At 30.8% G+C, this 57,671-nt stretch carries 55 protein-coding genes and 1 riboswitch (1 of these 56 running past the window's edge); of the genes, 24 read left to right on the top strand and 31 right to left on the bottom strand.

The features are described from left to right. A protein-coding gene (locus tag ACWI69_RS02305) for a GntR family transcriptional regulator (RefSeq protein WP_448820240.1) crosses the window boundary here: on the top strand, positions 1-241 show its 3' portion. Its footprint begins 488 nt before the window's first position; the window shows 241 of its 729 coding nt (coding positions 489-729); its start codon lies beyond the left edge, outside the window; it ends in the stop codon at positions 239-241. Positions 242-349: 108 nt separating this feature from the next. Continuing rightward, entirely contained in the window at positions 350-928 is a 579-nt protein-coding gene (locus tag ACWI69_RS02300) for a DsbA family oxidoreductase (protein WP_448820239.1), read from the top strand. Positions 929-962: 34 nt separating this feature from the next. Here ACWI69_RS02300 and ilvA read toward each other — a convergent pair whose 3' ends face one another. The 11 genes from ilvA to hpt form a co-directional block, all read right to left on the bottom strand. Then, on the bottom strand, positions 963-2,171 hold the full coding sequence (ilvA, locus tag ACWI69_RS02295) for a threonine ammonia-lyase (protein WP_448820238.1): 1,209 nt from the start codon (positions 2,169-2,171) through the stop codon (positions 963-965). An 83-nt stretch (positions 2,172-2,254) separates the two neighbouring features. Continuing rightward, complete coding sequence (locus ACWI69_RS02290; RefSeq protein ID WP_448820269.1) at positions 2,255-3,160, bottom strand: DMT family transporter; 906 nt, start codon at positions 3,158-3,160, stop codon at positions 2,255-2,257. Between the two features lie 17 nt (positions 3,161-3,177). Next, complete coding sequence (locus tag ACWI69_RS02285) at positions 3,178-7,458, bottom strand: PolC-type DNA polymerase III (RefSeq protein ID WP_448820268.1); 4,281 nt, start codon at positions 7,456-7,458, stop codon at positions 3,178-3,180. A 48-nt stretch (positions 7,459-7,506) separates the two neighbouring features. Continuing rightward, positions 7,507-8,070: an RNA methyltransferase gene (locus ACWI69_RS02280; protein WP_448820237.1), complete on the bottom strand. Its 564-nt coding sequence runs from the start codon at positions 8,068-8,070 to the stop codon at positions 7,507-7,509. Positions 8,071-8,079: 9 nt separating this feature from the next. Further along, the gene (locus ACWI69_RS02275) at positions 8,080-8,598 is read right to left on the bottom strand and encodes a gamma carbonic anhydrase family protein (protein WP_448820236.1); all 519 of its coding nucleotides are present in this window, start codon (positions 8,596-8,598) and stop codon (positions 8,080-8,082) included. Further along, positions 8,595-9,314, bottom strand: a complete 720-nt coding sequence (gene trmD, locus ACWI69_RS02270) for a tRNA (guanosine(37)-N1)-methyltransferase TrmD (protein ID WP_448820235.1) — start codon at positions 9,312-9,314, stop codon at positions 8,595-8,597. Before trmD ends, ACWI69_RS02275 begins: the two co-directional genes overlap by 4 nt. A 10-nt stretch (positions 9,315-9,324) precedes the next feature. After that, a complete protein-coding gene (gene rimM, locus ACWI69_RS02265) occupies positions 9,325-9,840 on the bottom strand; it encodes a ribosome maturation factor RimM (RefSeq protein ID WP_448820234.1) in 516 nt (171 codons plus the stop codon). Between the two features lie 17 nt (positions 9,841-9,857). Next, positions 9,858-10,097 (bottom strand): KH domain-containing protein, encoded by a 240-nt coding sequence (locus tag ACWI69_RS02260; protein ID WP_448820233.1) that lies wholly within the window; start codon positions 10,095-10,097, stop codon positions 9,858-9,860. A 24-nt stretch (positions 10,098-10,121) separates the two neighbouring features. Then, complete coding sequence (locus ACWI69_RS02255; protein WP_448820232.1) at positions 10,122-10,361, bottom strand: DUF4911 domain-containing protein; 240 nt, start codon at positions 10,359-10,361, stop codon at positions 10,122-10,124. A gap of 81 nt (positions 10,362-10,442) precedes the next feature. Further along, positions 10,443-11,234, bottom strand: a complete 792-nt coding sequence (gene rsmA / locus ACWI69_RS02250) for a 16S rRNA (adenine(1518)-N(6)/adenine(1519)-N(6))-dimethyltransferase RsmA (protein WP_448820231.1) — start codon at positions 11,232-11,234, stop codon at positions 10,443-10,445. Positions 11,235-11,252: 18 nt separating this feature from the next. Next, positions 11,253-11,777, bottom strand: a complete 525-nt coding sequence (gene hpt, locus ACWI69_RS02245) for a hypoxanthine phosphoribosyltransferase (RefSeq protein WP_448820230.1) — start codon at positions 11,775-11,777, stop codon at positions 11,253-11,255. A gap of 161 nt (positions 11,778-11,938) precedes the next feature. On the opposite strand from hpt, the gene ACWI69_RS02240 reads away from it, so the two are divergent. The 6 genes from ACWI69_RS02240 to ACWI69_RS02215 are packed head-to-tail and all read left to right on the top strand — an operon-like array spanning position 11,939 to position 17,196. Further along, a complete protein-coding gene (locus tag ACWI69_RS02240) occupies positions 11,939-12,640 on the top strand; it encodes a PASTA domain-containing protein (RefSeq protein WP_448820229.1) in 702 nt (233 codons plus the stop codon). 35 nt (positions 12,641-12,675) lie between these two features. Next, positions 12,676-13,542 carry a ribosome small subunit-dependent GTPase A gene (gene rsgA, locus ACWI69_RS02235; RefSeq protein ID WP_448820267.1) on the top strand — a complete coding sequence of 289 codons (867 nt, stop codon included), beginning with the start codon at positions 12,676-12,678 and terminating at the stop codon, positions 13,540-13,542. A gap of 47 nt (positions 13,543-13,589) precedes the next feature. After that, on the top strand, positions 13,590-14,234 hold the full coding sequence (gene rpe / locus ACWI69_RS02230; protein WP_448820228.1) for a ribulose-phosphate 3-epimerase: 645 nt from the start codon (positions 13,590-13,592) through the stop codon (positions 14,232-14,234). A 2-nt stretch (positions 14,235-14,236) separates the two neighbouring features. Then, complete coding sequence (locus ACWI69_RS02225; protein WP_448820227.1) at positions 14,237-14,911, top strand: MarR family winged helix-turn-helix transcriptional regulator; 675 nt, start codon at positions 14,237-14,239, stop codon at positions 14,909-14,911. Beyond that, positions 14,911-16,539: an Rqc2 family fibronectin-binding protein gene (locus tag ACWI69_RS02220; RefSeq protein ID WP_448820226.1), complete on the top strand. Its 1,629-nt coding sequence runs from the start codon at positions 14,911-14,913 to the stop codon at positions 16,537-16,539. The genes ACWI69_RS02225 and ACWI69_RS02220 overlap by 1 nt, the downstream gene beginning before the upstream one ends. Before the next feature lie 24 nt (positions 16,540-16,563). Continuing rightward, complete coding sequence (locus tag ACWI69_RS02215; protein WP_448820225.1) at positions 16,564-17,196, top strand: murein L,D-transpeptidase catalytic domain family protein; 633 nt, start codon at positions 16,564-16,566, stop codon at positions 17,194-17,196. 35 nt (positions 17,197-17,231) lie between these two features. On the opposite strand, the gene pepV is transcribed toward ACWI69_RS02215, so the two are convergent. Genes pepV through ACWI69_RS02190 form a run of 5 tightly spaced genes read right to left on the bottom strand, consistent with a single transcriptional unit; the run spans position 17,232 to position 22,372 of the window. Beyond that, positions 17,232-18,623: a dipeptidase PepV gene (gene pepV / locus ACWI69_RS02210; RefSeq protein ID WP_448820224.1), complete on the bottom strand. Its 1,392-nt coding sequence runs from the start codon at positions 18,621-18,623 to the stop codon at positions 17,232-17,234. 2 nt (positions 18,624-18,625) lie between these two features. Further along, entirely contained in the window at positions 18,626-19,510 is an 885-nt protein-coding gene (locus ACWI69_RS02205; protein WP_448820223.1) for an MlaA family lipoprotein, read from the bottom strand. Further along, a complete protein-coding gene (locus ACWI69_RS02200) occupies positions 19,500-20,780 on the bottom strand; it encodes a serine/threonine protein kinase (protein ID WP_448820222.1) in 1,281 nt (426 codons plus the stop codon). The genes ACWI69_RS02205 and ACWI69_RS02200 overlap by 11 nt, the downstream gene beginning before the upstream one ends. A 28-nt stretch (positions 20,781-20,808) precedes the next feature. Then, positions 20,809-21,588, bottom strand: a complete 780-nt coding sequence (locus ACWI69_RS02195) for an HAD family hydrolase (RefSeq protein ID WP_448820221.1) — start codon at positions 21,586-21,588, stop codon at positions 20,809-20,811. 19 nt (positions 21,589-21,607) lie between these two features. Beyond that, complete coding sequence (locus ACWI69_RS02190; RefSeq protein WP_448820220.1) at positions 21,608-22,372, bottom strand: TrmH family RNA methyltransferase; 765 nt, start codon at positions 22,370-22,372, stop codon at positions 21,608-21,610. Positions 22,373-22,534: 162 nt separating this feature from the next. On the opposite strand from ACWI69_RS02190, the gene ACWI69_RS02185 reads away from it, so the two are divergent. The 3 genes from ACWI69_RS02185 (at position 22,535) to ACWI69_RS02175 (ending at position 25,755) form a co-directional block, all read left to right on the top strand. Further along, entirely contained in the window at positions 22,535-23,563 is a 1,029-nt protein-coding gene (locus ACWI69_RS02185) for an extracellular solute-binding protein (protein ID WP_448820219.1), read from the top strand. Positions 23,564-23,670: 107 nt separating this feature from the next. Next, positions 23,671-24,765 carry a DNA polymerase III subunit beta gene (locus tag ACWI69_RS02180; protein WP_448820218.1) on the top strand — a complete coding sequence of 365 codons (1,095 nt, stop codon included), beginning with the start codon at positions 23,671-23,673 and terminating at the stop codon, positions 24,763-24,765. Positions 24,766-24,789: 24 nt separating this feature from the next. Further along, positions 24,790-25,755, top strand: a complete 966-nt coding sequence (locus tag ACWI69_RS02175; protein ID WP_448820217.1) for a magnesium transporter CorA family protein — start codon at positions 24,790-24,792, stop codon at positions 25,753-25,755. 31 nt (positions 25,756-25,786) lie between these two features. Here the strand turns inward: ACWI69_RS02175 and fusA are convergent, their stop codons facing one another. Both fusA and ACWI69_RS02165 read right to left on the bottom strand, forming a co-directional pair. Further along, the gene (fusA, locus tag ACWI69_RS02170) at positions 25,787-27,850 is read right to left on the bottom strand and encodes an elongation factor G (protein WP_448820216.1); all 2,064 of its coding nucleotides are present in this window, start codon (positions 27,848-27,850) and stop codon (positions 25,787-25,789) included. Positions 27,851-27,982: 132 nt separating this feature from the next. Then, complete coding sequence (locus ACWI69_RS02165) at positions 27,983-28,258, bottom strand: HU family DNA-binding protein (RefSeq protein WP_023049818.1); 276 nt, start codon at positions 28,256-28,258, stop codon at positions 27,983-27,985. A gap of 156 nt (positions 28,259-28,414) precedes the next feature. Here ACWI69_RS02165 and ACWI69_RS02160 point away from each other — a divergent pair, with 156 nt between their 5' ends. The 5 genes from ACWI69_RS02160 (at position 28,415) to ACWI69_RS02140 (ending at position 32,954) form a co-directional block, all read left to right on the top strand. Beyond that, entirely contained in the window at positions 28,415-29,245 is an 831-nt protein-coding gene (locus tag ACWI69_RS02160) for an N-acetylmuramoyl-L-alanine amidase (RefSeq protein WP_448820215.1), read from the top strand. A 61-nt stretch (positions 29,246-29,306) separates the two neighbouring features. After that, positions 29,307-29,436: riboswitch (FMN riboswitch) on the top strand. An 87-nt stretch (positions 29,437-29,523) separates the two neighbouring features. Next, positions 29,524-29,997, top strand: a complete 474-nt coding sequence (ribH, locus tag ACWI69_RS02155; protein ID WP_448820214.1) for a 6,7-dimethyl-8-ribityllumazine synthase — start codon at positions 29,524-29,526, stop codon at positions 29,995-29,997. A 2-nt stretch (positions 29,998-29,999) separates the two neighbouring features. Beyond that, positions 30,000-31,097: a bifunctional diaminohydroxyphosphoribosylaminopyrimidine deaminase/5-amino-6-(5-phosphoribosylamino)uracil reductase RibD gene (gene ribD / locus ACWI69_RS02150; RefSeq protein WP_448820213.1), complete on the top strand. Its 1,098-nt coding sequence runs from the start codon at positions 30,000-30,002 to the stop codon at positions 31,095-31,097. After that, positions 31,082-31,738, top strand: coding sequence for a riboflavin synthase (locus ACWI69_RS02145; RefSeq protein WP_448820212.1), 657 nt, complete (start codon positions 31,082-31,084; stop codon positions 31,736-31,738). The genes ribD and ACWI69_RS02145 overlap by 16 nt, the downstream gene beginning before the upstream one ends. A gap of 16 nt (positions 31,739-31,754) precedes the next feature. Beyond that, positions 31,755-32,954, top strand: coding sequence for a bifunctional 3,4-dihydroxy-2-butanone-4-phosphate synthase/GTP cyclohydrolase II (locus ACWI69_RS02140; protein ID WP_448820211.1), 1,200 nt, complete (start codon positions 31,755-31,757; stop codon positions 32,952-32,954). 30 nt (positions 32,955-32,984) lie between these two features. On the opposite strand, the gene ACWI69_RS02135 is transcribed toward ACWI69_RS02140, so the two are convergent. The 4 genes from ACWI69_RS02135 to ACWI69_RS02120 are packed head-to-tail and all read right to left on the bottom strand — an operon-like array spanning position 32,985 to position 35,886. Further along, positions 32,985-33,248 (bottom strand): hypothetical protein, encoded by a 264-nt coding sequence (locus ACWI69_RS02135; RefSeq protein ID WP_448820210.1) that lies wholly within the window; start codon positions 33,246-33,248, stop codon positions 32,985-32,987. A 5-nt stretch (positions 33,249-33,253) separates the two neighbouring features. Next, entirely contained in the window at positions 33,254-34,282 is a 1,029-nt protein-coding gene (locus tag ACWI69_RS02130; RefSeq protein ID WP_448820209.1) for an alpha/beta hydrolase, read from the bottom strand. A gap of 16 nt (positions 34,283-34,298) precedes the next feature. Continuing rightward, complete coding sequence (gene asnS, locus ACWI69_RS02125) at positions 34,299-35,687, bottom strand: asparagine--tRNA ligase (RefSeq protein ID WP_448820208.1); 1,389 nt, start codon at positions 35,685-35,687, stop codon at positions 34,299-34,301. Positions 35,688-35,700: 13 nt separating this feature from the next. Next, a complete protein-coding gene (locus tag ACWI69_RS02120) occupies positions 35,701-35,886 on the bottom strand; it encodes a DUF896 domain-containing protein (protein WP_448820207.1) in 186 nt (61 codons plus the stop codon). A gap of 179 nt (positions 35,887-36,065) precedes the next feature. On the opposite strand from ACWI69_RS02120, the gene aroA reads away from it, so the two are divergent. Both aroA and ACWI69_RS02110 read left to right on the top strand, forming a co-directional pair. Then, positions 36,066-37,349: a 3-phosphoshikimate 1-carboxyvinyltransferase gene (aroA, locus tag ACWI69_RS02115; protein ID WP_448820206.1), complete on the top strand. Its 1,284-nt coding sequence runs from the start codon at positions 36,066-36,068 to the stop codon at positions 37,347-37,349. Continuing rightward, the gene (locus ACWI69_RS02110; protein ID WP_448820205.1) at positions 37,349-39,634 is read left to right on the top strand and encodes a patatin-like phospholipase family protein; all 2,286 of its coding nucleotides are present in this window, start codon (positions 37,349-37,351) and stop codon (positions 39,632-39,634) included. The genes aroA and ACWI69_RS02110 overlap by 1 nt, the downstream gene beginning before the upstream one ends. Before the next feature lie 9 nt (positions 39,635-39,643). Here the strand turns inward: ACWI69_RS02110 and ACWI69_RS02105 are convergent, their stop codons facing one another. The 3 genes from ACWI69_RS02105 to ACWI69_RS02095 all read right to left on the bottom strand — a co-directional run bounded on the left by ACWI69_RS02105 (position 39,644) and on the right by ACWI69_RS02095 (position 42,637). Beyond that, on the bottom strand, positions 39,644-40,492 hold the full coding sequence (locus ACWI69_RS02105; RefSeq protein WP_448820204.1) for a YjjW family glycine radical enzyme activase: 849 nt from the start codon (positions 40,490-40,492) through the stop codon (positions 39,644-39,646). Position 40,493: 1 nt separating this feature from the next. Beyond that, the gene (locus ACWI69_RS02100) at positions 40,494-41,981 is read right to left on the bottom strand and encodes a YjjI family glycine radical enzyme (RefSeq protein WP_448820203.1); all 1,488 of its coding nucleotides are present in this window, start codon (positions 41,979-41,981) and stop codon (positions 40,494-40,496) included. Positions 41,982-42,043: 62 nt separating this feature from the next. Then, on the bottom strand, positions 42,044-42,637 hold the full coding sequence (locus ACWI69_RS02095; RefSeq protein ID WP_448820202.1) for a sigma-70 family RNA polymerase sigma factor: 594 nt from the start codon (positions 42,635-42,637) through the stop codon (positions 42,044-42,046). 217 nt (positions 42,638-42,854) lie between these two features. Between ACWI69_RS02095 and ACWI69_RS02090 the strand changes: the two genes are divergently transcribed. The 6 genes from ACWI69_RS02090 to ACWI69_RS02065 all read left to right on the top strand — a co-directional run bounded on the left by ACWI69_RS02090 (position 42,855) and on the right by ACWI69_RS02065 (position 49,215). Further along, on the top strand, positions 42,855-44,519 hold the full coding sequence (locus tag ACWI69_RS02090) for a formate--tetrahydrofolate ligase (RefSeq protein ID WP_448820201.1): 1,665 nt from the start codon (positions 42,855-42,857) through the stop codon (positions 44,517-44,519). Between the two features lie 100 nt (positions 44,520-44,619). After that, positions 44,620-45,603 (top strand): AIR synthase family protein, encoded by a 984-nt coding sequence (locus ACWI69_RS02085; RefSeq protein ID WP_448820200.1) that lies wholly within the window; start codon positions 44,620-44,622, stop codon positions 45,601-45,603. A 15-nt stretch (positions 45,604-45,618) separates the two neighbouring features. Continuing rightward, entirely contained in the window at positions 45,619-46,920 is a 1,302-nt protein-coding gene (gene rsmB, locus ACWI69_RS02080) for a 16S rRNA (cytosine(967)-C(5))-methyltransferase RsmB (RefSeq protein ID WP_448820199.1), read from the top strand. Continuing rightward, a complete protein-coding gene (locus tag ACWI69_RS02075; protein WP_448820198.1) occupies positions 46,920-47,555 on the top strand; it encodes an O-methyltransferase in 636 nt (211 codons plus the stop codon). The genes rsmB and ACWI69_RS02075 overlap by 1 nt, the downstream gene beginning before the upstream one ends. A 78-nt stretch (positions 47,556-47,633) precedes the next feature. Then, entirely contained in the window at positions 47,634-48,260 is a 627-nt protein-coding gene (locus ACWI69_RS02070; protein ID WP_448820197.1) for an MBL fold metallo-hydrolase, read from the top strand. A 10-nt stretch (positions 48,261-48,270) separates the two neighbouring features. Further along, complete coding sequence (locus ACWI69_RS02065) at positions 48,271-49,215, top strand: NAD(P)/FAD-dependent oxidoreductase (protein WP_448820196.1); 945 nt, start codon at positions 48,271-48,273, stop codon at positions 49,213-49,215. A 32-nt stretch (positions 49,216-49,247) separates the two neighbouring features. Here ACWI69_RS02065 and ACWI69_RS02060 read toward each other — a convergent pair whose 3' ends face one another. From ACWI69_RS02060 to ACWI69_RS02035, 6 genes are all read right to left on the bottom strand, one after another. After that, positions 49,248-51,359: a glutamine synthetase III family protein gene (locus ACWI69_RS02060; RefSeq protein WP_448820195.1), complete on the bottom strand. Its 2,112-nt coding sequence runs from the start codon at positions 51,357-51,359 to the stop codon at positions 49,248-49,250. A gap of 118 nt (positions 51,360-51,477) precedes the next feature. Further along, positions 51,478-52,242 carry an IclR family transcriptional regulator gene (locus tag ACWI69_RS02055; RefSeq protein WP_448820194.1) on the bottom strand — a complete coding sequence of 255 codons (765 nt, stop codon included), beginning with the start codon at positions 52,240-52,242 and terminating at the stop codon, positions 51,478-51,480. A gap of 11 nt (positions 52,243-52,253) precedes the next feature. Beyond that, positions 52,254-53,099 (bottom strand): CvfB family protein, encoded by an 846-nt coding sequence (locus ACWI69_RS02050; protein ID WP_448820193.1) that lies wholly within the window; start codon positions 53,097-53,099, stop codon positions 52,254-52,256. A 21-nt stretch (positions 53,100-53,120) separates the two neighbouring features. Continuing rightward, complete coding sequence (locus ACWI69_RS02045) at positions 53,121-54,362, bottom strand: hypothetical protein (RefSeq protein ID WP_448820192.1); 1,242 nt, start codon at positions 54,360-54,362, stop codon at positions 53,121-53,123. A 112-nt stretch (positions 54,363-54,474) separates the two neighbouring features. Next, a complete protein-coding gene (locus tag ACWI69_RS02040; RefSeq protein WP_448820191.1) occupies positions 54,475-56,007 on the bottom strand; it encodes an alanine/glycine:cation symporter family protein in 1,533 nt (510 codons plus the stop codon). A gap of 100 nt (positions 56,008-56,107) precedes the next feature. After that, positions 56,108-57,484, bottom strand: a complete 1,377-nt coding sequence (locus ACWI69_RS02035) for a tyrosine phenol-lyase (protein WP_448820190.1) — start codon at positions 57,482-57,484, stop codon at positions 56,108-56,110. Between the last annotated feature and the right edge of the window lie 187 nt (positions 57,485-57,671).

Here is a 57,671-nt window from a genome sequence, read left to right as displayed (position 1 = left end):
AAATGGCTTATATAATCTTATGAAAAATAAGTATAATGTTTCCATTTCATATGCTGAAGAATCTTTTTCTCCATGTATCCTCAATGAAAATGATAGTTTATTTTTAAATGCAGTTCCCGGAGATTGTGGTATGATTCTTGAAAGATATACTTTCGAAAAAAATAGTGTTATTGAATACACTAAATCAATTGTCAAAGGAAATAGTTTCAAATATAAAGTACGTCTAAATAATCTCATGTAAGTATCCTTTTAAAACTTTGCCAATCCATATTTTTTTATTTTTTTAAAGGATTTGTATTGATATCTCGTAATAGTAATTGTATAATTGTAATTATTTGAGGAGGAGATTATGAAAATATCAATAATTTTAGATTTTGTTTGTCCTTATTGTTATGTTGGAGAAAAAATTTTGGAAAAAGCTTTGAAAGAAGAAAATTTGAATCCTGAATTTAGGTTTTTTCCCTATGAACTTTCACCTGAGCCAAAACCTCAACCAGTAGTTAATGAAGCTAGTAAAGAATACTTTGAAAAAAATATAGTCAGTTGGGCAAAAGAAGAAAATATACCAATTAATTTTCCAACAACCAACCCTAAACCTAGAACAGCACTAGCCTTTGAAGGAATCTATGTAGCAGAAAAATATGAAAAAGGAATTGAATATGTAAGAGCTGTTCTTGAAGCTTATTGGTTACACAATAAAGACATTGGAAATGTTGAAGTATTGATTGAAATCGCAAACAATTTATTGATACCTAAATTTGAATTTGCTGATGCTTTGCTATCTGGAAAATATAAAAAAGCTCATCAAGAGTTAAATGCCGAAGTTTCTGAACTCGATTTTGATGTTGTTCCAACATTCTATATTAATGACACTCAGCTTGAGACTTTTCCAAGAACAACTGAAAAATGGTTAGAACTATTAAGATAAAATAATAAAATGGCTATCTTGCGATAGCCATTTTTTAGTACATTCTGTAACCCATGCCTGTTAACTTTTCTCTTACCTTTTCTTGGTGCTGTTTATCAAAACATTCTAATACAAAAGTTGCCTCTTGAGAAGTTATTCCTAGATTTTGACTATACATAGTTTGATTTATACTTAAAATATTTGCATTCATCTCACATATAGCCGTTACCACTTTTGCCATCTCTCCAATTTTATCTGAAAGTTCTATCGAAAATGCAAATCTTCTTCCTTCTAAAATAAGAGCTTTATTTAATACTCTTTCCACCAAATTTATATCGATATTTCCACCTGATATCACAGCACAAATCTTTTGATCTTCAACATTTATTTTTCCAGCTAATAATGCAGCAACTGTTGTAGCTCCCGCTCCCTCTGCTACAACTTTACTTTTTTCCATAAGGAATAATATAGCTTTTGCTATTTCATCCTCTGTTACAGTTACAATTTCATCAACACATTCTTGAACTATTTTAAATGGTTCACAACCTGCTTTTCTTACAGCTATTCCGTCTGCAATTGTTGGTTTTGTCGAAATTTCACAAATCTCTTTCATAGCGACAGCTTCTGCCATTGAAGCTGCATGAAATGCTTCTATTCCTATTACCTTAGCTTCTGGTCTCAATGATTTTATAGCTTTCGCTATACCACCAATAATTCCTCCCCCTCCAATTGGAACTAAAACAACATCCACATCAGGAATATCTTCTAATATCTCCAATCCAATTGTTCCTTGACCTGCCATCACAAACTTATCGTCAAAGGGATGCAAAAAAGTAGCTCCTGTTTCTTTTTGGATTTCACAAGCCTTTCTATAGGCGTCATCATAAACCTCCCCCTCTAAAATTACTTCCGCACCATAAGACTTTGTTGCTGCGATTTTTGCTAAAGGAGCTGTTGCTGGCATTACTATTGTAGCTTTTATCCCTTGAGCTGCCGCTCCTAATGCTACTCCTTGTGCATGGTTTCCTGCTGAAGAAGCAATAACTCCAGCCTCTCTTTCCTCTGGCGAAAGACTTGCTATCTTATTTAAAGCCCCTCTTAACTTAAATGAACCTGTTTTTTGAAGGTTTTCTAATTTAAAATACACTGTATTTCCAGTTATTTCTTTAAGAGTTGGACACTCCACCACAGGTGTTCTTTTTAATGAATCCTTTATAGTTTCATTAGCTTTCAATATATCTTCTAAGGTAAAATTGCAATCCACGGTTTGACCCCTCCAAATTTCATTATTATATAACTTTTTACAACCTTATTATATATTTTTAGAACATTTTTTTCAACGTTTTTTTAATTATTTTGATTTCTTGTAATTTTATATATTGTAAACAATAATATCCCAGCACTTATGAACTGAACTGGTGTCAATAATCTTCCGTTAAAAATGTAATCGAACACTATTGATGAAACTGGAAAACACAACTCACACATAGTAGCAATATTTGCCTTTATATATCTAAGTCCTATATAATAAAGAAGCACTGCTCCACTTCCAGTCGTTAACCCTATAATGGTAAAAATCATCCATTGGTGAGGGGTTGTTTTTAAGAACCAACCCAAATTACCATTTGATATGACTATAATAGCAGTTATAATTGACGTAAATAAATATCTTGTGTATAAAGCTGTTCTAAATGTAGAATGTGCCAATATTTTTTTACTGAAAACTGTGGAACTACCAAAAGAGAATGCAGCTAAAATTGCATATGTGCTCGCTAACCCTATATTATTACCAACTTCAAAACGAGGTAATGAAAGTTGAAATGTCAATAAATACCCACTCATCAATGCAGCTACTGCCCAAAATATAAAGTTTTTTCCAATTTTTTCACCCAGCAATATTCTAGCAAGAATTATAGCAAAAACTGGTTGTAACTTCTGTAAAAGAGTAACTACTGTCAAATGACTAAAATTGACTAAAAATAGTGCTTTTACTATGGATAAAGTCCCCAAAGTTCCCCCAAACAAAGCTATTAAAAAATAGAAAAACAAATCCTCTTTACTCAATTTTTTTATATTCACAATCTCAGTTTTTCCAAAGAGAATACTCATTCCTAATAAAGGCAACAGATGCAATACAAATACCACATATGCTACATTTAATTGATATAATCTAGGCGTCAATACTATTCCATCAAATCCCCACATTGTTGCAGCTAGACAAACTAATCCAGCTCCTAAATATTGTTTTTTTATATTAAACACTTTTCCTCCTAGAAAAATAAAGTTGTCTGATTTGTTTCACTTAAGGACTCTATACAGTTAAGCTCTTTCAATTTATCTACTGTTGTTTGAGAGGCTTTTGTTCTTCTTTTAAAGTCCTCATATGATATAAATCTTCCTAACTCTCTTTCTCTCACTATATTTTCCATCACTGATGCTCCTAGTCCATTCAATCCCATCAATGGAACCCTTATTTTCCCATCTTCTATTATAAATTTAGAACCATGAGATTTATAGATATCTAAGTTCAAAAACTCAAATCCTCTCGCATGCATCTCCACTATTATTTCACACACTGCAAGTTGAGCTTTTTTCTTAACATCAAGTTTTGGCTCTTTATTTAATTCTTGAATTTTTTCTCTAACTTTTATTAAATCACTCATTAATTCAAAATCAAAATCCTCAACTTTTCTACTTAAATAGGCTGCATAAAAAGCAAGTGGATAATGTACTTTAAAGTAAGCTATTCTCATAGCCATCATTACATATGCTACCGCATGCCCTTTAGGAAACATATATTTTATCCTTCTACATGACTCTATATACCACTCTGGGACTCCATGACTTTTCATTAAATCAGAATATTCTTTCCATTGTGCAACATCTTTACTAGGTTGTCCTTTTCTCACAAATTCCATAATTTTGAAAGCTGTTCCTTTTTCAATACCTTGGTCTATTAAAAAGTTCATAATGTCGTCTCTAACAGATATCACTTGAGATAAAGTTGCTTTTCCCTCCTTCACAAACTCTTGAGCATTATTTAACCACACATCAGTTCCATGGGATAAACCTGAAATTCTAACTAGCTCCGCAAAAGTTGTTGGTTTTGTATCAACAAGCATCTGTCTAACAAATCCCGTTCCAAATTCTGGAACTCCATACGTTCCTACAACGGATCCTATTTGCTCTTGAGTAACTCCCAATGCTTCTGTTCCAGAAAATATTTTCAAAGTTTCCAAATCTCCTAAAGGTATATCATAGACATCTACACCCGTATACTCCTGTAACATCTTTATAGTTGTAGGGTCATCATGTCCTAAGATATCCAACTTTACTAACTGTTCATCCATTACATGATAATCATAGTGTGTCGTTGTTGAATCACTATTTTGGTCGTTTGCAGGTCTTTGAACTGGACAAAATTCATATATCGAATTATCTTGAGGAACTACTATCATTCCTCCTGGGTGTTGTCCAGTCGTTTTTTTAGCACCTTCACATTTTTTTGCCATTCTCATGACTTCAGCTTTTCCAGAGAGTATACTGTGATCTTCAAAGAACTTTCTCACGTAACCCTCAGCATTTTTTTCTGCCAAAGTAGAAATTGTTCCCGCTTTAAATACATTTGCTTTTCCAAATAAATCTTCACAATATCTGTGTATTTCCGACTGATACTCCCCTGAGAAATTTAAGTCTATATCTGGCACCTTATCTCCATTAAATCCCATAAACACCTCAAACGGAATTGAATATCCATCTTTTTTCATTTCTATACCACATTTTGGACAAATTTTATCTGGTAAGTCAACTCCTGCTCCCTCTCTTTCAATAAACTCTGAATGCTTACACTCTGGATTGGTGCATAAATAATGTGGGTAAAGAGCATTAACTTCCGTTATTCCCATCATATATGCTACAATTGATGATCCAACTGATCCTCTTGATCCCACCAAATAACCATTGTCTAAAGATTTTTTTACCAATTTTTGAGCTGATAAATACAGAACTGAAAATCCATTTCCTATAATAGCTTTTAGCTCTCTCTCTATTCTTGCTTCTACATTTTCAGGCAAAGGATTTCCATACAATTCATAAGCTTTTGTATATGTCATCTCCCTAACAATATTTTCTGCATCATCTATTTTAGGTGGATAAAATCCACTTGGAATAGGTTGGACTTTTTCAATCATCTCATTTAATTTGTTTGTCGCTTCAACAACAATTTCCTTAGATATATCTTCGCCCAAATAATTGAACTCTTCTAGTAACTCATCAGTAGTTCTAAAATAGAACCCATTGTCTACTCTATATTGATTTTCCCTAAATACACTTCCGCTTCCATAAAGAAGTATTGATCTTATCTTATGATCCTCTTTCTCTAAGTAATGCACATTTGATGATCCTGTAATTAACTTTCCTTTTTCTTTTCCTAGTTTATAAAGGTATCTATTCATTTTTTCAACATCTTCGAAAGAAGCTATTGCTCCAGTTTCATCACTATCTAAAAACTCTGAAAATCCTATTCTTGGTTGAAGTTCAATATAATCATAAAAATCAATTGATTTTTCAACTTTTAATAGATCATTTCTAAAGTATGCTTCAGGTAGCTCACCAGTATTTGAAAAATGAATTGAAGTTGGTGCTCCAATGATTAATCCTTCCCTATTTTCATTTAAAACAGTTTTTAAAATTCTTGGTTTCTTACTTCCAAAATAATCAATGTGTGCCTGAGAAATTAATTTATATAAATTTTTTAACCCAACTAAATCTTTTACCAAAACCATCACATTTCTTATATCCTGTTTTTTGTAATTTAAAGGAAAAGCACCAGTCATATCAAGTTGATTTGTAATTCCATTTTCTAAATATTTTTCTAAAAATATTGCAAACATAGCAGCCGTAGCTTGGGAATCATCAACAGCCCTGTGGTGGTTCTCTAAAGCCACTTTTAAGAATTTTGTCATTGGCTTTAGTCCATAACCTTTTTGCTCAGGATACAGGTCTCTAGCCATCTGTAATGTATCTATCACAGCCGGATTATAGTCTGTTCCTAAATATTTTTTTACATCTCTTTTCAAAAATCCCATATCAAACGGTGCATTATGAGCAACTAAAGTAGCATCTCCAATAAATTTCATAAATTCTGGTAATACCTTATCTATAGTCGGCATATTTTCCACTAAAGCATCATTGATTCCTGTTATTTCCTGTATTTTTTTTGGAATTTTCTTTCCCGGATTGATTAACTGTGAGTATCGTTCTACTATTCTTCTCCCTTGTAATTTTACAGCACCAATCTCTATAATCTCATTTTTATGGGAGTTTAATCCTAAAGTTTCTAAGTCAAAAACTACGTATGTTTCTTCATCTATCAGAACATTTTTAGCATTCTGAACCATTGGTTGGGTATCATCTACCATATACATCTCACACCCAAAGATTATTTTGATATCTTTTCCTTTAGCTGCTTTATATGCAAATGGAAACGCATGAACAACCCCATAATCTGTTATTGCAACAGCTTTGTGTCCATACTCTAAAGCCCTTCCTACTATCCCTTTTACATCCTCTACTCCACACATTTCGCTCATTTTTGTATGTGTATGAAGCTCCACCATCTTCTCATCTGCTGTATCTATTTTTTTAGATTTTACTTTGTCTAGTTTATTTAATATATTAACCAATATAATCTCTTCATTATTTTCAAAGCTATCAATTTGTTTTTTACCACTAATCTTTACAAAATCGCCCACTTTAACATCAAAATCTTCTGGACTATTCAAAAATATCTTGGCAGTTATTGAATCTTCTCCATCTGTTATCCTTAAAACTTGCAGAATTTTCCCAGTCCTTAGCTCTCTTCCTTCTGTAGCAAAAAGCTCTCCTTCTACTACTGCTATCTCATTTTCTATTAACTCTTTAAATTCTGATATTGGCATACTCGGACTCTTTATATCTTTTTTCTTACTAAATCCACCTCTACCTGTAGGTACAGCTGATTTTATTTCAACCGGTGGAGCTGTTACCTTTCCTGCTACCTCTTTTTCAGAAGTTTTAGAGCTTAAGGTTATTATTTTATTTTCTATTTCGCTCTCTATTGACTTTATCTCACTATTGAAATCTCCTGATATAAAATTCACTTTGAATCCTCTAATCCCATAATTTTCTAAAAGTGCTTGAATTTTTATATCTAAATTTGAACTGTACAACGTTTCCACTGCCATCTCATTTTTTAACTCGATATCAACTTGCTCATTTTTTATAGACACTCTATATAGGTATAAAAATGATTTTGAAATAGCATTAGTTCTTTTTAACTTCTCAATAACTCTTTCAACGATTTCTAAAAAATTTTCCTTTGTAATCTCTTTCGTTAAATAATCTATTTTAAAATTAATATCCAATTCATTTCCAAACTTCTTTTTTAAATTTTCATAAGCCCTATCCAATCCTTTTAAATCTTGAGGAGTAGAAACTACACAGATCAAATCCATTTTTTTATTTCTTTCGCTAAAAACAATCTCTGTTATCTCTATATTTTCAATCCCCATCTCTTTAAAAATATTTCTTTGAGGTCTTATTCTAATCTCTCTTCTCAATTAATTTTCTCCTAATAATCTATCTAAAATTATTGAAACCGCTGATCTAACAGATAGATGATTATATTTAGCACTTCCTCTGATTGGCTCTAGTATATAATCAGACATACTCATAACCTCATCTATTAGTCCCCAACCTGTCCCAAATAATATTAAATACGGTTGGTCATCATTGATTATCTTCTCAGATAAATTTTTATAGCTTATTGAGTTTGGAAATATTTTTGCTGATGTTGTTATTATTAGGGGTTTCTTCCCCTCTTTCTTTTCTATTTCAGAAATACTTTTCTCTATTGATTCATAAACTCTTGTTCTACCAAAAGCTTCTTCTCTATCTTTATTGTATTCCGCTCCAAATCCTTCTTGCCAATATCCAATAATTCTCTCTGTAAGCTTTTTCTGTGCATCTGCCGATACAATAATATGATACTGACTTACATCATACGTTCTACACGTTCTGGAAATATCATGTATATCAAAATTTGTTACTGATGTACAAACTATCTCTCCTCTTTTATTGTAAACTGGCGAGTGAACTAGTCCCAAATATACTGCTTTTCTCATTAATTTTACCTACCCTATTCTCTCTAATTTTTTGTACATTTCTATTTTTTCCAAATACACTTTATTAGCATATTTTAAATATTCTATATTTTTATCAGAAAGTTTTTTTATCACTTTCGCAGGAGAACCAACTATTAAATCTCCCTCCTGTGCTTCTAATTTATCAGTAACTAAACTCCCTGCGCCCACAATACAGTTCTTAGGAATTTTAGCTCCATTTAGCAAAATAGATCCCATTCCTATTATAACGTTATCCCCAACTTCACACCCATGCACAACACAATTGTGACCAACTGTTACATTCTCCCCTATTATTACTGGATACGGTGTATCTCCATGAACTGTCGTATTATCCTGAATATTTGAATTTTTTCCAATTTTTATCTTACTCATATCAGCTCTCAAAACACTAGAAAACCAAATACTTACATTCTCTCCAGTTTCTACATCTCCAATTATAGTTGCAGTATCGATAATAAGATTATTTTTTCCAATCTTTGGAACTAACTCTCCTAATTTATATATCATATCTCTTGCTCCTCTTTTATCTCTTTTAAAAGTTTTTTTTCCAGTTTACTAAACTCCCTATCTTTTAAAAGCTCCGGTCGTCTTTTTAAAGTTCTTTTTAAACTCTGCTTTAATCTCCATTCAGCTATATTTTTATGATGTCCCGACATCAAAACTTCGGGAACTTTTAACCCTTCAAATTCGGCTGGTCTTGTATAATGAGGGTAATCTAACAATCCATTGTAAAAAGAGTCGTTCTCATATGACTCTTTTTTAATAACTCCAGGAAGAAGGCGAACTATTGCATCTGATATCACCATAGCTGGCAACTCTCCACCTGTTAAAACAAAGTCACCTAAAGATATCTCCAAGTCTACTCTACTGTCAATAACTCTCTCATCTATTCCCTCGTAATGACCCGCTATTATAGTTATCTCTTCTTCACTAGCCAATTCACACACTAACACTTGATTCAGTTTCACACCTTGGGGAGATGTGTAGATAACTTTCCCGCGATTCTTCTCTAGAGCTTTCAATAGTGGTTCCAGCTTCATAACCATTCCAGCTCCACCACCAAAAGGTATATCATCACATTGCTTATGCTTTCCTTCCGCAAAATCTCTTATATTAACTATGTTAATCTCTACCTGTTTTCTTTCTACAGCTCTTTTTATAATACTATGTTCTTTGAAAGAATTAAAAAATTCTGGAAATAGCGTCAATATATTTATTTTCACAACCCTCTCCTTAATCTTTCTTTTGTTCTCTCATTCCTTCAATTAAAGAAACTACCATCTCTCTTTTATTAAAATCTATATTTTTTATAAAGACATCCACATCCGGAACCATTGCTTCAAACTCTTCATCTTCAATAACATATATGTCATGAGCTGCAGTTTCATAGATATCTACAACTTCACCAATACTTTTACCCTCTTCTGTAAATACTTTCATCCCTATCACATCATTAGCTAAAAACTCATCCTCTTCAATTCCCAAAATATCTCTTCTTACTCTTATAATTCCATTTTGAATTGAACTAGCATCTGTTTTATTTGTTAGCTCTTCAAATTCCACAATCCATTTTTTATCTATCATATTTGATATTTTTTTTATAGTTAAAATATTTACCTCTCCTGATGGTAATTCAATCATAACTTTATTTCCAACTAAAACTTCTAAATCATCTATATTTGAAGTAACTTTTACTGCTCCTTTTAAGTGGTGAGTTCCTGAAACTCTGCCAACTGATAACAACTCCATCTATTTCCTCCTCAATTTTAGTCTACAAATTCTACATTCACATTCAGTCTATCTTTAACTCCAGCAGCCTGCATAACTCCTCTTATCGCATTTGCTGTCAATCCATTTTTACCAATTACTCTTCCCATCTCACCTTGCGTAACACTCACTTTGAAAGTTACTGTATCATCTATCAAATCATAACTTATTCTTATTCCCTCTTTTGTCTCTACTAATTCACCTATAATATAATTAATTAATAACTCTAATTTTTCCATAAATTCATCCTCCTGATTTTTATTTTATAACTCTCCAGACCAAAGCCCTTCACATACAATTTCAACTTTAATCCATTTTTTATTTAAATCTTCTACAATCATTCTAACATCCTCTTTAAAATCAGTTGTAGAAACAATTACCAAATCACCTTCGTTGGCATTCTTTGTCCTCACAATTCCAACACCTTCATACGCTTCCATTATCTTGTTAATAAAATCTATATCCTCACGTCTTGTTTTTATTCTAAACTCATAACTATCCATTTTCACTCCTTAAGCTAATAAGGAGGCTTTCAAAAATTAGGTAGCTCCCCTCTTTTATCCATGCCTCACTTATTAAAAGTTTTATTCTTTCTCAAATATCTCAGCTAAATTTATAAACTGTTCTATTGTTAAGTTTTCAGCTCTTTCTGTTTCTGATATTCCCAATCTTTCCAATTTTTTTCGCACAAAATCTTTTGAATACCCCAAAGTTATCAAATTGTTTATGATATTTTTTCTCTTATTTGAAAAAGCTGCCTTCACATATTTAAAAAACAAACTTTCTGAAATTAAATTCTCATATCTTCTGTCGTTATAAAACTTTATTGACATAAAAGCTGAATCCACTTTTGGTGGCGGTGTGAAAAATTCTTTTGGTATTGTGAATAAATATTCTGCTTCCCCGTAGTACTCAACAGCTAGGGTCAATACACTTCTCTCTTTTCCAGATTTTGAACACACTCTTTCTGCCACTTCTTTTTGAACCATTATAAACATCTCACTTATTATATCTCTATTTTCAATAATTTTGTTTATAATAGGTGATGTTATGTAGTAAGGAATATTTGCAACTACTCTTCCTTTGCTCAATACACTAGTTAAATCAACATCTAAAACATCTTGCATTATTAAATTAAATTTAGGATTTGATGAATATTTTCTTGTGAGTATTTTTTCTAGGTCAGTATCAATCTCAATGCATGTCACACTTTTTGCTCTCTCTAACAATAGAGCTGTAAGTGCACCTTCTCCCGGTCCAATTTCAACTATATGTTCATCTTCTTTAACGTTTGAGACCTCCATTATTCTATCCAAAACATCATTTTGGTCTGTTAAGAAGTTTTGTCCAAATTTTTTTTTATGTTTAAAGGACATCTTTCCTCCCTCTATTTTTTACTTTCTAACTACTTTTCCGATATAAGGAAGGTTTCTATACAGTTCATCATAGTCCAATCCGTATCCAACTACAAATTCATCTGGTATTTCAAAACCGATATATTCTCCAACCATCTCCACTTTTCTTCTACTTGGCTTATCTAATAAAGAACAAACTTTTAAGGATTTTGGTTGCTTTGACATCAAAAATTTTCTCACCGATTCTAATGTCAAACCAGTATCGATTATATCCTCTATAATTAAAACATCTTTTCCTGTTAAATCTTCATCAACATCTTTTAAAATCTTTACCACACCTGTGCTATCAGTTCCACCATGGTAACTAGAGACTTTCATAAAATCCATAGCTAAATCTAACTCTATATTTTTTAACAAGTCTGCCATGAACATAATCGATCCTTTAAGTAATCCCACACAAACAAGATCCTTCCCTTTATAGTCTTTCTCAATCTCTTTTGCAATCTCTTTTATTCTGGCTTCTAAATCACTCTCAGAAATCATTTTCTCTATTGTGTAATCCATTTTACCCTCCTAAATTTCAAATAATAGTTTACAAAATATTCTATCATTTAAGCTACTATTTATCAAGTAATTATTGATATTTTAGTGTCACTATGGTATTATTTTATAAGTATTTAAAGTATCTTATTATTTAATTTCATAGCACTACTTTAGGAGGAAAAATGAAAAAATATTTAGCGTATTTACTATCATGTATACTTATTGTTTTCATTTGTTTTTTTAGTTTTAATATATTTCTAAAAACATCTTTTAACAAAAGTTTTTACTCTTTGCCAAACCTTGTTGGAATGAATCTAAAACAGGTAGAAGAAATACCATCTATCAATAAAGTTAATATTATCGTTGCAGGAAATGATTTTTCTGATTTGCCTATTGGAACTATTTTTAGGCAAAATCCAGCTCCTGAAAAAGTCGTAAAAGAAGGAAGAACTGTTAGAGTATGGTTAAGTAAAGGAAAAAATGATTATACTATGCCTGACTTTACAAATAAAAATCTTATCGAAGTTTCTGCCAAACTCCAAGAAGAAGGGATTAAAATAAAAAAAGTCTCCTACACATCTTCTAACCTACCATACAACACTGTTTTAGCCACAACCCCATCTTTAGGTCAAAGTACCCAAAAAAGTAAAGGAGTATCTCTTTTACTGAGTAACTCCAACTCAATGACTTCTGTTGAAGTTCCTGATACAATTGGGTTTACATTTGAGGAAGCTACCAATGAATTAATTTCAAAAGGTCTTACTGTGGGTACTGTGCGAGAAAAAGTAATTCCTGATTTAGAGAAAGGAATTGTCATTGAAACTACTCATATCGGTGAAACTGTTCCCGCTGGAACTATCATTGATATCATTGTTAGCTATTAATTTAAGGAGAGTGAACTATTATCGAAGGAATTGTTATCAACAAAATTCAAGGGTTTTACAATATTGAAAGTGATAAAAAAGAGTATCTGTGTAAATTGAGAGGTATCTTAAAAAGATCTGACAAAAGGGAGAATTGTACAGTTGGGGACCACGTTATCTTTGACGCAGATGGTTTTATAACTGAGGTTAAACCTAGAAAAAATCTTCTAAAAAGACCTTTAGTTGCAAACATTGACTATGGTGTTATACAATTTGCTGCTAAAGACCCCGCTATTGACTATGAAAAAATAAATATTTTAATATTAAATAGTTTATATAATAAAATTAATCCTGTATTGATTATTAATAAAATAGACCTTCTATCTCAGGAGGAACTAGAAATAATCAAATCTAACTTAGATTACTTATCAAAAATAGACATCCCAATTTTTTATATATCAACTTATGAAAATCTTGGTATAAATGAACTAAAAAAGTTTTTAAATGATAAAATCACTGCCTTTGGCGGTCCTTCAGGAGTTGGTAAGTCAAGCATTTTGAATCTTCTTCAAGATTCTAAGGAACTAAAAACAGGTGAAACAAGTAAAAGATTAAGAGCTGGAAAACATACTACTAGGGATAGTAAATTACTTACCCTTCCAAGTGGTGGTTTTGTTATTGATACTCCCGGATTTTCATCAGTTGATTTACCGCCTACCAGTGGTCCTCAGGAGTTAATAGCTCTTTTCCCAGAATTTCACCAATTCGAAAATGAATGTAAATTTAATAATTGCATCCATGTGAACGAACCTCAGTGTGGTATAAAATCTGCTGTTGATTCAGGTAAAATTACAAAAGAAAGATATGAATTTTACAAACATTGTTATGATAAATCTAAAAATGAAATTTGGAATAAATATTAATAAAAATGTTGTTATCCAATTTATTACACAAAGGAGTGAGTTTTTAAATGACAAAAAAAAATATCAAAATAGCACCGTCAATTCTTTCAGCAGATTTTAGTCAATTAGGTAACGAAATTATCGCAATTAATCAAGCCGGAGCTGACTATATACATATTGATGTTATGGACGGTATGTTTGTTCCTAACATCACTTTTGGAGCACCTGTTATAAAAGCAATCAGAAATAAGACTAATTTAATTTTTGATGTTCATCTTATGATTGAAAAACCTGAGCGATACATTGAAGATTTTGTCAAAGCTGGAGCTGATATTATTGTTGTTCATGTTGAAGCCACTAAACATCTTCATAGAACTATCCAATTAATTAAATCTTTTGGAGTTAAAGCCGGTGTGTCCTTGAACCCAGCAACTCCTATTGAAACTATAAAGTATGTAATTAATGATTTAGATATGGTTTTAATTATGTCTGTTAATCCCGGATTTGGCGGACAACGATTTATTGAAAATTCAGTTCAAAAAATTCAAGAGGTTCGTAACTTAAGTAATACCGTTGATATTCAGGTTGATGGTGGAATAACGGATGAAACTATTGGAAAATGTATTGAAGCTGGAGCTAATATTTTTGTTGCTGGTTCTTACATTTTCTCTGGAAATTATAAGGAGAGAATTAAATCTTTAAAGGAGAGATAACTATGAATAATATAAATAAAGTAAATGATGTTTTAGAAAATTTTTACAAACTTTTTTATGAAACAGAGGATTTAGCACTAAAAAGAGGGATTAAATGTATAACTCACACTGAGCTTCACATAATTGAAGCCATTGGAAAAGAATCTCTTAGTATGAATGAACTATCTGATAGACTTGGTATCACTATGGGAACTGCCACAGTTGCAATTACCAAACTGAGAGAGAAAGGTTTTATTGATAGAGTTCGTTCTGATGCTGATAGGAGAAAAGTTTATGTTTCTCTATCCAAAAAAGGAATTGAAGCATTGAACTATCACAATACTTATCATAAAAATATAATTTCAACCATTACAGAAAATATTCCAGAAAAGGATTTAAATCATTTTACTGAGACTTTTGAATTAATCTTAAAGAATCTAAAAGATAAGACTGAATTTTTTAAACCGCATTCTGTAACAGAATTTCCAGTGGGTACTGTAGTTTCTATCAATGAAGTTAAAGGAACTCCTATCATACAAGACTATTTTGCTAACAATGGAGTTGAGCATTATTCAACTGTTAGAATTGTAGAATCTGAAGAAAAAGATAAGGTAGCGCTTGAAAAAGAGGATGGCTCTATTTTAAAAGTTAATCTCTTAGATGCAAAAAACCTTATTGCTATAAAGGTTGAAGAATAATGCTATATCTTGATGGTGTATCTTTAAACAAAATCAAACTTGAATTAGAGAACTCTTTAAAAGGTAAAAGTGTTAATAAAATAGTTCAAACTAGTTCATTAGCTGTAAGTATTAATTTTGGGAAACAGAGATTTATCCTCTCTTGTTTCCCTTCTCTTTCATTGTGCTATCTATCAGATACAAAAGAGGATAATCTGTTGGAAGAAAATAACTCTTTTGCTTTAAACCTGAAAAAATACATTGTTGGTTCTACGTTAGTATCTATTGATCAACTGGGTTATGATAGAATTCTTATTTTCACTTTTTCTAAGCTGAATGAACTTGGTGAAATTAAAGTTTACAATCTATACTTTGAGATGATGGGAAAACACTCAAATCTTATTCTTACTACAAAAGAGAATAAAGTTTTAGATTCTATAAAGCGTTTCTCTATTGAAGAAAATCCAAGTAGAGTACTTTTTCCAGGAATAGACTACACTGCTCCATCTTTGGAGAAAAAATTATCTCCGCTAAAATTGGACGAACCTGAATTTATTAAAGAAAAAAACGAAAATACTCTTATTAAAAATGTCGAAGGTCTTGGAAAATTACTTGCCAATTCACTTACAACATTTGAAAAATTAAAAAATATCTTAAATGATAAGATAGCTCCTAAAATATTTTTTAATGAATATGATGAAATTATTTTAGCCACAGTTTTAAATCTGGAACCTAAAGAATATAAATCTGTAGTCAAGTACAATTCATTTCAAGAGCTAATAAATTTTTATTTAAGTACCCAAAATTTATCTAACACTTTTAAAATTTTAAAAGATAAACTTCTATCTTGTATAAAAAAAGAGATTAAAAAGTCTGAAAAAATAATTATGTCTATAAAAAAAGATCTTGAAGAGAAAAAAAACTTTGACAGATATAGGGAATTAGGAGATATCTTAGCCGCTTCTCTATATACGTTAAAAAAGGGAATGTCAGAAGTCGAACTTTACGACTTTTACAACGATTGTATGTGTACGATTCCTCTAGATCCTCTAGTAACACCTCAAATAAATTTGGAAAAAATATATAAAAGATATAACAAATTAAAAAAGGGTATTGAATATAATCAAAAAAGATTGGTTGAAATTTCTGATAATTTAAAATATTTTTTAGGTGTGGAATCTTTTATTAACAACAGCACTTCCAAAGAAAATTTGAAGTTAATAGAGGAAGAGCTTGCCAATCAAGGTTATCTAAAGATTTCTTCAAAAATGAAGCCTAAAAAAAATAATAAAAAACAGGTTTCAAAAACTTTTAGTTTTGGAGAGATTCTTATTGATGGAATTTTGGTCAAATATGGTCGAAATAACCTAGAAAATGATGCTCTAACAACAAAATATTCCCATAGAGAAGATATGTGGTTCCACTGCAAAGATATCCCCGGTACTCATGCTATAGTAAATGCTAGTGAAGCTCTTTCTGAACAATCTATCTATAATATAGCTACATTTTGTGCTCAACAGTCAAAATTACCTAAGGGGACAAAACTCACAGTAGATTACACTCAAATTAAATACTTAAATAAGCCCAAAGGAGCAAAGCCGGGTTTTGTTACCTATAAAATATTTAAATCTATTCTTGTTACTGTATAAATTTTAATTTTTTGGGAGTGGTTCATGAAACAAAAACTTTTATTTTTATTTTTTATTTTTTACATAGCTACTTTTAGTTCTACCTCATCTCTTTATAATTCATTAGAGTTGAAAGGTAAAATGGATTACAGTGTTTTTAAAAATGCTATAAAAGGAGCTTCAAAAGTTAAGGAAAAAAACTTTCAATTTTTAACAGTTATTGATTTTACTAAACCATCTACTGAACCAAGATTTTCTGTTATCGATTTAAAAGAAAAAAAATTGCTTTATTATACTTATGTTTCTCATGGTAAAAATAGCGGTAAAGTTCTTGCTACTAAATTTTCTAATGCTCCAAACTCTTTCCAAAGTTCTCTTGGCTTTTTTGTTACAGATACAAAACCATATTTTGGAAATTACGGTTACTCTTTGAGGCTAAAAGGCTTAGAAAATCGTTTTAATTCTAATGCCTATGATAGAGCCATTGTCATTCATGGTGCTGACTACGCCTCTAAAAAATATATTGATCAAATGGGATTTCTAGGAAGAACTCTCGGATGCCCTGCTATTCCTACCGAACTCTCCAAAGAAGTTATCGACCTTCTATCCAATAACTCAATAGTTTTTATAGCTGGGGACGACAATAAGTATTTAAAAGAAAGTACATTTATAAATTAAAGGAGAGAATACAATGTTCTCTCCTTTAAATATTTTTATTTTGCCAATTCATAAATAGCTTGAACATATATCTTTAACCAAGTATCCAGTTTATCTAACTCTAAATACTCATTTTTTTGATGCATATTATCTTCTTGATTCTTCAATAAAGCTCCAAATGCTACTCCATTTGTTACAGCTCTAGCATAAGTTCCTCCACCTATAGAAACTGGTTCTGCATCCATATCACCAGTTATATCTTTATATATATTCATTAGTGTTGTCACAAGAAAGCTATCCTTAGGAACATACAGGGGATTCTTCGCCGATCTTATCAATACATTTAAGTTTTTAGTTTTTGCTCTTTTTTCCACTTCTTCAACAACTTGTTCCTTTGTAAAAGTAACTGGATATCTAATATCAAATCCAAACATTATTTTTTTACCTTCACACTCAATTTTTCCAACTGTTAGAGTCAATACTCCAGAAGGTTCATCTTTAAACTCAATTCCTAATCTCTCTCCTGAATGCTCCATTTCTATATATTCACTAAAAAATTCCACTAAATTTTTTAATTTCTCATCTTCAATCTTTAAAGTTGATAGGAAGGTAAATAAAGCTGATATTGCATTATAGCCGTTTGCTGGTCTAGCCCCATGTGACGCTTTTCCTAAGGAAATCACCTCTATTTTCCCATCTTTTTCCATTGCTGATATTTTAAACTCTTTTTCTTCATTATATTTCTCTAAATTAAAAAATATCTCCTCTTTCATCGACAACGGAAAAACTCCTATCGCTGAATCTGGAACTGAGTTAAATGCTACTCCACCTCTGATTGAAAAGTTTAACTCCTCTTCATACACTTGAGTCAGCATCAAGTGTAAAATGCCCTTTTCAGCATAAGTTACAGGAAATGAAGAATCTGGAGTAAATGCCATTGCTGGTTGTGGCATATTTAATTTTCCAAAATAATGATTCATACATCCCCAGCCAGTTTCCTCATTAGCTCCAACTATAACCCTAACTTTCTTACTAAGTTTAACACCCGAGTCTTTAATAGCTTTCAACGCATATAAAGCAGCAATTGTAGGACCTTTATCATCTAAAACTCCTCTTCCATACATTTTCCCATTCACTATTTTTGCCTCGTATGGTGGATAATCCCATCCCTTTCCCTCTGGTACAACATCCACATGACCAAGAATACCTATCATCTCTTCATCTGAACCGACACCAAAATCGATATGACCTGCGTAGTTATCAAAATTTTCAACTTCAAACCCTAACTTTTTCCCCAAATCTAGCATATGCTCTAAGGCTTTAGCGGGTCCTTCGCCAAATGGCATTCCTTCCAGTGGCTCTTCCTGTACACTTTTAATTCTAACTGACTCCTGAATCGATCTAACCACATCATCTTTGTAATTTAGTACAAACTCTTGTAAATTCAAAACTATTCACCTCTCCCCTTCACTTTTATATCATTTACCTCAACTAATGTATCTCTATATTTAGTATAGAAATATCTTACGTACTCATATTCAAAAGGACTTCCAGTCCCATAATACCTAAAATTCTGATTCTCTTTTCTCATATTAATAGCTCCAATGGTAGTAACAACTGGGGCATTTGTATTAAAGTCAATAGGTCCTTCATATGGGTTTATCTCTACAACACTTAATATTCCGACAGCTTTTCCAGTTGCATCTCTTAAGTTAGCCGGTCCAAAACCAGGTAATACTAAATATGGTCCATTTCCAACTCCATATTTTGCCAAAGTTAATCCAAAATCTTCATATGTTTTCGGAAGTTCTAAAGCAGAGGCTACATCAAATAATCCCAAAATTCCAATGGTTGAATTTATTCCAAATCTAACAAAAGTTATCGTAGCTTTTCTTCCCTCCAATTGTAATATTGAATTTATAAAAGTATTTATCTCCTGTAGATTTGAAAAGAAATTGGATACCCCTCTCTGAACAATTTTTGGAGCTATAAATTCATATGCGTTAACTGCTGGGATTAAAACATATTTATCTAAATAGTAATTGAAATAGTATATCCGTCTATTTAAAGGTTCTAGTGGATCATAAACTTCTATAAACTTTGTCCCATTTATCTCCTTTTGCCCAACTATTTCACCTTTTATTTCTTCTGGTTTATATAAAATCTCTTTACTATTTCCCAATTTTAAATATTCACTATTTTTTAGATGTATATGATGGCTACTGTTCTCATTTTTTTCTAAGCCTTTTTCTGAAATATCAGTTTTCGTCTTCAAAGGAGAACAACTAATGAAAAATATACAGCTTATTATTAAGCTAATTTTCTTATAGTTCATTATTGAATACCCCCTTCTCTAAAAACTCTAACATCTTATCCACATTAGTTTGATAAAACATATTTCCGCAATGTCCACCATACGGATATATTAGACTTCTCTCTTTAAAAACATCTCTCATAAATTTTTTATCTCTGACAGATAATATAAAATCGTCTTCATTTGTTACCGCTACTATTTTATCCTCTTTTTCCAAATAGCTTCTAATTATTCTTAAATCACCATACTTTAAAATATCATTAAAAGTTAAATCTCCACCCAAGATTTGCAAATAATATGGATAAGCTAGTTTACTCAAATAATCACTAAAATTAGCAAAATTTATGCTTTTAAAATATGGATACATATTTGAAAATTTTTCTGGAGTATTTTCCGAATAAACATGTGTCCCATTTATCTGATCTACAATATAGTTTAAGTCAATTGATGTTAAGTTAAATGCAAGTCCAATCAATCTTTCCATCTCTTTATTAGATAGTTCTTGCTTTTCAAAAATTGAATAAATACTTTCCTCTGTTATTTGCAAATCACTTGGAGAAATATTCTTTTTTACTACATCCATTACTTCATCAATAACTCCGCCAATCTGTCCTTTATTTTCTATATTTTCAGATAACATATTATCCAAAACAGTTGCTGAATAATAGAGATTGATTGATGGATTCACCATATAAACTCTTTTAAAGTTAAAATCTTTTCCTTGAGAATCTAAATATGATAGAACTGCTGAATGCGTTGCTCCCATACTGTATCCCATTAGATAGGTATCCGTTATTTCAATTTTTTCCTCTTTTTTTACTTTTTTTAACATATCTCCCATAACATTATATAAATCCAAGCCATCTTGAATCAAAACTCCTGGCACCTGACTATTTGACACATTTAATATAAAATTTGAATTGAATACTGAAGTTACTGTTAATACATGATATCCAGCATTATAAAATATTTTTTGAAAGTTTTTTGTTCTCACGGAGTTATAAGCTGACCCAGTTCCTGACAGAACAAAAATTAAAGGAGCTTTCCCTTTTTGTTTACTTAAAGAGAATTTAAACCCCTTATCAAACCACATATTTGCAGGTACTTTATTGCTTCTTTCCAATAAAATTTTAAATTCTTTAGTCGGTACCTCATTTGGTATTCCCTCTGTCATAATTTTAGAACTTCCAACTATTGTTGCCACATATGGGTTTTTCATTGGAAATTTATACTCAGCAAAAATATTTATTGTCAAAATCAACATAAATACTATTTTTATGTATTTATTCATTATAAAAAATCCCCTCCTTAAAATAAAATTAAATAATTTTTTTCAGTTCCTCCAAGACACCATTTTCATTATTGCTTTTCGCTATAAAATTCGAAATCTTTTTTATCTCTTCGTGTGCATTTCCCATTGCATAACTATATTTTCCTTTTTTTAGCATTTCTAAATCATTTAAATAGTCTCCAAAAATCATTGTTTCATCATATTTTATACCTAATTTATTTTGAAGCACTTCCAGAGCTATTCCCTTATTAGATTCTATATGACTTACATCCAACCAAATATCCCCTGAAACAACAATTTGACAATCATTTTCATTTTTCACATAGGGATACACGTTTTCTTCTGTTCCACTCAAATCACAATAAGCAATTTTTATTATCTCATCATCAACTACTTCTAAAAGATTTGAAACAACTTTTTTTTCCTCATAATACTTCTCTACTTCTTCTATAAAATTTCTATCAGTTGATTCAACATATGCAGACTTTTTACCACATAATACAATATTTGTTGTCGATATCTTTCTTCCTATTTCAATATATTTTTTTATTGCTTCTTTAGGTAGTGTTCTTGAGTATATCTCTTTCTCTTTCTCCACAACATAACTTCCATTTTCGGCAATAAAAACTATTTCATTTTTTATCTTTTCAAAATTTTTTCTTAAATTTTGGTATTGCCTTCCACTAGCTACAACAAATTTAATTCCTTTCTTCTCCAGCTCTGAATATATCTCCCAAAATTCATTTGAAAACTCTTTTTTATCATTTAAAAATGTCCCATCCATATCTGTAACAACTAGTTTTATCATCCATAGTCTCCTTTAAAGCTTATTTATTTTCTAATCTATTTCTTACATCATACAAAATAATCCCCGCAGCCATAGCCACATTCAATGATTCGGCACTCCCATAGATTGGAATTATCAATTTTTCATCACTTTTTGATAAGATATTTTGAGAAACTCCCTCTCCTTCATTTCCAAATACAAATGCATTTTTTTCTCTTAATTTCATTTTTGTGTATGGAATAGAATCTTTTTCCAAAGCTGTAGCTATTATTTTATAACCTTTATCTCTTAATATCTGTATGATTTCACTCTCTTCTACATAATAGATATTTACACCTAAGATTGATCCCATACTACTTCTTACTGTTTTTTCATTGTAACAATCCACACCTCCTTTAGTTAAGATTATGTCTTTGAATCCAGCTGCATCAGCCACTCTTATAATTGTCCCTAAATTCCCAGGATCCGCTATTTTATTCAAAACAATAACATTATTATCTATCTCATCCAATTTGTTATCTTTTGAATTATAACAAATGATCACTCCTTGTGAATTTTCTTGCGAACTTAACTCTTTAAATAATTTTTCACTCAAAATTATTTTTTTACATTGATGCTTTGTAGATAAAACTATATTTTCTTTAGATATCCCCTCTTTAAATATTATTATTTTGGGATTTTCTTCAAATTCCAAAAATTTTCTTCCCTCTGCTAAAAATAATTTTTCTATCTCTCTATATTTTTTTGTTTTTAATTTTTTCAAACTTTTAAAAAGCTCATTCTCTCTACTTGTTATTATATCCAATATCATATCTCCCAAAATCAATTATATTTTACATATAATTATACATTAATTTTGTTCTATTTTCTAGTTAAATAATCTCCCACTGGAATTATTCTTGACTATATAAAAAAAATATAATACAATTTCTAGCGATTATATATCTTATATTTTAAGGAGGTTTAAGTGAAAAAAATAATAACTTTGCTATCTTTAATTTTATTGCTACTTTCATGTGGTAAAGAAAAGCAGAAAAATGAAAATGTTCTTTATCTTTACGGGTGGGCCGATTATATTCCTACCAAGATTTACGACGATTTTGAAAAAGAAACAGGTATTAAAGTAGTTGAAGATATTTACTCATCAAATGAAGAGATGTTTGCGAAAATTAAAGCTGGAGGATCAGGATATGACATATTGACACCTTCAACTGATTATGCCGAAATTTTAATGAATGATGGAATGATTGAAAAACTTGATAAATCTAAGCTATCTTCACTAAACAATATAGATCCAATCGTATTTGAAAAACTACAGTACTTTGACCCTAACAATGATTACGCTTTCCCTTTTGCAATGGGAGCTACAACTATTGCTGTAAACACTAAGTACGTTAAAGATTTTCCTAAAGATTTTACTATCTACAATAATGTTGCATACAAAGGAAAAATGACTCTACTTGATGATATGAGAGAAGTTATGACTTCAGCTTTAGGTACTTTAGGATATCCTCAAACAACTGAAAGTGAAACAGCTATAGCTCAAGCTGCTGATCTTGTAAAAGGATGGAAAAAAAATATAGCTAAATTTGATTCTGAATCCTTTGGTAAAGGATTTGCTAATGAAGACTTCTGGGTTGTACACTGCTATCCCGACAATGTCTTAAATGAACTTACTCCAGAACAACTGAAAGCAACTGAATTTATAATTCCTGAAAAAGGCGGAACAGCTTACATAGATTCATTTGTTATACCTAAAACAGCACCCAATAAAGAGGCGGCATACAAATTTTTAAACTTTATACAAAGACCAGAAAATTATAAATTAATTGCCGAGCATTTAAGAATTCCATCCATAAATATTCCTGCTAGAGAACTTATCACTGTTGAACCAATATACTCAATGGATGATTTAAAACACACAGAAATTTTAAGAGATATTAAAAACACCCTAGATCTTCAAAATAAATATTGGCAAGAAATTCTTATTGATTAACTCTGAAAGTCTAACTTAAAAATTTAAGTTAGACTTTTTTATTTCTTGTAACCCTTTTATTTATAGTGTATAATTTTAAAAAACAACACAATTTAGGAGGACCCCCTATGAATTTTAATATTAGAAGAAATGAACTAGTTGAAATTTTCTCTGAATTTATTAATATTTTAAAAGATAATCCAATAAAACCTATTATTTCAGGTTTAAAAATAGAATCTAATAACGGTAAAGTGACATTTACAGGTACTAATCTTGACATTAACTATATAAAAACTATTTATTGCGAAACAATTGAAGATGGAGTTGTAATCTTTAAGCCTAATCTGGCTCTGGAATATATAAAATTATTAGATGATGAAACTATTACTCTATCGTCTGATAAAGATATTCTTTCTATCCATTTGGCTGAATTTACTCTGTTGCATAATGATAATTTTCCCGACAATCTAAAACTTCCTCTTGTTGATGAAATTGCTAAAATTTCACCTCAAGAACTTTATAGAAGTCTTGAAAAAACTAAATTTTCAGTTTCTCCTTCAACTGAAAATTTAGCTATTAACTGTATCAGAACTCTTTTTAGAAAGGACAGAATCTCTTTTGTATCAACGGACTCATACAGATTAACTTATTTAAAAACGGATAATAAATCTTTTTTAGAAAAAGATTTTTCAATTCCTCTTGAATCAGTTAATATTCTATGTAAATTAATTAAAGATTTGAATGAAGATATAACTATTGGATCAAATGGTGAGAACCTTATCTTCTTGTGGCAAAATACGTATTTCCTTACAAAAGTAACTACACTTCCATTCCCTAACTTTGATGCTATACTTTGTGGCAATAGCTTCAGTAAAGAGATGGAATTTAACTACAATGATTTTAAGAGTGCTTTAAAAAAAGTTCTTACTGTTGCAAGAACAAGTAGTGAGTCGAAAAATGGAGCTATATTAGAATTTAAAGGCAAAAAACTTTCTATTTCAGCTTCTTCAGGGAAAGCGAAAATTAATCAAAAAGTCGATATGATAAAAACTGGGGATGACTTCAAGTGCTCTCTCAATATAAAATTTCTCTTTGAATTTGTTGAAAACTTAAACAACAATATCTTTATTAAAGGAAATAGCTCTTCAGCTATGTTTGAAATTACTGAGAGCGATAACGACTCTTATAAATATATTCTAATGCCTCTTGCACTAAGAGACTAATACTCAATTTTAGGTGGTTTTTTTATGATAAAAATTTATAAAAGTCATAATGATATTTTAGAAAAAAAACTTTTCTCAATTTCTGAAACACTTGAAGTTGAAAAATTAACAGAAAAAAATACATGGATTCATCTATCTAATCCTACTGAAGAAGAGATTAGGGTTGTTACAAACAGTTTCGATATTCCTGAGGAACACATCCGAGCAGCCCTTGACGAAGAGGAGAAAGCACGTTTAGAAATCGATAACGATATTATATTAGTCATCATAGATGTTCCCATTCATGATGAAAATAACCGTTGTTCTTTCACTACCGTTCCTCTTGGAATAATTCTATTGAAAGATCATATCTTGACTGTATCCACTGTCAAACTCTCTCTTATTGAAGAATTTGTTCAAGGGAGAATCAAAAGTTTTTTTACTTTTAAAAAAACAAGATTTATTTTACAGATGCTTTTTAGAAATTCGACATATTTTTTACTATATCTAAAACAAATTGGAAGAATTAGTGATAATATTGAAAGACAACTAAAAAATAATCTTAGAAATCAAGAACTCATGCTTCTTCTCGAACTAGAAAAGAGTTTAGTTTACTTCACTACCTCTTTAAAATCTAATGAAGCTGTGCTTGAAAGAATGATGAGAACAGAAATCGTAAAAAGATACCCTGATGATCTGGAGCTTCTCGAAGATGTTATAATAGAAACTAAACAGGCTATTGAAATGGCTAATATTTACTCAAGTATTTTAGGAAGTACTCGTGATGCTTTTTCCACAGTTATGTCAAACAACCTTAATATAGTTATGAAAAAACTTACTTCCATAACTATTGTTTTCGCTATCCCCACAGTTGTTTCAGGACTTTGGGGAATGAATGTTGGAGGAGTACCTTTTGCATCAGACACCTATGGGTTTATTTGGGTCCTACTTGTGGCTGCTGCCTGCGGAATTATAATTACATGGATTCTATTCAAAAAAGAGTTATTTTAAACAAAAAGCTCTGTCACCAGAGCTTTTTTGTCTATTTATTTTTTCTTATTTCAATTATCTTTTGTGCTAAATTTTCTTGAAGCTCCACATATTTTAAGAAACTATACTCGAATCTTCCTCTACCTTGAGTCAGTGATTTTAAATCTATTGCATACTTTAATATCTCACTTTCTGGAACCTCAACAGTCAAAAGTTGTTCAGAATAAGCTTTTGGTTCCATTCCTAAGATTCTTCCTCTTCTTTTATTCATATCTCCCATAATATCCCCTATATATTCATCTGGAGCTACTATCTCCATTTTTACAATTGGTTCTAATATTACACAATTAGCTGTCTCCATTCCTTTTCTAAATGCCAATATAGCGGCTTGTTTAAATGAAATTTCATTTGAATCCACAGGATGGTAAGATCCGTCATACAGTGTCGCTTTTATATTAATCACTGGATAACCAGCTAACCTCCCCTTATTTTTTGCCTCTAGTAACCCTTTTTCTACCGCTGGAATATATGTTTTTGGGACCACTCCGCCATGAATATTATCATAAAAACCAAATTCATCACTATTTGGTTCAAATTTTATAAATACCTCTCCAAATTGTCCAGCTCCTCCAGATTGTTTTTTGTGTCTGCCTTGAGCTTCGACACTATTTTTTATTGTCTCCCTATACGATATTTCTGGTTCTTTTAATATGGCATTTACTCCGAATTTATTTTCAAGCTTATTAAGAAGTATATTCAAATGCTTTTCTCCCTGCCCTCCGATTATTAACTCCTTAGTTTCGTAGTTTCTTCCTATTGAAAATGATGGATCCTCATCCATTAATCTTTGCAAAGCTCCACTTAATTTATCATCATCACTCTTCTCTTTCGGAACAATTGACATATATAAGCACGGTTTTGGAAACTCTATCACTTGATACAAAATGGAGTTATCTTTGTCACATAGCGTATCGCCTGTTTGAGCTTCTTGAATCTTAGTCATAGCGCCTATATCACCTGCTCTAACCTCTTCCGCTGGTAATTGCTTTCCACCTCTGAAAAATGAGATATTCCCAACTTTTACCTTAATTCCTTTATTTGATATCAATACCTCATCATCTTTTTTAATAACTCCTGAATTGACCTTAAACAATGATATTTTCCCCATATATGGGTCCACTATTGTTTTGAATATAACCGCAGAAAATGGTTCATCTACTGAAACTTTTCTTGTTAACATTTCACTTTTATTTGTCGTATAACCTACTTTTATACCTCCATTTACCTCTAAAGGTGTAGGTAAATAGTTATATAGCATTTCAAAAAGAGTTCTTACACCTATTCCATTACTTGCTGATCCGATAATAACAGGAACAATCTCTCCATTAACAACTCCATTATGTAATCCTTTCTTAATCTCCTCTTCTGTAAAGTCCTCTCCTGAAAAATATTTATTCAAAAGATTTTCATCAGTTTCAGCAATAGCTTCCAATAATAGATTTCTCACCTCTGATACATCTATATCCTCTGGAATTGGAGTATCTTCACAGGATTCTCCATTAAAAATTCTTCCTTTTAAATCTATAACATTTACAAATCCCTTAAACTCCTCTTCAAATCCTATTGGTATACAAAATGGTGCCACTTTTTTTCCAAATTTTTCTTTCATATCATAAAGAAGTTTCTCATAGTTATGAACTCCTTTATTCATTTTATTGATAAAAATAATTCTTGGAATACCTGCTTCTTCAAGTAATCTCCATGCTCTTTCCGTCCCAATTTCTACTCCTGCTGCTCCATTGATAACTAAAACTGCTCCTCCTGAAACTGCTAAAGCTGACGAAACCTCACCTGAAAAATCTGAATAACCGGGCGTGTCTAGTATATTATATTTATGACCTAAATACTCAAGAGGTATGACTGACGTATTAATTGAAAATCCCTGTTTCATTTCCTCCTTATCAAAATCTGATACACTTGTTTGAGAGTCAACACTCCCCATCTTAGGGGTTGTATTAGATATGTATAGCATGGCCTCTACTAAGCTACTTTTTCCGCTGCCACGATGCCCCAAAAGAGTTATATTTCTTATCTCACTCATTTCATAACTAATCATAATTGTTCCTCCTATTTTAAGAGATTTTTTACGTTAGTACTTATATAGCTAATATTTCTCAATAAGTCAATAGTGATTTCCAAAAGATATAAAAAAAGCCGAGAATCAATCTCGGCTCAAGTAACTAAAATATTAGTTCATTTTATCTACTAAAGATTTTCCAGCTTTAAACTTTACAGTTTTCTTAGCTTCTATTTTAATTTCTTCTCCAGTCTTAGGGTTTCTTCCTGTTCTCTCAGGTCTCTCAACTACCTCAAATTTTCCCCATCCAATGAAGTTAATTTCCTCTCCAGCTTGTAAAGTCTCCTCTATTGTAACTAGAACTGAATCTAACTTTCTTTCTGCTTCAGCTTTTGAAGAGAATACACCTTTTTCAAATAATACTTTTGCGAATTCTTTTTTTGTCATTATATTTTCCTCCTAAAATGCTTCTATTATTGTAATTAAGTACAGTCATTTATATCATATAAACCAATTAATTTCAAATGTTTTTTAGGTTTTTTTGGATTTTTTTGACAATTTAGTATATAATCAAATCATACCAAAGGAAAGGATGTTTTTAATATGATTAAAAAAACAGTTTTTTTACTTTTAACTCTTGTTTTATCTTCGTGCACATCGCTAAGATACAGTGTTAATTCATCCAAATACAAATCAAAATCTTATAACGACAGAATTAGATTTGTTATTTTACACTACACCGCTTTGAATGATGAACGTTCAATCATTGCTCTGACAAAAAATGATGTTAGTTCCCATTACTTGGTTACCCAAGAACAACACGATTCCGTTTATTCTTTAGTCCCTGACACTCAAAGAGCTTGGCACGCTGGAGTTAGTTCCTTTGATGGCTATAAGAATCTAAACGACAACTCAATTGGAATTGAAATCTCTAATCTAGGGTACTCAAGTGCTAGTAAACAAAAAACAGCAAATTTAAAAGAAGGTGTTGTTGATGTAACAATGTTTTATCCCTATAATGATGCTCAAATTTTTAAAATCGGAATGTTATTAAAAGAGCTTACTACTAAATACAAAATTAATCCTAAATATATTTTAGGACATTCTGATATTGCTCCTACTAGAAAATTTGATCCAGGTCCTAAATTTCCATGGAAACATCTTTATGATCAATATGAGGTAGGAGCTTGGTTTGAAAAAGATGATTTCAATACTTTTTATTCGGAAAAACTTTTTAAAGCACATTCGATTAAAGATTTAAAAGATGAATTACGTAAATATGGATATGATGTCAATTCAACTGATACTTGGGATTTACAAAGTAAAAAAGTAATCTCTGCTTTTCAAATGCACTTTAGACCTAGAAAAGTAGATGGTATTTTTGACCTTGAAACTTTTGCTATTATAAAAGCATTAAATAAAAAATACAAATAATTTTATTGACAAGATAACTCTTAATGATTTATAATCAACTCAATGACAATAAAATATGATAGATAAACTTCAGGGCAGGGTGAACTTTTGATTAGTAATTCCCGACCGGCGGTTATAGTCCGCGAAACCTTCGGGTTTGATTTGGTGAAACTCCAAAACCGACAGTATAGTCTGGATGGAAGAAGTGTTTTTTTTATGCACAATTTTCTAATTTATTTGATTTTAAGCCCGAAGTCTATCTTCGGTTTTTTTTTATAAAAAATTTGAGGAGGACTAAAATGGTAAAAATTTATGAAGGAAATTTTATAGGTGAAAATTTAAAGGTAGGTATTGTTTGTGCTAGATTCAATGAGTTCATTGTATCTAAACTTCTATCTGGTTCAATTGATGCTTTAAGAAGACATTCAGTCAATGAAGAAAATATACACGTTTCATGGGTCCCTGGGGCTTTTGAAATTCCTCTTATTGCAAAAAAAATGGTTGAAACTAAAAAATTTGACGTTGTTATAGCGCTTGGCGCTGTAATTAGAGGAGCTACTCCTCACTTCGACTACGTTTGTTCAGAGGTCTCTAAAGGTGTTGCTTCAATCTCCTTAGATTCTGGAACTCCTGTTATTTTTGGTGTATTGACAGTTAATTCAATTGAAGAAGCTATTGAGAGAGCTGGGACAAAAGCTGGAAATAAAGGGTTTGAAGCTGGACTTTCTGCAATTGAAACTGTCAATCTTATCAAAAGTATTTCAGAGGCATAACTATGCACAATTACTTTATGGAAATAGCTCTTAATGAGGCTAAAAAGGGTATAGGAAGTGTCAATCCTAATCCACTTGTTGGTGCTGTTCTTGTTAAAGATAACAAGATTATAGCTGTAGGATATCACGAGTTTTACGGTGGTCCTCATGCTGAGGTCAATGTGATAAATAAATCAAAAAATCCTGAAGATTGTACTCTCTATGTTACTTTAGAACCGTGTTCCCACCATGGAAAAACACCACCTTGTACAGACCTTATCATTAAATCTAAAATAAAAAAATGTATAATTGCAACATTAGATCCCAATCCTTTAGTCAGTGGACGTGGGGTAAAACAACTACAAGAAGCTGGTATTGAAGTTATCATAGGTGTCTTAGAAAAAGAAGCTAAAAACTTAAATAAAGTTTTTTTTAAATATATTAAAGAAAAAATTCCATATATTTTTATAAAAGCTGGAATTACTCTTGATGGAAAAATAGCTACTCAAACATTTTCTTCTCAATGGATTACAAACTTTTTGGCTCGAAATAAAGTAGAAAAATATAGAAATTTTTTTTCTGGGATTTTAGTTGGAGCTAACACTATTCTTCAAGATAACCCATCTCTTAGATGTAAAGTTAATGAAAATCGTAATCCTTATAGATTCATTTTAGATAAAGATTTAGTTGTCTCAGATAAATATCGTATAATAGCTAATAACGAAGATCAAAAAACATTTATTATCACCTCTGAAAAAAACATTGACTCTGCAAAATTTCAGCTATTAATAGAAAAATTTTCAGTAAAATTTATAACTTTTTCAGAAAATGAAAATTTAAAAGATATCTTAAAAAAAATAGGGTCTCTTAATATTGATTCTATCCTAATTGAAGGTGGATCAGGAGTTATTTCGTCATTTTTTAAAGAAAATCTCTATGATGGAGGTGAAATTATGGTTGCTCCAAAAATTTTAGGAGATAGTTTAGCGATTCCATTTTTAAATGGTTTCTCTCCTCTTAATATTGATGAAGGAATCACTTTAAAAAATATAAAAATAAACCTTTATGATAATAATGTTGGATTTGAGTTTTATAAGGAGGGAGAATGTTTACCGGTTTAATCGAAGAACTTGGAAAGGTGGTTTCTATTGATAAAACTCCACAGGGTGCAAATATAACTATATCCTGTGATAAAGTCCTAAAAAAAGCAAGAGTTGGCGATAGTATTGCCACAAATGGAGTTTGTTTAACTATCGTAAAGTTATCTAATAAAACTTTTACAGCTAATATAATGAACGAATCTTTAACAGTCTCCTCTTTGAAAAATTTGAAAGTTGGAAGTTTGGTCAATTTAGAAAAATCTTTAACTCTACAATCTTTTTTAGGTGGGCATCTTGTTACAGGTGATGTTGATTGTTGCGGAGAGATTATTTCCGTGATCAATGATGGATTTGCAAAAAAATATACAATTAAAATCCCTTTGGAATTTATGAAATATGTTGTTTATAAGGGTCGAATTACCCTTGATGGAGCTAGTTTAACTGTCGCTTCATTAACAGATTCAACTTTGACTGTTTCGTTGATTCCACACACTCAAAAATCAATAACCTTAGGTTTTAAAAATGTGGGAGATATTGTAAATGTAGAGACTGATTTAATTGGAAAACATCTTGAGAAGCTACTCCTGAGCAGAGAAAAAACAGATGAAAAATCTAATTCAAATATTTCAAAAAGCTTTTTAGCTGAAAATGGATTTTTCTAATATTAAGGAGGATAATGTGTTTAGTAAAATAGAAGACGCTATTAATGATTTAAAAAATGGTAAATTAATAGTTGTTGTAGATAATGAAAATAGAGAAAACGAGGGAGACCTTGTAGGAGTTGGAGATATTATTTCTAAAGAAAATATTAACTTCATGATAAAGTACGGAAGAGGGTTAGTATGTGTCCCTCTTGAAGAAAAAAGAGCTAAAGAACTCGATTTAGTTCCTATGGTTTTTAATAATAGTGATTCGCACCAAACTGCTTTTACTGTTTCTGTTGACTCTCTGGTAGGGACTACTACTGGAATCTCTGTTGAAGATAGATATAATACAATAAAAGATTTATCTTTTAACTCCAAATCAGGTAGTGACTTTAAAAAACCTGGTCATATCTTTCCTCTAATTGCTAAAAAAGGCGGTGTAATTGAACGTCCCGGACACACTGAAGCTTCTGTTGATCTTGCCAAATTAGCAGGGTTTAACGGTTGTGGTGTAATTTGTGAAATTATAAAAGATGATGGAGAGATGGCACGTGTTCCTGACTTAATTGAATTTTGTAAATTTCACAATTTAAAGATGATAACAATTGAAGATTTAATTGAATATAGAAAGAAAAATGAATTTCAAACTAAGTTGGTTTGTGAGGCTCCTTTACCTACCAAACACGGAACTTTTAGATTAATTGGTTTTTCAAATACTATTGACTATAAAGAACACGTTGCATTAGTATACGGAAATGTTGAAAATCAAGAAAATGTACTTCTACGTGTTCATTCAGAATGTTTAACAGGCGATGCTTTTGGTTCATTGAAGTGTGATTGTGGGAGTCAGCTTGATAAAGCTCTTGAAAATATCGTCAATAATGGCTCAGGTGTTCTTTTATACATGAGACAAGAGGGCAGGGGTATCGGTCTTCTTAATAAAATAAAAGCCTACAATCTTCAAGCTCAGGGTAAAGATACAGTCGAAGCTAATACACTACTAGGATTCGATCCAGATTTAAGAGATTTCGCTGTAGCTGCTCAAATGATAAAACTTTTGAATATAAAAAGTGTCAACTTAATGACCAATAATCCGAAAAAAATAGATGATTTAAAAAAATATGGTATACAGATTAATCATAGAACTCATATTGAATTCCCCTCAAATAGTTGTAACTCCAATTATTTGAAAACAAAGAGAGAGAAGATGAATCATCTATTTAAAATAAACTAAAAAAGAGACTTGAGTTTTTTACTCAAGTCTCTAATCTTTCAAATCTTCCAGAATCATCAAATAGTACTCTATACCACTTTCTAGCTTCTCTTTTTCTTTTTTTGAATAATCACTATCTGAAACTTTTGTTTTCAAGTCTTTAAATTGAGTCTCTAACTCTTGTCTCTCACTTTCTTTAAAAGGTTTTGCTACCATACCATAGAAATCATTTTGATAGTTCTTATATTCTCCTTTAACGCCCAATGAAAAACACCCTGTAAATAATAACATACTCAACGGCAACAAGTATTTCATTGCATCTACTTCCTTTTTTTTGTTTCCTCTGTAAAAAACACTAAAAAATTATATATATCTTTTGATATATATTCCCATGTATGATATTCATTCTCGTAAATTTTTCCTTTAAAATTTAACTCATATCTTTTAGCTCTACCCACTACATCCAGCCATTGTTGAAGCATTAAATAAGGTTTTTTATCCTCCGAACCAACGCTTAAATAAAATTTATTTCTCTTATATCTTTCAGGATTGGTCTTTTTTATAATGCTATATGGATCATTTTTTAAAATTTTATATCCCCAAGGACTAAATACTTTCATAAAGTGAGCCTTATTTACATCATTGAATAGAAAACTTGGCACATATAGATATCTAAAAATTCTCATAACCCTACGATTTATACTCATTCTTATTAAACTTATAGCACCTGAGAAACTAGCTATAACATCATATGATTCTAGATTTTTAAGTCCTATTTTTAATGCACCATATCCTCCCATAGAGAATCCTCCTATCCCTTTTTTTGAGTTAGGGTATTCTTGCTCTATAAAACTAGTTAAATCTTTTGAAAAAAATTCTTCATATTGGTGAGATTTATCATTGTAAAAATTGGTATACCAACTTTCTCCATTGTATCCAGAGTCAGGAAGAATAAATACGATATCCTTTACTCTTCCTCCCTTTTTTAAAGTCAAATAATTTTCACGCAATTTTGCTTTATATATCCAATCCTCGGCCTTATCCCTTATCCCATGCAATAAAACTAAACATAAGGGAGTTTCGGACATCACCTTTGGTCTTAATATTAGTACTTTCATATTTTCAGCAGTGTATTTAGTCTTTAAATATTTCTCTTCCAAGATTAATTCATCTGATAACTCTTTATTTGAAAATTCTCGATACTTGACCTTAGGATTCATTATTTTTTCAACTTGAGGAAAACTAAGAACTCTCATCAATTTTCTATTTAACTTAAAATTATATGGATATGTTACAACATAAAAAAGTAGTGAAATAAAAACTAGAAAAATTAGTATTTCTAATATCATCCTTATTCCTCAATAATTAAAACTCAGCATTATTCGGAGTTCTTGGGAATGGTATTACATCTCTTATATTTGTTATCCCTGTTATATACATAATCATTCTCTCAAATCCTAATCCGTATCCTGAATGAGGAAAACTTCCAAATCTTCTTAAATCTAAGTAGAATCCATAATCTTCTACACTTAATCCAGCTTCTGACATTCTTTCTTCTAATAACTCTAGATTGTCCTCTCTTTGGGAACCACCTATTATCTCTCCAATTCCTGGAGCAAGTAAATCCATTGCTCTCACTGTCTTTCCATCTTCATTTAACTTCATGTAGAAAGCTTTTATCTCCTTTGGATAGTCTGTAACAAACACTGGTCTTTTAAAATATTCTTCTGATAAAAATCTCTCGTGCTCACTCTGTAAATCAATTCCCCATTTAACAGGATAATCAAATTTTTTCCCAGATTTCATTAAAATATCAATAGCCTCTGTATATGTAACTCTTCCAAATTCGTTGTTCAACACATTATTTAATTTGTCAAACAATCCCTTTTCAATAAATTGATTAAAAAACTCCATCTCTTCTGGACATTCATCCATCACATATCTAATAATATATTTTACCATTGCCTCTGCCAGTTCCATATTACCTTCTAAATCTGCGAAAGCTATTTCTGGCTCTATCATCCAAAATTCAGCAGCGTGTCTTGATGTGTTAGATTGTTCCGCCCTGAATGTCGGTCCAAATGTATATATATTTCTGAATGCTGAACAATAAGTCTCACCATTTAATTGTCCACTCACTGTTAAGTTAGTCTCTTTTCCAAAAAAATCTTTTGTTACATCAATATTCCCATCTTCATTTTTAGGAACATCCTTCAAATCAAGAGTTGTTACTCTAAACATCTCTCCTGCACCTTCACAGTCCGATCCTGTAATAATTGGTGTATGTGTGTATACAAAACCATTTTCTTGAAAAAACTTATGAATTGCATAAGCTAAAACCGATCTCACTCTAAATACCGCAGAAAATGTGTTCGTTCTAGGTCTTAAATGCGCAATTGTTCTTAAAAACTCAAAAGAGTGTCTTTTATTCTGTAATGGATAATTCAAGTCAGCCTTTTGAAAAATTTCAATCTCTTTAGCTTGGATTTCAAAATTTTGCCCTGCTCCTTGAGAATTAACTACTGTTCCTTTCACTATTATTGATGATGATATTGAAAGTCTAGAGATTTCATCAAAATTTGGTAGGTTTGTATCAAACACTATCTGTACACCTTTGAAAAAACTTCCATCATTTAACTCTATAAATCCAAAGTTCTTTTGGGATCTTATTTTTCTTACCCAACCTGATAACTCTACTTCTTGTCCTAAATATTTTTCTGTTTCTCTATAAAGAGTTTTAACTAATTGTTTCATTATTTGTCCCCCCTTATATTATCTTTGATTCATCGACAATTTCGATGTTATCCAACTTTTGTTTTACTTGTGCTTTAAATTGCTCTAAATATAACTTTCTATATTTTTCTCTCTCAAGCTTTTCTTCAGCCGTTAGCTCTCTTTTTTTCGCTTGATCAGAAAAATAGTTAACCATCTCTATTATATCTTTCATTTCCATACAATTCCTCCAAACTACATATAGTTTATAGCCTCACTAAACTTTTAGGGTAATTATACCCCTTATTTAATATTTTGTCAATTTGCTTGTACCGGTAAAAAGAATATTTTTCTTATATTAATTTTACATAAAAATTGATATAATCTAAATACATTTTATTAAAGGAGTTGAAATTTTTAATGAACTATTTCCAACCAAAACCAATATCTAATTTCAATGTTACAGTCGATATTCCAGGCTCGAAGTCAATAACAAATAGAGCTCTCATTCTTTCAGCTCTTTCTGGAAAAACTGTGATTTTAAAAAATATTCTCCTAAGTGATGATACCAAATATATGATTGACGCCCTGAGGGCTTTAAATAATAGTATCGAAATTGATGAAATAAGTAAAACTCTTAAAATTATAGGAAATAAAAATCCAAAATATAGCAATTTAAACTTATATATTGGAAATGCTGGAACTGCTATGAGATTTTTAAGTTCCTATTTAGCTACTGGAACTGGAACTGCTACTCTATATGGAAATGAACGTATGAACCAAAGACCTATCAAAGATTTAGTCGATTCTTTGATTCAACTTGGAGTTGAAGTAGAATACTTAAGTAATTTTGGTTTCCCTCCAATTCGTATAACTTCTAAAGGAGTTTCTGCAAAATATGTAAAAATTGATGGAAGTAAAAGTAGTCAATATATATCTTCAATTCTTATGGCTGCTCCTAATTTTAGAAACTCGATAGAGATTGAATTTATGGGAAGAATCGTTTCAAAACCATATATAGATATGACCTTAGCTATGATGAAGGATTTTGGAGCTAATTTTACTTATAATAAAAATTTAGTTCACATATTTCCACAGGAATACAACATAGATGAATATTTAATTGAAGGCGATATGTCTTCTGCATCATATTTTCTAGCGATGGCTTTAATTGCCAATTCAACTGTTACGTTAAATAATTTTTTTAAAAATAGTATTCAAGGAGACTCTAAATTTTTAGATATCTTAAAAAATTTAGGTCTAAATATTCTCGCTTTTGATGACACCTCCATTACTGTCAAGGGTGTACCAACATATGAGGGTGTTGAGTTAAGTATGAATGATATTCCAGATGTTGCTCAAACTCTAGCTATTATAGCTCTTTTTGCTACTTCCTCCACTAGAGTTTGGGATGTTGAAAATATGCGAATAAAAGAAACTGATAGAATTTCTGCTCTGAAAAATGAAATTCAAAAAATTAATGGTTACTTTACTGAGTTTAACGATGGCTTTTTAATTGTTCCTCGCTCTCTAAAAGACTACTGTGGTAATGTTTTGGAAACTTATGATGACCACCGAATGGCTATGTCGCTCACTTTGATTGGGCTTAAAGTACCCAATATAAAGATTTTAAATCCTGAATGTGTCTCTAAAACATTTCCAAATTTTTTTAAAGAATTTAATAAAATTTACAAGGAGGAGTGATGAAAAGAAAATTTTTTTTATTAATTTTTCTAATATTTACCAATGTGTTTTCGAACAATTTTTCTCACTCTCCAGAGGATATTGAAATTGAAAAATTGAAACAAGAGATAACACTTCTACAAAATAAAATAAAAAAACTAGAAAAGAGAAAAATTGAAAAGTTCAAAGAGGAAAAAAAACAACCTAAAGTGGGACTTGTTTTGAGTGGCGGTGGAGCAAAAGGTTTTGCCCATATAGGTGTTCTTAAAATTCTAGAAGAAAATAATATTAAAATTGACTACATCACAGGAACAAGTATGGGAGCTCTTATAGGTGCTTTGTACTCCGTCGGATATACTCCAGATCAGATTGAAAAATTAGTTTTAGATATCAACTGGCAAGAAACTTTTAACGATAGTCCAAACCTCACTGATGTCTCTATTGATCAAAGGTCAATGATGAAGAATTACAATTTTTCTTTAAAGTACGATAACTCTCTAAATTTTGCATTGCCAAAAGGTATCAGAAATACTCAAAAGATCTATCTCACTCTAAAAAATCTTCTTTGGAATGTAGAAGGAACAAGAGATTTTAAAAATCTACCTATTCCTCTTGAAATTATTGCAACTGACTTGAATACAGGAAAGGCTAAAGCTTTTTGTAGTGGTGACTTAGCTCAAGTTATCACAGCCAGTATATCTATTCCCACAATTTTTGACCCTGTAAAAATTGAAGACAGTTACTACGTCGATGGACTTTTATCTAGAAATTTACCCGTTGAAGACGCTTTCAATCTAGGAGCTGATATTGTTATTGCGGTAGATGTGGGAACCTCTCTTCAAAAGAAAGAAGATTACGATATTTTGAGTGTTGCCGATCAAATTGTTGCTATTCAAAGTACAAGTTCTACCAATAAACAAAGAAGTTTAGCTACAATACTTATTGATCCCGATATTTCAGATTTTAAAACAACTGATTTCGACAATTTTAAAGAGATTGAAGCATTGGGAAAATCTGCTGCAGAAGAACAGATTTCTAAAATATTAGCTCTTAATCCTAAACAGAATAAAAGAAAAAGCTCGCTTCAATATAAAAATAACTTTGTTCTGGAAAATGTCGATATTGTTACTGAAACTAAAAATGACAATCATAAGGAAATAATTAAGTCAATCTTTAAGAATTCTATAGGCTCTGATGTAAATCCCGATATACTTGAGAAATTAATGCTGAAAACATATAGTTTAAATTTTGTTAACAAGATTTATTACTCTCTTGAAAATAATACTTTAAAACTTCAAATTGAAGAAAATCCTACCAATATCGTTGGTCTTGGAGTTGATTATCAAACCGACTATGGAACTACCTTTTCTATTGGAACCGATATCAACTCTTTTGGTAAAATTGGTAGTTTATCAACTATCGAAGCCACTTTCGGTGACTATCTTGGTTTTGACTTAAAGAATTTCTCATACTACGGTGTCTCAAATAAAGTTGGTATTCTAAACAGTATTAGCTATAAAGAAAGCCCATTTTTCATATATCAGGATAAAGATAAAATTGGTAGTTATAAAAGTCAAGTAACTAAATTAGAAGGTGCTTTTGTAACACAATATTCCAATCTATTTTTATTCTCATATGGAGCCTCTTTAAACTATGCTAGTTTAGATTCTGAAATAAAAAACATTTTTGATTCACCAATACAATACTCTAAAAGTTATGGAGATATTTTTCTTAACGTCAATTGGGATAAAACAAACTCTATTGCTTTTCCTACCAAAGGTTTCAAAGGCGAATTTTCTCAAAGATGGGGTGGGAACTTAGGAAAAGATAATTTAAACTTTTTATCGACTAACTACCTATCTTCAAATTATTTATCTATCACTGAGAAACTAAGTTTATCTGCCAAATTATTTGGTGGGAATATTACTGGTGAGGATATTCTTCCAGACAAATATATCAAACTTGGTGGATTGTCTGATGATTTGTCTCTCAATACTTTTGCTTTTAGTGGCTACTATTTCCAAGAGAAATATCTATCTTCTCTCTTTGGAGTAAGTCTTGGTGTTCAATATAAACTTATAGAAAAACTATATATTGGAGTCAATTGGGATGTTGCTACATACAAATTTGCCAACGAAATTTTTGGTGATGATGACAATCCTGTCCTTTGGAAAGATTACTCCCAAGGTGCAGGGATAACTCTTAGTTATCTGAGTTTAATAGGACCTATCAAATTTAATATTTCAAAGGCTCAAGAGTCACGCAGTTATCTCTTCCAACTTAGTTTTGGATATAAATTTAATTAAAAAAACACCCTAAATAACTAGGGTGTTTTTTGCTCCATTTTTTTTAGCTAACTTTTCTAATTCCTCTAATTCAGTATTAGTCGGAGAAAGTAAATTTTTTTTCATACTTTCTCTCACTCCAAAGTGCCTATATTTTATTATTTTATACCTTATATCTTTATCTGCTATAATTTTTGCTACATTTTCAACTGTCAATCTATTATCTAACTTATTTGCAACTATAACACTTCTCACTTCAAATAGCTTTCCTATATCTCTCAAAAAATATAAATTTTTTATAACCACATCTATCTTTTTTCCTGTTAAAAGCAAATGCTCTTCATTATTCCAAGTTTTTACATCCAACATAAAATAATCTGTATTTTCTACTAACTCTCTATACTCAATACTATCTAAATTTAGTCCTCCATTCGTATCTACAAAACAAGTCAAATCAGACCACTTTTTCTTTATTTCATAAAAAAGTTTAGCTATAAATTTATACTGCAGAGTACTCTCTCCTCCACTCACTGTTATCCCCTTTATAAAAGGCTTCACTTTACCAATTTCGGCTAATAACTCTTCAATCGTATACTCTCTCACTTTAGGAGAGGAGTCAAATTTACAACTTTTCGTACATCGATCACATTCACAACACAACTTTTTATCCCAAATTATCTTTGAATCAACTACTTTTAAAGCTCCAGTTGAACAAATTTCAATACAATTAAGGCATTCTTTACAAATGTTTATTGTTTCTGGATTATGACAATATTCACAGTTAAAATTGCAACCTTGAAAAAATATAGCCATTCTATTACCAGGTCCATCAACATTAGAAAATTTTATAATTTTATTTATTTTTGCTTTTAACCCCATACTACTCACTTCTTAACTTTCTATCCAAAGCCTTAGCATTATCTCTAGCACCTTTTCCTAAAATAGTTGTATCTCTCAATACCTGTTCCCCTCTATCCAATTTTTCAATCTCCGATTTCTTCACAAGATACCCTGTCACTCTAACAACATCGCAAGTATCGCTATACAATGAGAAAAATCTCATTTCAGTTTCAAAAGCACCTTTTATTATATCCAAAATTGCTTCCGGATTTGATTTATATGTTTCGTCAAATACAAATATATCTCCAATTCCACTCGGACAGTAACGATGAAATGGAGCCGATTGAATTATATGTTCAAATATTTCCGGTTCTTCTCCCACAGGAATCCTACATCCCGGACTTTCATCTTTATCTGTATCTATTCCAACTTGTGAGTGAAGTAAATGAGTTTTTCCAAAAAATTCTCCTGCGTACTTTGTTTTATGATTTATAATTATCTTTGACATGGTCTCCACTATTTCAAGTCCCAATCTATTTGCTTTTTCTGAATATCCAAATCTCTCCTGTTTTTCTGTTGCACCTAAAAGATTGTTCACACATTCAGCTAATCCAACAAAACCAAACAACCCAGTAAATTTTTCCTTTTCTAAAAGTCCCTCTTTTATTAAGAAATTGCTCTCATAAAATCCACTTTCCTCTATAATAAATCTAGATCTTTCATCTATGTATTCCAATATCTCTTTTGACGTTTCAGGTAAGACTCTTGTCAAAAAATCACCTTCTGAATTAGCCAATTTTGACAGAGCCCCCAACCTCACTCTCACTAAAGTATTTGCTCCTCCACCAACTTTTAAACCGTTATAACAACTAACTATTCCATACTCTCCCTTAAAATCTGCTCTAAAAATTTTATCATTAGCAAAACTTGGCTTAGCTGTTATCAGTGCTGTTTTAATTGCCTCTATCGCTATTTTATCTGTTGTTTCTTCACTATATTTTATTGTTAAATTCGGCGTTGGTAACTCCAGTTCCCTCATAGCTTTTAATATTAAAATTCCAGCTTTTGTTTCCTTTGGTCCTATATTCGCATGACAAAACGAATCTGTTATTGTTGAATCTATATGTTTTAAAAATAATTTTATTGCTAAATATGCTTCATCCTCATTCTCAATAAAAGGTTCCAATAAATAGTCGATATTTCCTAAATAAACAGGCATAGTTGTTATTGATGGAACGTGCTTATAAAGAATTAATAAACTATGAGTAGCTTCCCATATATTCGTTGGTTTATCCAAGTTTAAAAATTTACTTCCTTGCTCCATAAATATATCGTAGTTCGGAACTATATATCTTGGTCTATAAGGAGCATTTCCCTCAAATAAATCACATATAATTCCATCATCCATATATTTTTTTAAGGCTTCACTTTTATTTAAAACCTCTATACTACCTTCTGCTAATCTTGCTAGGGTTACAACTTTTTGTTCAAAAGTTATCTTTTGACTCTTTATTGTTTCTAATATCATCATTTTCTCCCTTTAAATTAAATATAAATTTCACATATTATATTCGATTTTTATAGCTTTTGTCAATTTTTATTATACCTTTCTAAAAAAATAATAACTTTCTTTTTTATTCTTTGAATAGAATTGTCTATTGCTTTTGGTTCTTTTTCTAATTTTTGAGCTATTTCTAAATATCCATATCCTTTTGCCATAAATATAAATACATCTTTTTCCAATCCACTTAAATTTTCATTTAAAAATTTTTTTAAAAGCTTCATAAGTTCTTTTCCAATGACAATCTGCTCTGGAGTGTAATATTTTAATGAGGGTCTCCTATATTTTATAAGGTCTTCTAATTCAGAATACCCCTCTCCTTGCATTGCATTATTCAAATTTTTGTTCTTTTCAGAATTATAATTTTTTACTGCTGTTATAATTTGTCGTTTTATACAAAGGGATGCAAAAGTACTAAAACACACACTCCTACTTTCATCAAAAGACTTTATAGCCTTCATTAATCCAATCATTCCCTCTTGAACCAAGTCTTCTCTTTCTGCTCCTTTTAAAAATAGGGTTTTATTTCTTACATATATAAGATTTTTATACTCCGTTACTATCTTTTCTATCGAATCCACATCCCCCTGTTTAGCCAATAAAATATCTTCCCTGTTAATCATAGTACCCCCCTTGTCCTAAAAATTAAACAACATTTTCCCACTGAATAGATAACAACTATAATGCTCTCTTTCATACCTTATATACCTCTAATTTCATAAAAAATCAATTTTTTATTTTTACTTATTGACCTTTATTTTTTATTTGTTTTGAGGTACAATTGTACCAATGGGATATTCTTATTTATTTCAGAGCACTTTATTTTTTAAGGAGGGGTCAATGAATACAGATATACAAATTGCACAAGAAGCAAAATTATTAAAAATTTCTGAAATAGCTTCTAAGCTAAATATTAGTGAGGATTATTATGATACTTATGGAAAATACAAGGCTAAACTAAATCTTTCTTTATTGGATAAACTTGCCAATAAGGAGGATGGAAAACTGGTTCTTGTTACTGCTATTACACCCACACCCGCAGGAGAGGGAAAGTCTACTGTAACTGTTGGTTTGACACAAGCTTTAAATAAAATAGGTATCTCTTCTGTTGCTGCTCTTAGAGAACCATCTTTGGGACCTGTCTTTGGAATGAAAGGAGGAGCTACCGGAGGAGGTTATTCTCAAGTTATACCAATGGAGGATATCAATTTACACTTTACGGGAGATTTCCATGCAGTTGGAGTAGCTCACAATCTTGTTTCTGCATGTATCGATAATCACATCACTCAAGGAAATTCATTAGGTATTGACAGCACTAAGATTACTTGGAAAAGAGTAGTCGATATGAACGATAGAAACCTTAGAAATATCGTCATTGGACTTGGTGGAAAGACCAATGGGTACCCTAGGCAAGATTCCTTTCAAATAACCGTTGCTTCTGAAATTATGGCAACACTTTGTCTTTCAAATTCTTTAAAAGAACTAAAAGAAAATATTGGAAAAATTGTTTTTGGTTATAGCTATAATGATAGACCTCTTACTATAAACGATTTAAAAATTTCTGGGGCTGTAACAGCTCTTTTAAAAGAAGCTATAAAACCAAATTTAGTACAAACTTTAGAAAATACTCCAGTTATAATTCATGGAGGCCCATTTGCTAATATTGCTCATGGATGTAACTCACTACTAGCCACAAAATTAGCTCTAAAACTTTCAGATGTTGTTGTTACAGAAGCAGGTTTCGCCGCTGACTTAGGTGCTGAAAAGTTCTTAGATATCAAATGTAGGAAAGGAGGGTTAAATCCTAACTGTGTTGTTATTGTTGCCACTGTCAGAGCTCTGAAACATCACGGTGGAGCTAAAGTTCTTAATGAAGAAAATTTAGAGGCTTTAAAGCTAGGTCTTGCCAACTTAGATAAGCATATTGAAAACATGAAAAAATTTAATCTCCCAGTTGTTGTAGCCATCAACAAATTTGTTACTGATACTGATGCTGAAATCAATTTGATTAAATCTCAATGTGAAGCCTTAGATGCACCTGTTGCTCTATGTGAAGTTTGGGCTAAAGGTGGTGAAGGTGGTGAAGAACTTGCTAAATTAGTTATTAAGAAGTTAGAAGAAAATAATTCTAAATATAAGCCATTATATGATTTAGATATGCCTATAAAAGATAAAATTACAAAAATATGTAAAGAGATTTATGGTGCTGATGGAGTTACATTCTCTGGAGTTGCCATTAAAACTATAAAACAATTAGAAGAGCTTGGATATGGAAACCTTCCAATCTGTATGTCAAAAACTCAAAAGTCAATCTCTGATAAGGCCACTCTTCTTGGAAGACCTACTGGTTTCACAGTTGAAATAGACACTATAAAATTGGCTGCCGGTGCTGGTTTCATAATCGCCATGGCAGGCGGAATTATTGATATGCCCGGTTTACCAAAAATACCTGCTGCCGAACTTATTGATATTGATGAACACGGTGTTATTTCAGGGTTATTTTAAAAATAATTTCCCTTACTTAGTTTTATTAAGTAAGGGTTTTTTATTTTCAGAAAATATAGTATAATAGATTATAAAATTCTACTACATATGAGGAGAAAATATGAAAATCGGTAAACTTACTATTTCAGATTTAAAAGATTTAGTTTTTAATAATATCAAAAATAATAGTGATCGAATACTCTCCTTTGGAGAAATTGGTAGCGATTGTGCTGCTATTAAAGTTGGAGATGAGATTGTTTATTTGTCAACTGATCCAATCACAGGATCAAATAGTGATTTGGGTAAGTTAGCTGTCAATATTAATTGCAATGACATTGCCACAGAAGGAGTTCCACCTGTTGGAATTATGCTTACTATTTTAGCTCCACCTGAAACAAAAAAAGAAGAAATTGCTAAAATTATGAAAGAGGCACAACAAGAAGCTGAAAAATTAGGTGTCTCTATAATCGGAGGACATACTGAAATAACTGCTGCGGTCAATAAAACAATAATATCTGCTACTTCAATTGGCATTGGAAAAAAAGATAATTTCAAAAAAAGAGAGCATATTATAGCTGGAGATAGGTTAATTATAACTAAAGGGGTTGGAATTGAAGGAACTGGTATAATAGCTTTTGAAAAAGAAGATGAGCTCTATGACATCTTTTCTAAAAAAATTGTGGATGAGGCTAAATCTCTTTTGGATTCAACTAGCGTTGTAAAAGATGGTCTTATTGCCAATACATTTTCAAAAGGGATGCACGATATTACTGAAGGAGGTCTTTTAGGAGCACTTTGGGAGTCTAGCTGCTTTTACAACTTAGGTGTTGAAATCTCATATGAAAAAATATTTATTCCTCAATGTACAAAAGAAATCTGTAATCATTTTAAAATTGATCCATTAAAACTTATATCAAGTGGAACTATGCTTATAGTAGTTGATAAAAATAATGCTACTCCTTTAATTGAGAAATTGAATGAAAATAATATTCCTGCTTTCGATATCGGAGAGTTTACCACTTCTAAGGAAAAAATTCTTGTAAAAAATGGTAAGAGGTTGGAAATTATGCCTCCTCAAAGTGATGAGTTATATAAAGTTATATAGTTGGGAGATGTTATATTGAATATAAAACAAAGAATTATCAGTTTATTAAGCGAATTTGAAAAAGGAAAATACTCCAACATTCTTTTAAATGAATATTTTTCAAAAAATAATTTAAGTAAAGGAGAACGTGGTTTTATAACTGAAGTTTTCTATGGGGTCATTAGAAATGATATTTATTTAAATTACCAATTAGAAAAAAGAACCAAAGATATTAAAAAAAATTGGATTAAAAATTTATTAAAAATCTCTATCTACCAAGCCACTTTTATGAATAGTGATGATAAAGGTATTGCATGGGAGGCAACTGAATTAACTAAAAATAAATTCGGGATACCTGTTAGTAAATTTGTTAATGGAGTTATCAGAAGTTACCTAAGAGATAAAAAAGATGAAATAATTAAACTAAAAGATGAGGATAAACTTGATGTTTTATACTCTTACCCTAGATGGTTTTACGAAAAAATTAAAAAAGAATATGGAGATTCCACTGAACAAGTTTTAATATCTCTGAAAAAAATCCCATACATGAGTATAAGAGTAAATACTTTAAAGTACTCTGAAAAAGAATTTGAAACTCTTTTAAAAAATTTAAAAATTGAGATTATTAAAAAAGTTGATACTGTCTACTATATCGATTCAGGAGTTGTCTTATATACACAAGAATTTAAAGATGGAAAAATTATTGCCCAAGATGCTTCCTCATACTTAGCTGCAAAAATTTTAAATCCTCTACCCGAAGAAAAAGTTGTGGATACATGTAGTGCTCCTGGAAGTAAAACAGCAGTTTTAGGCGAGCTTATGAATAATACAGGTGAAATCTTCGCTCTCGATATACATCAACACAAAATGAAAATAATCGAAGAAAATTTATATAAATTAGGACTTACTAATGTAAAATCTATCAAATTAGATGCTCGTAAACTTAAAGAGCAAGGACAAAAATTTGATAAAATCCTTGTTGATGCTCCATGTAGTGGATATGGTGTTCTTAGAAAAAAACCTGAAGCACTGTATAATAAAAATATGAATAACGTTCACAATTTATCTACACTACAGTACGAAATCCTTGATTCTGCAGCTTTCTCATTAAAAGTTGGAGGCGAACTTGTATATAGTACGTGCACTATATTTTCAGAAGAAAACACCGATAATATTATTAAGTTTTTAAATAACCACAAAAATTTCTCTGTTGTAAAATTTACCCTTCCTCAAAATGTAAACGGACATTTTGATTCAATTGGAGGTTTTTTAATTGATTACACTGAGGAAATTTTAGATAATTTTTATATTATTAAACTAAGAAAGGATTTTGAATAATGTTAGATGAATTAAAAGAAGCCAATGAATATGTCGTTAGCAAAATAGAGGAAAAGGATTCTTTAATCTTAGAAATGGAAGTCTTTGCAATCGAAAATAATGTACCTATTGTTACAAAAGAGGTCGCTAAATATCTTGAATTTTTAATCTCTAGCCACAATTTCAAAAATATACTTGAAATTGGTACTGCTATTGGGTACTCTGGAACAATTATGGGAAGAGTTGCTAAAAGAAATGGTGGTAAGTTAACAACTATTGAAATTGATGAAACTAGATATAGTCAAGCTCTTGAAAATTTTAAAAAAGGAGATCTTTTAGATTCAGTTAATCTAATTTTAGGAGATGGTGTTGAGGAAATAAAAAAACTTAATGAAAAATTTGATTTTATTTTTATAGATGCTTCCAAGGGACACTATATGGAATTTTTCACTGATTCTTTTGAGAGACTTACTGACAATGGAATCATTTTTATCGATAATATTATGTTTAGAGGTTATCTCTATAAAGAATATCCAAAACGATTTAAAACAATAGTAAAAAGACTTGACGAGTTCATAACTTATCTCTCTAAGCATCACGATTTTGTTTTACTCCCATTCGGTGATGGAATTGGTCTTGTGCGTAACAAAATATAGAAATGGAAAATATTTTCATAGAAAAAAACACTAGAATAATGTATAATTATGAAAAAGAATATGTTGGAGGTATTTTTAATGAAAATTAAAGCCTTTCCTTTGGGGAGCTATATGACAAACTGTTATTTAGTTTGGAATGACAATAATGAAGCTTCTCTTTTTGATTGCAGTGATTCTAGATTAGAAAGTGTCGTATCTTTTATCAAAAATCACAATCTAACTTTAAAAAATGTTATTCTTACTCATGGTCATGGTGACCATATAGGTGGAATAAATGAAATAAAGCGTCTTTTTCCCAATGTACACATCTATATTGGAAAAGAAGAGGAAGAATTTTTAACTGATCCATCCTTGAATTTATCTTATGCTATTCAAGGATATGATTTTTCATATACAGGTGATTTTACTCCTATAAAAGAGGGAGATTCTATTTTTGGTTTTGAAGTTATTGATACTCCGGGTCACACAGTTGGTTCGAAATGTTTTTACAACAAAGAGGCCAATTTTATGATTTCTGGTGACACACTATTTAGGAGAAGTTATGGTCGATATGACTTGCCTACGGGTAATTTAACACAATTACAAAAAAGTTTAAAAAAAATTTGTGAAAATTATCCGGAAAATACAATAGTGTATAGTGCCCATACTGAACCTACTATTTTAGGTGAAGAGAAGGGAGTATTAAAATCTCAAGGAATGTTTTAGGAGGATTAATATGGAAAACAAAGTTTACGATGTTGTTATTATTGGTGCTGGTCCAGCTGGTTTAACTGCTGCTCTTTATGCCGGAAGATCTAATCTTTCAGTTTTAGTTATTGAAAAACCAAATACTGGAAGTCTTCTTATGGCTCATAAAATTGAAAATTATCCAGGTATCTTAGGATCACCCACTGGAAAAGATATTTACACTTTAATGAAAGAACAAACACTTAAATATAATGTTGAATTTGTTAGTGCTACATTTTCAGCATTTGATTTATTTGGAGAATACAAAGTTGTTAAAACAGATGTTGAAAACTTCTCGGGAAAAACTGTTATTATCGCAAGTGGATGGGCTAAGAGTGGATCTAAAAAACTTCCAGGTGAAGAGAAATATTTAGGGAAAGGTGTTTCCTATTGTGCAACTTGTGACGGAGCTTTTACAAAAAATATGACTGTCTCTCTTTTTGGAAAGGCTAAAGAAATTGCTGAAGAAGCACTGTTTTTAACAAAATATTCAAAAGAGATTCTTATGTTTATGACAGATAGTTGTGATGACAATTGCGATAAAGCTCTTATGGAGACATTAAAAGCTAATGAAAAAATTAAAATGTATTACTCAACTGAACTAATTGAGATTAAGGGAGACGAGTTTGTTGAAGAGGTTGTTGTCAAAGTCAATGGCACTGATACAACTTATCCAACTCAATTTGCTTTTCTATATTTAGGAACAAGATCACTTAAAGAACTTTATGGTGAAGTTGCGACTTTAGATGAACAGGGATACATTGTTACTAATGAATCTATGCACACATCTATTGAAGGTATATACGCTGCTGGAGATGTCAGATCTAAAAATATTAGACAAGTTACCACTGCCACTGCTGATGGTACGATTGCAGCCTTAGAATCAATTAAATATGTTTTAAAGAAACAGAATTTAAAAGCACAATATAGTTAAAAGAGGTCAGAGTTTAGGCTCTGACTTCTTTTTTATAATTTAAATAACATCTCCTCATAAGTTGGCACGGGCCAAATTTTCTTTTCAACTTGGTGCTCCAGTAAATCTATAATATCTCTTAAGCATTTTAATAGAGGTATTATCTCTTTATTCAGATAAATTATTTTTTCATATAAATCTTCAATTTCATTAGCTACCACTAGTTGTGACTCAAGCTGAGCTAAATAGTCTTTTAAACGATTTTTTCCAGCCAAAAGTTTTACTAGATGAGCTTTATCTGCCAATAGAAACTCATCATCTCCCAAAACCTCTCTCAACGATAAGATGCTGTTCGATATTTTTGATGCATACTCCATTAATGCTGGGTATATCTCATTTCTAGCAATTCTAACCATTGAGCTTCCCTCTATGTTAATTTGTTTGATATAACGCTCACAATAAACCGTATATCTCGCTTCTAACTCCTCTGGTGACAATACTTTAGCGTTTTTAAATAACTCTATTATATTGGGTTGTTTATAGATTTTTAATCCTTCCAATGTATTTTTTAAATTTTTTAACCCTCTTCTCTCAGCTTCAATCTTCCAACTTTCGTCATAACCATTTCCATTGAATAAAATTCTTTTATGTTTTTCATATCTATCTTTTATAAGTTCAATTATATCCTTTTTTAAATTCTTAGAATCTCTATTTTCTAAATAGTCTGCATATTCCTTTATTATCGTTCCAACAATAGTATTTATTATAAATGTTGGTGTAGATGCTGATGCACTCGAACCAGGCATTCTAAATTCAAATTTATTTCCCGTAAATGCAAAAGGAGAAGTTCTATTTCTATCAGATATGTCTTTTGGTATCCTTGTAAAGTTTTTTACGCCAAACTCCATATTCCCTTGCGCTTCATTTATAGGTACTATTTTTCCTATATTTTTTAATATCTCCTCCAACTCTTCACCTATAAAAACTGAAATTATCGCTGGTGGTGCCTCATGTCCTCCTAATCTATGATCATTTCCAGGTGTTGCACAAGAAGCTCTTAAAACATCTTCATATCTATCAATTCCTTCTAAAACGGCTGTTAAAAATACTAAAAATTGAAGATTATTTTTTGATAAAGAAGAGGGATCTAATAAATTTTCTCCTAAGTTTGTTGCCAGTGACCAATTACAATGTTTTCCGGAACCATTAACTCCCTTGAATGGTTTTTCATGTAATAATGCACTTAAATTATGTCTATCTGCGACTTTTTTTATTATATCCATTGTCAATTGATTTTGGTCAACTGCAACATTTGCTGTCGTAAACATCAAAGCTATCTCAAACTGATTCGGAGCTACTTCATTATGTTTTGTTTTTGCCATAATTCCTATCTTCCATAGTTCTTCATCAATTTCATTCATCACTTTTTCGACTTTTTCCTTTATACTTCCATAATAATGATCATTTAGTTCTTGACCTTTTGGTGGTAAAGATCCAAATATTGTTCTACCTGAAAGCATTAGGTCCTGACGTTTTTCCCAAAACTTCTTCTCTATTAAAAAATATTCTTGCTCCAATCCTAAGGTGTTAGTTATTGAGGTCACATTGGATTCAGGATCCAATATTTTTTTTAATCTCAGTGCTTGTTCCGATATAAAATCTATCGATCTCAATAAAGGTACCTTTTTATCTAAAGCCATTTGATTATAGCCAATAAAAGCTGTTGGAATATATAGTGACTTAGATAGCCCCTCTCCTCTTAAAAACATTGGTGATTTACAATCCCATGCAGTGTAACCTCTCGCTTCAAAAGTCGATCTAACCCCTCCATTTGGAAATGATGATGTATCAGCTTCACCTTTTATAAGTTCCTTTCCTGAAAATTGTGAGACACAAGTCCCATCTGATGACATTGAGATAAATGAATCATGCTTTTCAGCAGTTAGCTCTGTCAAAGGCTGGAACCAATGTGTAAAATGTGTAGCTCCATTTTCAGTGGCCCAATTTTTAACTGCATTTGCTATTGAGTCAGCAAGTTCTATCGATAACTCCCTCTCGCCATTTTGAACTTTTTTAAACTCTTTAAAATACGATTCTGGTATTCTACTTTTCAATTTATCCTCTGTAAAGCAAAATTGTCCAAAAATTTCTAGCATATTCTTCATAAATCCTCCCCTTTTTGTATTCTACATTATCGAATGATATTCTTTAATAAAAAATTATTATACTAACAATATACTATTTTTATTTTTTTGTCAATAATTAAATAAAAAAGAGGAGTTATTACTCCTCTCGTGCTCCCAATTCGAACGATATTTTTTTACTCATGGCTACCATTTTAGGTACCAAATTTGGTAAAATATTCATTAATTTTTCCCTTGTAGCCATTATTGATGCTGTTCCAACAAAAACATTGTTTACCTTAAAAATTGGAACTGATATACAATAAATTCCCAATTCAACCTCTGACCTTTCCAAAGAATAGCCGTCTTTTCTTATTTTATAAATCTCTTCTACCAAAGTTTCTCTATCTATTATTGTACTATTTGTATATTTATGTAATAAATTTTTGCTAAATATTTTATCTATATTTACGTCATCCGAGTACGCCAAAGCTAATTTTCCAGAAGCTGACGCATTTAAAGGGATTTTAGTCACAGATGTACTTATTGTATAATACATTGAATCTGACTGAACTCTGTCAATTAATTTTAAATGCTCACTCTTAAATAAAAATAAATTTACAGTCACGGAGAACTCTTCTGATATTTTTACTAAATATTTATGTCCTATATTCTTTATTAAAACATCTTCATTTACGATAAAACTTTTTTCTATAAATGCTGGACCCAATGAATAGTTACTATTTTTTTCATTTTGCTCCAAGTATGAATTTTTTAAAAGCGTCGATACAATCCCATGTACAGTACTTTTACTTAGCGCTACTTTCTCACTGATTTCTTTTAATGAAAGCTCATGAACATTTTCATTAAAGCAATTCATTATATCTATTGCTCTCTGGATAGATTGTATAGTTTTTCCTTCCATAAAATCCCCTTTTACTTTAATTTAAAAAATCCATCTTCTGTTTTCTCTATTTTTCCCTCTTTTAATAACTTTCCTATCGCTCTCTTAAAAGCTTTTTTACTTATTCCAAAATACTCTTTTATAGCTTCTGGAGAACTATCATCATTAAATCTAAAATGTGATTTTAATATTTTCATTTTCCCTATAATACTTTCAGCATCTTTATCCATTTGAACAAAAGCTAGTTCTCTCATAGCTAAATCTAATTTTCCATCCTCTCTAACTCTGATAACTCTAGCTTGAATCTCTTCTCCAATATAAAATTTCTTAAAACATTCGCTATTTGGTATTAATCCGAAATACCTATTATCGACTGCAACAAAAACACCTATTTCAGGATTAATTCTATATACTGTACCTTCTACAAAATCATTTTTTTGATAGTCCTTATTTGGCATTAAAAAACTATATATCTTCATTGTTGCAGATAATCTTCCTTTACTATCCTCATATATACCAACTAAAACTTCATCTCCCGCTTTAACTTCTCCTACCATTTGTGCGTGTGGCAACAATAGCTCTTTTTTTAATCCCCAATCTAAAAATGCACCTAGTTTTTCATTTGTATCTGTCACATAAAGTTTTCCTATTGTTCCAACTGTTAAAGCTGTTTTTCTTAAAGTTGCTGTCAATCTATCTTCTGAATCTCTATATATCATTACATCCAGTTCATCCCCGATATCCAAAACTTTACCTTCTAGTTCATTATTTGGCAAAAGAATATTATCTTTTGTATCTCCTGTTCCAGCATCCAAATGTGCACCTTTACTACTGAAGTTATTAATCTTCATTGTTTGTCTTTTTCCTACTTTTACCATTTTACCTTTCTCCTTACTATTTTACTCCAAATAGTTTCCAAATAAATTAAATTTTTCTTCCATTTTATGAGGGTAGTTCTTATAATAATACTCAAAAAGTTTCACTACAGGTTTAAAATCCTCATAACTTTCCAATATTCTTAAATACTCTTTTTCAATACTGATTAAAGAGTAATAATCACTTTTTTCAAACATTTTAAACAATCGATTAATTATATCGATTACCTCATTTAATGGCACCTCTATGCCCTTTCCTATCACAAGTGCTTCTATATAAAAAGCCCTACTTTCAACTTGTTTATCTAAATACTCTGATATTTTTCCTAATTGATACAATAACCTAAATTTTTCTTCAGCAGTTTTTACAATTTTTTTCTCATAAACCCTACTTAATTTTAAATAAATATTTTTTAATTCACTACTTCTATTAGAGAGCATAAAAATTTTACCTAAGTTATAAAAAGTATTTAATCTTTCCTCTAAATTTGCACTTTTTTTCAAAATTAAAAGATATAGTTCAATCCCTTTTTCAACATTTTCTTCTATTTGAATTTCCGCCAATATATTTAAACATTTATTTCTTATAACTCTATTTTTTATAATTTTTAAATATTCATTTATCTCACTTTCTACTTCTATATAACTTTTCTCTTTATTCTTATAAAGTGATAATAAATAGAGATAATATATCTCCTCATTATTTTTTAAAAATCTATTTTTTAATATGTCCTCTCTATATTTATTAAATAATAAAGTTATTATCTCATATTTCTCATGGTTTGCACACAAATTTATAAAAATTTCAAATTCTTTTTCATACTTTTTTATTTCTGTTACTCTTTTAAATAGTTTTTCGTACATATATCTAGCTTCAGCTTCGTTTTGTAATTTTAAATATATCTCAGCTAAATCAATTATATATCTATTTTGATTCGCTTTATTTAATTTTAAAATTCCCTCTTCGATAACCCATTTATTATCTATTTTTTCATTTTTTATCACTGCATCTAGATATTTCTTAGCTTGTTCTTCAGCGCTTTCAATAAAGCTGTCATAGTCCACTGTAAACTCTTCTCCTAAGGTTTCAACTATTTTTTTTAAATTTTTATAAAAAACAACACTCATTTTTTTACTTAAAGACTTTTTGCCGGACTCAACCATTCCTAAATATGTTTTAGAAACTTTCCCCCCTGTTATGTCCTCTTGCTTTATTTTGTAATGCCTTCTGTATTTCAGTATCTTTTCTCCTGGCGATAAAAACATAGCATTCCCCCTTAAAATAAAAAAGCTGTTTATTATAGAGTATCAAATTTTACATATTTTTACAATAAAAAACACCTTAAATTAGTTCAATTCCTAATTTAAGGTGTTTTTCTTACTCTTTTTCTAATATTACCTTATTGTTTTTAATATAAATTTCATCATATTCACCTAAAGAATCCAATGCTATTTTTGACATTGGAACTATCGCGATAATATTAAATACTGTCATTAAGGCTACTCCCAAATCACCTAACTCCCACACAAATAGATACTGAGCCATTCCACCTATAAACATCATTGCTAATGCTAAGATTTTGTATGCTTCTTGAGCTTTCATTTTATCACCAAACAAAAATGCTACGTTAGACCTTGCATAAAATAATATTCCTAAAAATGTACTAAAGCTAAATAAAAATAGAATCAATGCAACTAAAGGAGTTCCAATACTACCTATGTGATAATCCATACAACTTTGAAGAAGATCCATTCCTATCTTCCCCTCTCTGATTGACTGTGGTGCTAATAGCATTGTAAAAGCTGTACAACTACAAACCACCAATGTATCTATAAAAACTCCTAGAGCTTGGATTAGTCCTTGTTGAACAGGGTGCTCTACATCCGCCGCTGCCGCTGCACATGGTGCTGAGCCACTTCCAGCTTCATTTGAAAATAATCCTCTTTTTACTCCGTGCATCAAAACTGCTCCAAATCCTCCCGCCACAATTTGTCTAGCCCCAAAAGCCTCACCAAAAATTTCTAAAAACATTTCAGGAACTAAACCTATATTTTTAATAAGTATAAATAGTGTCAATGTAAAATATAGTACTGCCATTATAGGTACTAATTTATTTAAAACACCAACTACTTTATCTTTTTTTCCCTTTCCAAATAAAACTATTCCTCCTAAAGTTGTCATAACTATTGAAGTATATAAAGGTGATATACCAAAAGCGTTATTAAAAGATTCGGAAACAGAGTTAGAAACTATTTGAGTTATCCCAACCCACGTTATCAATCCAGATATTGCAAATAATATTCCACAAAATTTAAAATTAGATGATTTTTTATAATATCTCTTCCCATTTCTAGATATTACATCTGAATCCTCCTCTAAATTTTTTTCAAAAGGATCATTCTCCCTAGATTCTGCAATCACTTCCATCCTATTCATAAAATATGCTGGTCCACCTCTCCAACCACCATATAAAGGATCTTTTTCCTTATAAATTTGAGCCAATGTACTCTCAATAAAAGCTGTATTTGATCCTATTATAGCTGCAATCCACATCCAAAATATCGCTCCAGGTCCTCCAAAAGAAACTGCCGCTACTACACCTGCCAAGTTCCCCATTCCAACTCTGGAAGCTGTTGCTATAAACAATGCTTGTAATCCAGATATCGCATCTTTATCCTCTTTCTCTTTGCTCTTCACTACTATTCTTATCATCTCTGGAAATAATCTAAATGATAACATTCTAGTTTTAATACAATAGTATATTCCTGTAGGAATCAACATTAAAACTAATAAACTTAGACCGACATTTGTTTCCCCAACATTAAATAAGATTATGTCTCCCCATAAAAACCCATTTAATGCACTTACTGTTGTTTTTAATGGTAATAACAATGAATCTATAATCCCCATCACATACCTCCTAATTTTTATTTTAGTAGAAAGTTTCATGTAGGCATCTCTAAATTAAAATATCCTAAAGTTATCTTTAGGATATTTTAATTTCTATTCTTTATTTCTGTGAGAATCTCCCCGTGAAGAATCTTAAACAAGACGGTTCATACTCCCATTTTAGTCCTTTTATTTTTTCTCTATTTTTATATAAATCTATTATTGTATCTGCTACATAGTCTAAATGAGCATACGTATAAACTCTTCTTGGAATTGTCAATCTCACTGTCTCTAATTTAGGATAATGATTTTTTCCTGTTTTTATATCTCTTCCTGCTGATATTATTCCTCTCTCCATTGATCTAACACCTGAGTTTTCATAAATAGCAGCTGCTAGTGCTTGAGCTGGAAAATCATCTTGCGTTAGATGTGGTAAAAAAGCTTTTGCGTCTAAAAATATAGCATGACCTCCATAAGGTTTTACCATAGGAACTCCTGCTGCATCTAATTTTTCTCCTAAATATCTTATTTGATTAACTCTATGGCTTATATATTCATAATTTACTGCTTCTCTAAGCCCGATTGCCATAGCCTCCATATCTCTTCCTGCCAATCCACCATAACTTGGCATACCTTCAAATTGAACTACTGTAGCTGTTGCTTGTAAATATAGCTCATAGTCATTCATACATAGAAATCCACCTATATTAGTTAAACAATCTTTCTTTCCACTCATTGTACACCCATCACCATAGGAAAACATCTCTTTTACAATCTCTTTTATAGATTTATCTGCATACCCTTCCTCACGTTCCTTTATAAAATAAGCATTTTCTATACAACGAGTTGCATCATACATAATTTTTATTCCGTGCTTATGAGCTAATTCTGAAACTGCTTTTATATTCGCCATTGATACCGGTTGTCCCCCAGCTAAGTTAACCGTAACTGCTAAACAAATATACGGTATTTTATCTGCACCGACTTCATCAATTAACGCCTGTAATTTTTTTAAATCTATATTTCCTTTAAATGGCAAATCTATCTGAGAGTCATGCGCTTCATCAATTATAATATCCCTAAAAGTTGCACCATTTCTTTCCTGATGGAATCTCGTAGTAGTAAAATACATATTCCCCGGTACATAGTCTCCCGGCTTTATTGTTAAAGTTGATAATATATTTTCTGCGCCTCTTCCTTGGTGAGTTGGAACTACATATTTAAATCCAAAAAGTTCTTGTACTGTTTTTTCTAAATGATAAAAGTTTCTACTTCCTGCATATGCTTCATCCCCCAACATCAATCCAGCCCATTGAGCGTCACTCATAGCATTAGTTCCAGAATCCGTAAGTAAATCTATATAACACTCATCTGATTTTAATAAAAAAGTATTATACCCAGCTCTTTCAATAGCTTCTTTTCTTTCATCCTTAGTCATAATAGCCATATTTTCAACCATTTTTATTTTATATGGTTCTGGTGCAAATCTTTTTGACATAATAATTCCTCCTCATTTATTTTTCTTGTTGATAACATATATACTTTATTTTCTTTTTTTGGTTGTGTTTTAATTTATGATTTCATTCAATAGTCAGCTGCCAGGATTTGTTTGGCTTCAACTTGATACCTGCATTTACCACAGTAACTGATGGTGTCGGACATCCCAAGTCCATATCCATGTAGGT

It is taken from the genome of Cetobacterium sp., assembly GCF_977044495.1.
Note: the sequence above shows the minus strand (reverse complement) of the source record. Positions and strands in the feature narration are given on the sequence as shown.

Coding starts and splice junctions, on each gene's coding strand:
- ACWI69_RS02300 (WP_448820239.1), top strand. CDS start 350: ATGAAAATATCAATAATTTTAGATTTTGTTTGTCCTTATTGTTATGTT.
- ACWI69_RS02285 (WP_448820268.1), bottom strand. CDS start 7,458: ATGGGGATTGAAAATATAGAGATAACAGAGATTGTTTTTAGCGAAAGA.
- ACWI69_RS02280 (WP_448820237.1), bottom strand. CDS start 8,070: ATGAGAAAAGCAGTATATTTGGGACTAGTTCACTCGCCAGTTTACAAT.
- ACWI69_RS02275 (WP_448820236.1), bottom strand. CDS start 8,598: ATGATATATAAATTAGGAGAGTTAGTTCCAAAGATTGGAAAAAATAAT.
- rimM (WP_448820234.1), bottom strand. CDS start 9,840: ATGGAGTTGTTATCAGTTGGCAGAGTTTCAGGAACTCACCACTTAAAA.
- ACWI69_RS02260 (WP_448820233.1), bottom strand. CDS start 10,097: ATGGAAAAATTAGAGTTATTAATTAATTATATTATAGGTGAATTAGTA.
- ACWI69_RS02255 (WP_448820232.1), bottom strand. CDS start 10,361: ATGGATAGTTATGAGTTTAGAATAAAAACAAGACGTGAGGATATAGAT.
- rsmA (WP_448820231.1), bottom strand. CDS start 11,234: ATGTCCTTTAAACATAAAAAAAAATTTGGACAAAACTTCTTAACAGAC.
- hpt (WP_448820230.1), bottom strand. CDS start 11,777: ATGGATTACACAATAGAGAAAATGATTTCTGAGAGTGATTTAGAAGCC.
- ACWI69_RS02240 (WP_448820229.1), top strand. CDS start 11,939: ATGAAAAAATATTTAGCGTATTTACTATCATGTATACTTATTGTTTTC.
- rpe (WP_448820228.1), top strand. CDS start 13,590: ATGACAAAAAAAAATATCAAAATAGCACCGTCAATTCTTTCAGCAGAT.
- ACWI69_RS02225 (WP_448820227.1), top strand. CDS start 14,237: ATGAATAATATAAATAAAGTAAATGATGTTTTAGAAAATTTTTACAAA.
- ACWI69_RS02220 (WP_448820226.1), top strand. CDS start 14,911: ATGCTATATCTTGATGGTGTATCTTTAAACAAAATCAAACTTGAATTA.
- ACWI69_RS02215 (WP_448820225.1), top strand. CDS start 16,564: ATGAAACAAAAACTTTTATTTTTATTTTTTATTTTTTACATAGCTACT.
- ACWI69_RS02205 (WP_448820223.1), bottom strand. CDS start 19,510: ATGAACTATAAGAAAATTAGCTTAATAATAAGCTGTATATTTTTCATT.
- ACWI69_RS02200 (WP_448820222.1), bottom strand. CDS start 20,780: ATGAATAAATACATAAAAATAGTATTTATGTTGATTTTGACAATAAAT.
- ACWI69_RS02195 (WP_448820221.1), bottom strand. CDS start 21,588: ATGATAAAACTAGTTGTTACAGATATGGATGGGACATTTTTAAATGAT.
- ACWI69_RS02180 (WP_448820218.1), top strand. CDS start 23,671: ATGAATTTTAATATTAGAAGAAATGAACTAGTTGAAATTTTCTCTGAA.
- ACWI69_RS02175 (WP_448820217.1), top strand. CDS start 24,790: ATGATAAAAATTTATAAAAGTCATAATGATATTTTAGAAAAAAAACTT.
- fusA (WP_448820216.1), bottom strand. CDS start 27,850: ATGATTAGTTATGAAATGAGTGAGATAAGAAATATAACTCTTTTGGGG.
- ACWI69_RS02165 (WP_023049818.1), bottom strand. CDS start 28,258: ATGACAAAAAAAGAATTCGCAAAAGTATTATTTGAAAAAGGTGTATTC.
- ACWI69_RS02160 (WP_448820215.1), top strand. CDS start 28,415: ATGATTAAAAAAACAGTTTTTTTACTTTTAACTCTTGTTTTATCTTCG.
- ribH (WP_448820214.1), top strand. CDS start 29,524: ATGGTAAAAATTTATGAAGGAAATTTTATAGGTGAAAATTTAAAGGTA.
- ribD (WP_448820213.1), top strand. CDS start 30,000: ATGCACAATTACTTTATGGAAATAGCTCTTAATGAGGCTAAAAAGGGT.
- ACWI69_RS02145 (WP_448820212.1), top strand. CDS start 31,082: ATGTTTACCGGTTTAATCGAAGAACTTGGAAAGGTGGTTTCTATTGAT.
- ACWI69_RS02135 (WP_448820210.1), bottom strand. CDS start 33,248: ATGAAATACTTGTTGCCGTTGAGTATGTTATTATTTACAGGGTGTTTT.
- ACWI69_RS02130 (WP_448820209.1), bottom strand. CDS start 34,282: ATGATATTAGAAATACTAATTTTTCTAGTTTTTATTTCACTACTTTTT.
- asnS (WP_448820208.1), bottom strand. CDS start 35,687: ATGAAACAATTAGTTAAAACTCTTTATAGAGAAACAGAAAAATATTTA.
- ACWI69_RS02120 (WP_448820207.1), bottom strand. CDS start 35,886: ATGGAAATGAAAGATATAATAGAGATGGTTAACTATTTTTCTGATCAA.
- aroA (WP_448820206.1), top strand. CDS start 36,066: ATGAACTATTTCCAACCAAAACCAATATCTAATTTCAATGTTACAGTC.
- ACWI69_RS02110 (WP_448820205.1), top strand. CDS start 37,349: ATGAAAAGAAAATTTTTTTTATTAATTTTTCTAATATTTACCAATGTG.
- ACWI69_RS02105 (WP_448820204.1), bottom strand. CDS start 40,492: ATGGGGTTAAAAGCAAAAATAAATAAAATTATAAAATTTTCTAATGTT.
- ACWI69_RS02100 (WP_448820203.1), bottom strand. CDS start 41,981: ATGATATTAGAAACAATAAAGAGTCAAAAGATAACTTTTGAACAAAAA.
- ACWI69_RS02095 (WP_448820202.1), bottom strand. CDS start 42,637: ATGATTAACAGGGAAGATATTTTATTGGCTAAACAGGGGGATGTGGAT.
- ACWI69_RS02090 (WP_448820201.1), top strand. CDS start 42,855: ATGAATACAGATATACAAATTGCACAAGAAGCAAAATTATTAAAAATT.
- ACWI69_RS02085 (WP_448820200.1), top strand. CDS start 44,620: ATGAAAATCGGTAAACTTACTATTTCAGATTTAAAAGATTTAGTTTTT.
- ACWI69_RS02075 (WP_448820198.1), top strand. CDS start 46,920: ATGTTAGATGAATTAAAAGAAGCCAATGAATATGTCGTTAGCAAAATA.
- ACWI69_RS02070 (WP_448820197.1), top strand. CDS start 47,634: ATGAAAATTAAAGCCTTTCCTTTGGGGAGCTATATGACAAACTGTTAT.
- ACWI69_RS02065 (WP_448820196.1), top strand. CDS start 48,271: ATGGAAAACAAAGTTTACGATGTTGTTATTATTGGTGCTGGTCCAGCT.
- ACWI69_RS02060 (WP_448820195.1), bottom strand. CDS start 51,359: ATGAAGAATATGCTAGAAATTTTTGGACAATTTTGCTTTACAGAGGAT.
- ACWI69_RS02055 (WP_448820194.1), bottom strand. CDS start 52,242: ATGGAAGGAAAAACTATACAATCTATCCAGAGAGCAATAGATATAATG.
- ACWI69_RS02050 (WP_448820193.1), bottom strand. CDS start 53,099: ATGGTAAAAGTAGGAAAAAGACAAACAATGAAGATTAATAACTTCAGT.
- ACWI69_RS02045 (WP_448820192.1), bottom strand. CDS start 54,362: ATGTTTTTATCGCCAGGAGAAAAGATACTGAAATACAGAAGGCATTAC.
- ACWI69_RS02040 (WP_448820191.1), bottom strand. CDS start 56,007: ATGGGGATTATAGATTCATTGTTATTACCATTAAAAACAACAGTAAGT.
- ACWI69_RS02035 (WP_448820190.1), bottom strand. CDS start 57,484: ATGTCAAAAAGATTTGCACCAGAACCATATAAAATAAAAATGGTTGAA.